The organism is Mycobacterium sp. Dal123C01 (assembly GCF_052566995.1).
On the sequence record NZ_CP199580.1, the window covers coordinates 1,598,097 to 1,655,767 of the forward strand.

Consider the following 57,671-nt stretch of genomic DNA (forward strand, 5'->3'; position numbering starts at 1 on the left):
ACACTTCACCGGTCGCCTGATCGCCGTCGCGCAAGAAGCCGGCGCCGCCGATCCCCATCTGCTGGGCCAGCAGCTGGCCGTGTTATTCGAAGGCTCGACCGCGATGGCGACGTCGCTCAACGACACCGCGCCGGTCGTGCATGCCCGTGCGGCCGCAGCCACGCTGATCGACGCCTCGCTGAACTCTTGACTACCTCGTCCCGGGGCTGCTAGACATGGCCTGCGCCACAATTTGAGCGATCGCCCAAACAGGACTCGGTGGAGGTTGCCATGGGCCGGATGGACGGCAAAGTCGCATTCGTGACCGGCGCGGCGCGCGGGCAGGGCAGAAGCCACGCGGTGCGGCTCGCGCAGGAGGGCGCCGACATCATTGCGGTCGACATCTGCCGGGACTTCCAGAATTCCCCCGCGGATGGTGCGACACCGGAAGACCTCGACATCACCGCGGGGATGGTCAAGGACGCCGGGGGCCGTGTCGTGACCGCCGAAGTCGACGTGCGTGATTTCGCCGCACTGAAGGCCGCCGTGGACAGCGGCGTCGAACAGCTCGGGCGCCTTGACGTCATCGTCGCGAACGCAGGAATCGGCACGACCGCGGGCAAGCTACACAAGGCCAAAGAGGCACTGTGGCAAGAGATGATCGACGTCAACCTCAGCGGGGTGTGGAAAACCGTGAAAGCCGGAGTACCGCATGTGCTGGCCGGAGACCACGGCGGCGCGATCATACTGACGTCCTCGGTGGCCGGCAATAAGGCCTACCCGCACGTAGGCCACTACGTCGCTGCCAAGCACGGCGTCATCGGCCTGATGCGGGCGTTCGCCGTCGAACTGGGCCAGCGCATGATCAGGGTCAACGCCGTCCTGCCGACGCACGTGAGCTCGCCGCTGCTGATGAACGACGCGACCTACCATGCCTTTCGACCCGAACTGGAAAACCCCGGGCCCGACGACCTCGCGCCGGTGTGTCAGAGCTTTCACGTACTGCCGATCCCGTGGGTGACCCCCGAAGACATCAGCAACGCAGTGCTGTTCCTGGCTTCCGACGAAGCGCGCTACATCACCGGGGTGGCGCTGCCGGTGGATGCCGGCAGCTGCCTGAAGTAAGGGAAAGCATCGATGACTGTCACCAACGACACCGAGGTCTACTACGACCCCTACGACGTCGGGATCAACACCGACCCGTATCCGACGTACGCGCGGCTGCGTGAGGAGGCCCCGCTCTACTACAACGAGCGGTACGACTTCTGGGCGGTATCAAGGCATTCCGACGTCGAACGCGGACTGGCCAACTGGGAGACATTCTCGAACCGTCGCAGCGACATTCTCGAGCTGGTCCAGTCGAAATTCGATATGCCCCGTGGCGTCATGATGTTTCAGGACCCGCCCGAACACACGATGCTGCGCGGGCTGATGTCGCGAGTGTTCACGCCGCGCCGGATGGCTGAGATCGAGGACCAGATCCGGCGCTACTGCATCCGCTGCCTGGACCCACACGTCGGGTCTTCGGAGTTCGACATCATCGCCGAGCTCGCGTCGATGATGCCTATGCGGGTAATCGGCATGCTGTTGGGAATCCCCGAGTCCGAACAGATCTCGGTTCGCGACGCCAATGATGCCAACCTGCGTACCAAACCGGGAGCGCCGCTCAAGGTCGCCAACGCCGACTCCATCGCCGACGGCCGGATCTATGCCGACTACGTCGAATGGCGATCGCAGAACCCATCCGACGATCTGATGACAACACTGCTCAACGTCGAATTCGACGACGAGCAAGGCGTGCACCGAAAGCTGACCCGCAAAGAGGTGCTGCACTACACGCAGGTGGTCGCCGGTGCTGGCAACGAGACCACCGGCCGGCTGATCGGGTGGCTGGCTAAGGTGCTCGCCGAAAACCCCGACCAGCGCCGCGAGATCCATCAGGATCGTTCGCTGCTGAACCGCACCATCGATGAGACACTGCGGTTCGAGCCGACGGGGCCCCACGTGGCACGTTGGATGACAAAGGATTTCGAGTGCTACGGCACCACGGTTCCGGCCGGCAGCGCCATGCTGCTGCTCTTTGGCGCCGCTAACCGCGACCCCCGCCGATACACCGATCCGGACACCTACAACGTCCGTCGCGACAACATCTCGCACATCACCTTCGGAAAGGGTGTGCATTACTGCCTCGGCGCCAACCTGGCCCGGCTGGAGGGGCGCGTCGCGCTGGACGAGATCCTCAACCGGTGGCCCGAATGGGATATCGACTACGACACAGCGCAACTCGCATCGACCTCAACGGTGCGCGGCTGGGAGCGACTGCGGGTTGTGCTGCCCTGACCAGATTCGGTCAGCCCCGCGCGCCGCGGTCTCGGCGTGCTCTCGGTTCCGGCATCTCAAACCGATCCAGGAATCGGTTGACCAGCGCGACGGCCGCCTCGTGGCCTCCAGAGGAGCCTAGCCCCTCCTCTAAAATCAGGGTGCGTCCGATCGCGGCGATGACAACGGCGAGTCCCGCGGGTGGGTATTCGTTTGCGTCGAGGTCATGTTCGCGGACGATGAAATTCAGTGCGGTGATCTGCATTTCGCGCCACCGCTCCGACCAGGCTGCAATTTCGGCCTGGATCTCCTTGCGGTGGTTGGCAAGTCCCATGAACTCCAGCAGCAACCGGGTGTCCTTGGGCGCGATCAGGGTATCCCAGAAGGCGTGCAGTGGGCGGTCGGAGGCCAAAGCCTTCTGCTGACTCTCTAAATACCCCGCGGCGCCGAGGCGGAACACGGCCAGGTATAGGTCGTCCATCGTCGGGAAGTAGTAATGCACCAACGCCGGCTTGACACCAGCCTTGGCAGCCACCCGTCGCGAGGTGGCCGCGGCGTAACCCTCCTCGACCATGATCTGACTCGTCGCGGCCACCAGCATGTCGCGCGTCGTCGAGTCGCGTGCCTTCGGTCGCTCGGATGCGGTCACAGTGTGGTCATATCACACCGCGGGTTCAGCGACCATGTCGAAGAACGCGGCACCGGAATCTGGAATGCGGTTCTGCTTGAACACATTGACCGAGTAGGAGACCAGAATCATCGAATACAGCAGGTGCAGCAGCCGTTCGGCATCCGCGGGCAACTCGTTGATGTCGAGGCCATTCAGCTGGGCGATCGCTTCCTCGGCCCGCGGGGCGATGGCGTCGTAGAACCTGACGAGTTCGTCGTAGGGCTTCGACAGCCGCGCCTCGTAGCGTTGCGCCCGGGTCGGCAACGCCCAATCGGCGACGAACGGTTCGAGGTCGGCGAACCCTTTCGGCAGTGCCAGGTTGGTCACGACGACTCCCCGGATTGGTAGGCATCGACCGTGTCACGGACGACCGTGTGGAATTGGCGGATGAGCAGCTCCTGATCGCTGAGGTGGAAGGTGTTCTGCGCCCGCGTCTTTAGCGCCGAGTGCGTCGCTTCGATGGTGTTCACGTCCTGCATCGCGAACTCGATCGTGCTGTCGACCACCAACTCCTGCGCCAGGCGTTCGGTCGCATTCGACGGCGGTACGAAGTACATGTCGATCTCGTAGATGTGCGAGTCGACGGTCTCCGGCCAGTAGGTGTAGGTGATGTAGTAGTTACGCGCCCAGATCTGGATCGAAATGTTCGGAAAGACCCAGAATTGGTCGTTGCCCCACGATGCGATGTCGCCACGGTTGAGAAACCCGGACTCGCCCAGGCCCCCATCTTCGAGTCCGATATCGGGAACGTCGTCGGGCCCGAAAAGTCCGGCGCGGAAAAGTTTGTAGACCCAGCGCTGGTCTTGGCGCGCAGGTCCCGCGGTGCCCGGCTCGCGCGGCGGCAGCGGCGGCGGCCCGGGAACAGAGGTGAGCATGTGCGGTCGGAACAGCTCGTAGTGGTAGGCGTCGACGGGCGGTACCATCTTCTCGGCTTTGGAGACATCGGGGTCGATGAAGCGACCGTGCACGTACGGCGGGTGATACCACTCGCATACCGAGTCGACGGCCAGCTTCCAATTGCCTTTGATTCGAGTGGAAAATCCGTAGTGCTGCGTCATCTTGTCGAACGGATAAGCCTCGATCCCCAACAGTCCGTCGCCGAGAAAGCTGCGCAGCGGCACCGGGACTTGTCCCGGTTTGCAGGCGAGGTTGACGAAGATGAAGCCCGCCCACACCTCGCAGTGCACCGGGGGCATCCGCAGGGAGTTCTTGTCGAGGTTGAAGAACTCCTCCTCGTTGGTGATGTGGTTGACCTTGCCGTCCAGCCCGTAGCGCCAACCGTGGTACTTGCAGGAGAATGCGCGACAGGTGCCCGATGACTCCTCGCCGGGGTGCTCCTGCCAAACCACCTTGTTGCCGCGGTGGGCGCACACGTTGTGGAAGGCGTGCACGGTGTCGTCCCGGTCGCGGGCGATCACGATCGAAGCCAGGCGGCCGGGCAGCTCCCGGGTAAAGTACGAGCCCTTGCGGGGTAGGCGTTCAATCCGCCCGACGCACAACCAATTCCGCTCGAAGACGGCCTTGCGTTCGGCGGCGAAGAACTCCTCGGAGATCGAATCCTCATAGTTGACCGGGCCGGTACCCAGCTCGGGATAGTCGGTGGTGAACTTGCCCCTGCCGGTCGACAATCGTTGCTGAATACTGGTCACGAGGGGACTCCTTCCTGCGCCGGTGCACCATTGGACCAGGGTTCTTGATCCCAGGCCCGATCCAGCGGCGCCATCTCGCCGCCGAACGGGAAGAAGGCCCGTTGGGCATAGGTTTCCCGCGCCAGACCGTGGCCGAGTTCGTCCAGGAATGCCCGCTTGAGCGGGTTGGTGAACAGCTGGCGCGAGTAACGCAGCGTCAGCGGCGGGCGCTTGACCAATTCGCGGGCGAGCTCCCAAGCCCGATCGAGCAACTTGTCTTTCGGCAGCACCTCGTTCACCACGCCCCACTCCTTGGCCTCCTGCGCGCCGAGCTTCATGCCGGTCAACAGGAAATAGCGGGCGCGGGTGTGGCCGGCCAGAAAGCTCCAGATGACGTGTTGGCCGTCGCCGGGTACCTGGCCGCGGGGGAAGTGCGAGGCATCCTGGAAGTAGGCGTCTTCGGATGCCAGGACGATGTCGCCGAGCAACGGCACCTCGGAGTGCATGTTGCACGGACCGTTGACGGCGCTGATCATCGGAACATCGACGTCGAGCACGTTGGTGATCAGGTGCCTTGCATACCAAGCTTTTTCGTCCAGCTTGAGCAGGCCGCGAGTGCCGGGCATGAGTAGATAGTCGGGCTTCTCGACGGGGTCACCGTTGGGCATCCGTCCCCAGTTGGCATTGTAGTTCTCGCCGGTGCCGGTGTGGATGAGCACCTTGATCTCACGGTCTCCGGCGATGTCGGCGAACGCGTCGGACAACTGGTCGTGTGCCCGCCAGTCCCACACCAGGCTGCCGCCATTGGTGTGGCATTGCATGAACAAGATTCCGTCGTCGGTGAGCTCGAACCGGTAGTTCGCATACCGATCGTGGTATTCGCTAAATCTCGTCCGCTTTGCCATAGAGCAATCCGTTCACTTGAGCGATCGCCCAAATATTGCATCTCAGCCAGCAGCGGTCAAGGCTCAGCGACCGTGTAAGAGGGCCACCACGGGAGCGAACGATTCGATCTGCGACTGCTGCACCGTGACGTAGTTGACGCCGAGGCTTTCCCGGCGCGAACGCAGCAATTCCCCAACGCTTTCCGGCGAGCCGATCAGAACATTGGGATGGTTGCGCAGCACGTCGGCCGAGATGCCGCTCGTTTTCCCAATGCCGGCCAACGCGGTCTCGGCATCGTCGGTGATTTCGGTGAAGTACGGAGAACTCTCGACGTCGAGATCGCGATAGCGCTCTCCGGCGGCGGCGCGTACGAAGCCGATTCGGCGCTGGGCGACCGACTGTGGGTCAAGTCCGTCGGCGTCGCGCGCCGCGAATGGCACGCTGGAGATGCTGACGATGTCGGCCTCGCGGCCGGCGAGCGAGAGCACACGCTGGCCACTGCCGCCGATCATGATCGGTGGATGCGGCCGTTGCACCGGCCGCGGCCGTCCCGCGTACCCGCTCACCCGAACGAACTCGCCCGTGTAATCCAATTCGTCGCCCTGCCAATGGGCCTTAATCAGCGAGACCACCTCGGCCAGCTTGGCAATGCGGCGCCCCGGACGGTCGAATTCGAGGCCCATCGCGGTGTATTCGACTTCGCTCCAGCCGGCCCCGATACCGAACTCCAGCCGGCCGTCGGAGAGCAGATCAAGTGTCGCGGCTTCCTTGGCCAGTACCGCCGGCACGTGATAGTCCACGCAAAACACCCGGCAGCCAATGCGCAACGTTTCGCTGTGGGCCGCGGCTGCCGCCATCGCCGCGATTGGAGCCAGGTCTTGGCGAGGGGTGCGCGCGGCGCGCTGCGCGGGGCCCGGGCCCAGGTAATGATCGGCAAGGAAAAGCGTTGAATAGCCGAGATCTTCGATTTTTCGGACGGTATCGCGCCACTGGCGCCCGCCGGTGGCGTTGGTCGCTTGCACTCCGAAGCGAAACGGCGGCCGGTCCATAAGCTTGACCGTAATCGATACCGGGTGATAGATGTGAAGCCAACCGTTTGAGCGATCGCTCAGGAAAGGTGGACGCTTGAGCGCGAAGACAGCGGTCGTGACGGGCGGTGCCTCGGGAATTGGCCGCGCCGTCGCCGAGAGGCTGCGCAGTGACGGATTTAGCGTGGCCGTTCTCGATCTCACGCCCACCGACGACGGGTTCGGGCACGTCGCCGATGTCACCGACCGTGCTCAGGTGGACGCCGCGATGTCGGCCATCCGTGACGCGCTCGGCCCGATCCTGGTGCTGGTCAACGCCGCCGGGGTGGAAGGCTTCAAGAAGTTCTTGAGCATGTCGTTTCAGGACTGGTCGAAGGTGATCGACGTCAACCTGAACGGTGTCTTCAACACGATTCAGGCCGCACTGCCCGACATGGTCGAGGCGGGCTGGGGGCGCATCGTCAACATCTCGTCGTCCAGCACGCATTCCGGCCAGCCGTTCATGGCTCACTACGTGGCGGCGAAGTCCGCGGTGAACGGCCTGACTAAGTCGCTTGCGCTCGAGTACGGCCCGAGCGGGATCACCGTCAACGCCGTGCCACCGGGATTCATTGACACGCCGATGCTGCGCAGCGCCGAGAGTCGGCACCTACTCGGCGGAACCGTGGAGGATCACATCAACCGCACGCCGGTTCGCCGGGTGGGCAAGCCCGAGGATATCGCCGCCGCGTGTGCGTTCTTTGCCTCCGAGGAGGCCGGGTACATCACCGGACAGATTCTTGGCGTGAACGGCGGTCGCAACACCTGACGGGCCAGATCCCAAGAGAAACAAGGAGTTTGATGTACGACAGGGACCAACTCTTCATCGACGGGAAGTGGGCAGGCCCGGCTTCGGGCCAGGATTCGCCCGGCGCCATCTCGGTGCTATCCCCGCACAGTGCGACCGTCATCGGCCACGCGGTGTGCGCGGGACCTGCCGACGTCGACCGCGCGGTCGAAGCCGCCCGGGCGGCTTTCGACACCGGACCGTGGCCAAACATGCAACCGGCGGAACGGATCGAGGCAATCGCCCGGCTGGCCGGTATCTACAAGGAGCGGCGGGCCGATATGGCCGCTCTGATCTCGGCCGAGATCGGTGCTCCCATCACCTTCGCCAAAATGGCGCAGGTTCGGCTGCCGCTGACCATGATGTCGGCGTTCTGTAACTTCGCGGCCGACTACGAATGGTGCGAGGAGCGTCCCGGGCTGTACGGCAAGAACATCCGGATCCGCAAGCAACCGGTGGGCGTCGTCGCCGCGGTGGTGCCGTGGAACATGCCGCAGTTCCTCACCGTCACCAAGGTGGTGCCGGCGCTGCTGGCCGGCTGCTCGGTGGTGCTCAAGCCCGCGCCCGAATCGGTGCTCGACGCGCAGCTGCTCGCCGATCTGGTTGCGGCAGCCGACCTTCCGCCAGGCGTGTTCAATGTGCTGCCCGGGGGTCGTGACGTCGGCGAGCGCCTGGTGCGCCATCCCGGCGTCGACAAGGTCTCGTTCACCGGCTCCACGGCGGCCGGGCGCCAAGTCGCCCTTGCCTGCGCCGAGGGGCTGAAGCAGGTGAGCCTTGAACTGGGCGGAAAGTCGGCGGCCATCGTGCTCGACGCCGCCGATCCCGCGTCCGTCGCGACCGGAATTCAGATGGCCAGCCTCGCCAACAGTGGGCAGGTCTGCAATGCGCTGAGCCGGATCCTGGTACCGGAGAAACGCAAGGACGAGTTCGTCGACGCGTTGGCAGCGGGGATGGCGGCGATGACCGTCGGCGACCCGGCCGATCCCAATACCCAGATCGGTCCGCTGGTGGCCCAGCGCCAACAGGAGCGGGTCCGCGGTTACATCGAATCGGGCAAAAGCGAAGGGGCGCGGCTGGTTACCGGCGGCGCTGACATGCCCGACGGTCTCGACACCGGCTGGTATGTGCGGCCGACACTGTTCAGCGAGGCGAACAACGAGATGCGGATCGCGCGTGAGGAGATCTTCGGCCCGGTGCTGACGGTCATTTCCTACCGTGACGAGGATGAGGCGATCCGGGTCGCCAACGACTCCGAGTACGGGCTGGCCGGTTCGGTGTTCACCGCCGACGTCGACCGCGGGTACGACGTCGCGTCCCGGGTGCGGTCCGGCACCTTTGGCGTCAACGAGGGCTACATCATGGACCCCGCGGCACCGTTCGGCGGTGTCAAAAACAGCGGATATGGCCGTGAACTCGGCAGCGAGGGAATCGACAGTTATACCGTCAGCCAATCGATTTCGGCCGCGGCGCCTGGTTAACGAAGGGCGGGGTGGCTGGGCCACGCCGCGCGCACCGTAACCGGCGGCCCTATCTAGATGCGACGTGTGCTCCTGCATCCAGAAAGAAGCGGCCATGACCTTGCGAGAAGCTGTACAACCGCCACCGACCCGCCTGCTCACTGCGCCCGATCAATCGGTGGGCAGACTTTGGCGGTGGTTTATCCAGCCGCCCGTCGGTGGGCCCGCGGCGATCGTCCTGATCCGCCTGATGGCGGGAGGCGTGTTCTTGTGGGAGGGCATCCTGAAGTTCGTCTACCACAATCAGGGCGGGGGACGGTTCGCCCTGATCGGCATTCCCTTCCCGGAGACGATGGCGACGTTTGTCGCGCTGCTCGAGATCGTGGGTGGGATCCTGGTGATCTCCGGCCTTTTCACCCGGCTGATCACGGTGCCCTTCATCGTGGAGATGTTGGTGGCGATGTTGTCGACGAAGATAGCGATGTACCTCGGAACCTCGCCCTTGCCTTTACCGCCGGCTCCGCCTAAGACTGGCCTGTGGGCGGTATTGCATGAGATCCGCTCGGAGTATGCGCAGCTGATGAGCGTCACCTTCTTGCTGATCGTCGGGCCGGGACCATGGTCGATGGATGCACTGGTGGCGCGAATGCGACACCGGGAGCCTGAGTGAGCGATCAGACAGGTATCGACACCACCGTCTCGCCCAGCGGGGCCGGGTGTGTGGAGTGCGAGCAACACCAGGGCTGGTGGTTTCACCTACGCCGGTGCGCCCAATGCGGCCACATCGGCTGCTGCGACCAATCGCCGGGCCAGCACGCCACGGGCCACGCCGACGCCGCCAAGCACCCGCTGATCGCCAGTTTCGAACCCGGCGAAGAGTGGTTCTACGACTACCGGGACCAGCAGTTCTACGACGGCCCGCCGCTTGCGCCGCCGGACCATCATCCGCTTGACCAGTCGGTGCCCGGACCCGCCGAGCGTCTCCCCGCCGACTGGCAACGGCAGCTGCATTGATTGGGAGTCGCGCCATCGGGGAATTGCTGTGGGAACCATCCACAGACAAGGAACACGCGTGGCTCCCAGTTTCCAGGACGTCATCTCATCCAAATACCTGCTGTTGACGACGTTCACGAAGGACGGCCGTCCCAAGCCGACACCGATCTGGGGTGTGCCCGAGGGGGACAAGCTTCTGGTCATCACCGATGACGGGTCGTGGAAGACCAAGCGGATCAACAACACGCCCAGGGTGACGATCGGCAAGAGCGGAGTATTGGGCAAGCCCCTGAGCGAAGAGGTCGAAGGCGTTGCCCGGGTGCTGCCAAAGTCGGAGACCCGACGCGTCTACAACGCGGTGCTCAAGCGGTATTGGTATCACGCGCCGTGGTTCTACGTGCACTCGATCGTCCGTGGCGGTATCGACAAGGTCCACGTCGGCCTCGAGATCAAACCGGCCGCTTAGCAACGCTTCCCGGCGCACCACGCCGCGGTTAGGGTTGACCCGTGGCACACGAACCGACCCGGGCGTCGTCGTCGATCTTGGCATTGGTCGCGGCGGCCCGCGTCGGAGTCGGAGCCGCAATGCTCTTCGCGCCGGATCGGTTTTTCAAGCCCGAGTCGGGCACCGAGACGCTGTTGATGCAAACGATCGGGATTCGGGACGTGGTCATCGGGTCGGGTGCCTGTGCCGCGTGGTTGCGCGGTGGCGACGGCGAGTTTCGGCGCTGGGCCGCTGTGGGTTTGGTCAGCGATAGCGCCGACTTGCTGCTTGGGCTGCGCAGCAGGCCCCTGGTCGGTACCAAGAGCGCGCTGATCGCCACGCTCGCGCCCGTGCCGTTCGTCGGCGCGGGCGTGCGCGGTTTCGTTCGCAGCCTCGGAAAGAGCAGCCGGCCCTAGCTGCCGGCGCTCCGCAGGGCGTCAATCGTGTCGGCCACGGTTTCGCGCGGGTCTCGATAGGTGATGCCCAGCTCTTTCTCGCTGGGCGAATCATCGGATGCCGGCATCTGCGTGTAGTACTGCATTCCCGCCGAGGTGAACGGCGTATCGAAGGGCAGAAACCGCCCCGCCCGATCCAGCACCGCCCCCGCGACGCGCAGCGCGGTGTCGGGAATCGGAACGGCGACCATCGGGGTGTCGGCGGCTTGGCCGAGTATGTCGGCGAGTTCGGCCGCGGGAACCCGGTGGCCGCCCGCGGTGTAGCGGCGCGGTCCGCGGCCGGGCTCCAACAACGCGGCGTGCAGCGCGGCCAGATCGCGGACGTCAACGATCAGCCATCCCCCGCTGCGCCCCGGGATCACGTGCATCTGCAACGCCGCCCGCACGCCCTCGCCGACCTCGCCGTATCGGTTGCCGACGGGCGGCCCCATGACCATGCCGGGGTAGGTGATGTTCACCGGTGCGCCGGCGTCCTGCAGGCCGCGGGCGTAGATGTCGACCTGTGCCTTGGATGTTCCGTAGCCGTCGGCCCCGCCGACCACCGGAAGATCCGCCGTCATCGTCTCCAAGTTGGGATGAAACAGCGCGGTGAAGCTCGAGACGTGCACGATCGGGTCCAGGCCGAGTTCGACCGCTTGACCGAGCACGTTTTGAGCGCCCTGCATATTCGTGGTCAGCATCTCGTTGGTCTGACGCGGATCGGTAGCCACCAGCGCGGCGCTGTGCACGACCGCGTCGCATCCCTGCAACGCTTCCCGCACCGAGACGCGATCGATGATGTCCCCTACGGAGAAATCCGATACGTCGACGCCCAGCTTGGCGACGGAGGTCTGTAGCCGATCGGGATTGCGCACCAGGAACCGAACCGAATGCCCCGCGTCGGCGATGACCTTGGCAGTCCACCCACCCACAAATCCAGTACCGCCTGTTATCAGAATTCGCACGGAGCCGATTCTGCAAGGCGTGTCGACCCGGCGGCAAACCGGGCCCTGCGTTGCTACAGGTGACTCGCTGCGTAGCTGGCAGCTTGGCTCGTCATGCCGTTCATCGGATAAGCACCGTGGGCGCCGGGATCGTTGCCGGCCCCGCAGATCGGATCACCGGGCGCGCACAGCTGGAGGGTCTTGGGTTGATACATGGGTCCGATAACGATCGCGGGCGCGCCGTACTTCTCCAGGAACTGGCCCGACGGTGTGCCGAAGAGAGTGACGGCGGCGATGTGGCTGGCGACGTCCGGCGGCATCGGCTTCGGTACTGATGCCGCGGAAACGCCCGTCGGTACGGTCGCCGAGGTCACGTAACCGGCGACAGCGGCGCCCTGTGAGAAACCGCCCAGCACTTCCCGGGTCTTGGGGCAGTTCGCCGCCATCGACTCGATGTGAGAGGTGGCGTCGCGAATGCCGTCGATGAACGTACCCACGAAATCGGGATTGCCGAAATCGCTGCTGGCCTGGTAGTTGATCGGGTACACCGCAACGGAGCGACCGCCAACCTGGCCGCGCAGTGCGTCGACGAATGACCCACCAACCCCGCCGACACCGGGCGGTTCGGCGGTGCCGCGAGCAAACACCACCTCCACGTCGGGACATGGCTCGGCGGTTGCTGACGGGGCGGGGCTGCTGAACAGCACAGCCGTCGCCGACAGTGCGGCTGCTCCGCCGGCCGACGCAAGCTTGCGCACCCGACTGTTGATCACCTTCAAAACATTCACCTTTATCCCGCGCGTCGAAGTTTCCGTTACCTGTATTCGATGCAGGTGGCGGTAAGGATTGCCCAAAGCTTGATTTCTCAATCGCTACCGGGGAGCCAGGCGCAATATCGGAATGTGGCGGCCGATCGCCTCCGTCGCGGCGCGATAGTCGCTATAGCCGGGATACGACCGTTCGGCGAGGCCATAGAGCCGCGCGTGTTCGACCGGATCGGCGACCTCGGCGGCAAGAAAGTTGTCTCCACCCAATTCGCATTCGGGATGCGCTAGGAGGTTGTAGTACCAACTCGGGTGCGAGTTGCCGCCGAAGTTGGAGGCGACCGCGATCGCGTCGCGACCGTCGTGGAAGTAGGAGATTTGGGCCTGACGTGGCTGACCCGATTTAGCGCCCGTCGTTGTCAAGGTCGCCGACGGTATAGCAAACATTCCCCAGGACACCTTGCCACCGGAAACCCGGGTCAGCCACGGATCCGTCTTCGCGGCGACGCGCTGCGCGAGGAACTTTCCCGGCTCACTGCGAGCAAACCTTGTCAGGGCACGCCTGAACGCCGTGCTGTGGCGCGTCGGGTCGACAATAGGTAGCGGCATAAAACGACGATAATCCGATCTTCTGGTACCCGGGCGTCTTCGGCGGACCCCACGGCTGCTCGCACGGCGCGGTGCTGGTCCTTGTTGCTGCCCGCACAAAGTCGACCAGCAGGTTTACCGGTGTCTTCAGTAAACCTGCTGGTCAAGTAGGAGAGCTATTTCTTGAAGGCGTCCTTCACCTTTTCGCCGGCATCCTTCAGGCTGGACTTGGCCTGATCGCCACGGCCCTCGTTCTTGGTGTCGTCGTCCCCGGTGGCCTTGCCGATGGCTTCCTTCGCCCGGCCGCCGATGTCCTCGATTTTGTTCTTGATCTTGTCTTCGGCGCTCATGTGCTCCCGCTTCCTCTTGGATGATGTTGTTATCGGTCCGGCTACCCGCACGGGTGATTCCGAAACCCTGGATCGGGATCGGGCCGCCACCCCGACGGGCATCTCGCGGCGGCTATCGCCTGGCAAACAGCCAGACGGTTCGGTCGGCATGGGATGGATCACAATGGACTTCATGAGCACCGCAACGGTGGTGGCGATAGTCGTAGTGCTGATGCTGCTGGGTCTCGGCATCGTGATCAATCAGCTGCTGCGGCTGCGGAAGTACTTGAACGACCCGCCTCCAGGGCCTTTGCCCGGTGCGGATCGCGTGGAGCCCCCGGATGGCGATCTGCCCGATTGATCTTCAGGGCTCCGCTGGACTGATAGCTTCGGTTTCGTAATGGCACCTCAGCGGGGAGGAGCCGCTCCGGCGGTCGCTGCCCGCGTACACGGCCCGGGGGCACAATGACACCGTCGACTTTGCTCACCACCGACGACGGCTTGCCTCATGGCGTGTCAGGGGCCGCCGATCCGCATTTCGCGAATGTCGTCCAGAAATTTGCCCAGCAATTCCCGGGACGGCGTCTCGGCGGAGGAGCGCTGAGCGTCTACGTCGACGGCGTTCCCGTCGTCGATGTCTGGACGGGTTGGGCGGACCGGGACGGCACCGAGCCCTGGACCGCCGACACCGGCGCGATGGTGTTCTCGGCAACCAAGGGCGTCGCCTCGACGGTGATCCATCGGCTGGCCGATCGGGGCTTGTTGTCCTACGACGACCCGGTCGCCGAGTACTGGCCCGACTTCGCGGCCAACGGCAAGGAAGAGATCACGGTTCGCGACGTGCTTCGGCATCGAGCCGGGTTGTCACATCTGCGTGGGGTGACCAAGACGGATTTGATGGACCACATAGCCATGGAGACCCGGCTGGCCGCGGCGCCCGTCGACCACCTGCGGGGCGTGCAGGCCTATCACGCGCTGACGTACGGCTGGCTGCTGTCCGGGCTGGCCCGGGCGGTCACCGGCAAAGGCATGCGAGAGCTGATCCGCCAGGAGGTCGCGCGGCCGCTCAACACCGACGGCGTGCATCTGGGCCGCCCACCCGAAGGGTCGCCCACCACGCCCGCGCAGATCCTGATGCCGCAGAAGAGAATTGTGCCGACCCCGGTGCTCAACTTCATCGCTCCGAGGGTGGCCAATATGCGGTACTCGGGGGCGCTGGGCGCGATGTACTTCCCCGGGATCATGTCCCTGATGCAGGGGGACACCCCGTTCCTGGACGGGGAGATCCCCGCGGCCAACGGTGTGGTGACCGGCCGCGCGCTGGCCAAGATGTATGCCGTGTTGGCCAACGGCGGCCGCATCGACGGCAAGAAGTATCTGTCCGCGGAATTGGCGCACGGGCTGGCGGGGCAAGCGCGAATCAAGTGGCCGGACGCAAACATGGTGGTGCCCATGCCTTTTCACCTCGGCTACCACGAATCGCCGGTGCCCGGCCTGTTGCACGGATTCGGGCACGTGGGTCTGGGCGGAACCCTCGGTTGGGCCGACCCCGAGGTCGGTGGCTCGTTCGGATACGTGCACAACCGGTTGCTGACGTCCCGGGTCTTCGACATGGGGTCGTTCGCCGGGTTGGCCGGCCCGTTGCGCTCCGCGATGGCGGCCGCCCGTCATCAGGGACCGATCGAGGTGCCCCAGCTCGGCGCGACCTATCCCAAGCCCGGCCGGCGACGGACGGCCGCGCCGGCCAGGGCGGCGTCAGGTCAGGGCTAGATCTTCGGCGCCTGAGCGGGAGGCCGGACGCGCTACGACCGCATCGGAAGGCTTTGTGAGATCTATGGTGCGAGTTGGAGCACGCTATCGTCGCCACGGTCGGCGACGTAGACATTTCCGGCCTTGTCCACTGCCACCGACAACGGGGTGTTGAGGTCGGTGAACGGCAGCACTGTGGGTGCTGACGACCCGGGCGACCACTTCACAACCATGTTGGTGTCGCGTTCGGTGAGGAATACGGTCCCGACGCTATCCACCGCGACACCCCACGGACTGCTGCGGAGGGGGAGCGGGAGCACCGTCTGATCGTTCGACCCGGCATCCAACCTCACAATCCGGCTGTTGTCGGTGTCAGTGACATAAACGTTGCCGCGGTTGTCCACCGCCACCCCGTCCGGGTTATTCAGGCCGGCGAAGGGCAAAACGACCTGGGCGGACAAGCCGGCTGGTAGCTTTACCACCCGATTGTTGCCGCGGTCGGCAACGTACACGCTGCCCTGGCTGTCTACCGCAACACCCTCCGGGTAATTGAGACCGCTGAACGGCAGCTCGATCTGGCTGCTCGACCCCGCCGCTAACATCACCACCCGGTTATTGAAGTCGGTGACGTACACCGATGCGGCACCATCCACCGCCACGCCTTGGGGCTCGTAAAGGCCCCTGAATTGCTGCACGGTCGGTGTCCTCGACCCGGGGGTGAGAGCCAAAACCCGCCCGTACATGCCTTGATTGGTGACGTAAACGGTGCCGGAGTTATCCACGGCGACACCGCCCGGAGAGAGGCGAAAGTTGAGATCGTCGAACGGCAGCACTGTCTGCTTGGACGGCTGCCGTGACGGCAATGCCGATTGCGAAGGTCGCGGGGAGCTGGAAATGAGAAATCCGGCTACGACAATGGCGACGACCGCCAGGATCGCGACAACGCCGATAATCGTCCACCGCTTCTGTTTGTCCCGAGGTTGATTCGTGAGAAACCGTCGGTCAAGCATCGACGCGGTAGACAGGCCAGTACGCCCGCTGCCGACATCCGAACGTGGCGGTACCCACGACCACGGCGGGGTGTGGTGGGGTGATGACCGCAATCCCCGCTGACTGGCCTCCAAGCCACCAGCGCCACGGTTCCAGGATCCCGACGGGGACGGCTGTACTGTCGCGTCACTCGAACGGTCGGCAGCGGCTTCTTGATGCTGGTTGGCCTGGGTGAGCGCGTTGTGGGCAGCTACCGCGAGATTTCCGGCGCTGCTATAGCGCTCAGCCGGGTCTGCGGCCATGCCTTTCGTGACCACAGAGTCCAGGGCCGTCGAGATCCGTTCGGGCCACAGTTGGCTGGGCGGTGGGGGTCGCTCCGCCAACTGCTGGGCGACCAACTGTTCGACACTGTCAGCAAGGTAGGGGGGGAATCCGGTTAAACACTCGCTCAGCACGCAAGCCAGTGCGTATACATCGGCGGGGTCGCTTACCTCATCGTCGGTGAACCACTCGGGGGCCATGTAGTTGTATGTCCCTATGGCAGTTCGGGTTTCGGTCGTTGTCAGGTCGCTGATAGCGTCGCCGATACCGAAATCGAGCAGGTAGGCGAAGTAATCCTCGGTGATGAGGATGTTTTCCGGTTTGACGTCGTGGTAGGTAATGCCACGGGCGTGTGCGGCGTCCAGGGCGGCGGCAATCTGCTCCACGATGGCCACCGCTCGCGGCGGGTTCAGTCGACCATGGTCGGCTAACAGCGTGCGCAAGGAGGTGCCGTCAATCATGCGGAGTGCGACGTAGCACCAACCGTCGACATCACCACACTCTTGAATTGGCACCAGGTGCGGGTTGATCTGTTGCTCCGGCGTATCGGCGTTGTAGTGAGTCCGCGCGCGAAGGATCGCGTCGTCCGAGAATTCCCGCGAGATCAACTTCAGGAAGACCAACCGATGGTCGCGGGTGTCTTCGGCCTCGTAGACGTCCCGCATCCCGCCGTGGTCCGCCAGCTCTATCAACTGAAAAGGACCAAAACGCGCGCCCGGCTGCAAGACGGTGTCGTTCGCAGTCATCGCCCTCTTCGCCTGGCCCCAAGCTGATGTGCATTTACGCTATCCGAATTGTGCGTGCGACGCTGTCGTGCTGCCGGACAATAGGTGTTGTCGTGACGAGCATGACGTCTGATCAAGCGATAGAGGTCACTGCTGCAACCAGTTTCGCTTGAAACGAACTCGGTAACGGAATGTAGCCGTACTCGTCCAAACCTCTTTGGCCGTCCCCCGTTGCGGCCTGCAGGAAAGCCTTGACCGCGGTCCCGGTCGCCGAATCCGGATACCGTGAGCAGACGACTTCGTAGGTGACCAGCACGATCGGGTAGGCACCGGTCTGCATTGGTGTGTAAAACGACGACGTGTCCACGACCAGGTCATTGCCGTTGCCCCGGAATGTGGCACCGGCAACCGTCTTGCCCACCGTTTCGGCGGTGATTGCCACTGGAGTCGGACCCGCCGATGTGACGAGGTTGGCCATGCTCAACTGATGGCCCACCGCGTACGACCACTCGTTGTAGGTGATGGACCCATCGGTTCGTTGCAGGGCAAAAGATGTTCCGTCATTGCCGTCCGCGCCTTCGCCGACGCCTCCCTTGAACGCCTGGCCGGTGCCTTTACCCCACGCACCGGCAGACGCGGCATCCAGGTATCTCTGAAAGTTGTCCGTGGTGCCTGACTCGTCGCCGCGGAACACGACGCGAACCGCCGTCGGAGGCAGATTGGCGCTCGGATTGAGTGCCTTAATCGCCGGATCGTCCCATCGAGTGACGATGCCGTTGAAGATTTTCGCGGTGGTGGGCCCGTCGAGATTTAGCGAGTTCACTCCGCTGATGTTGTAGGTGACCGCAATCGGGCCGAAAACAGTCGGCAGATCCCATGCCGGCGATCCGCAGCGCTCGGCTGCCTCGGCTGGCTCGCCCTTCAAGGAGTCCAGTGGCGAGTCGGAGCCTGCAAGATCGGTCTGATTATCTATGAACTCCTTCACCCCAGCACCGGAACCATTCGCGTTGTAGTTCAACGTATAGCCATGGCATGCATGGATATAGGAGTACGCGAACTGTTCGATCGCATTTTTCTGCGCCGTCGAGCCGGCGGCCTGGAGCTCCTTCTTTCCGCCGCACGTGATCGGCACCGACTTGGCGGTCGGCGTGCTCGGTGGGGACGATCGATGGGAGTCGCCCCCGCATCCCGACAATCCAACCGTCGCTGCGATCAGCAACGCCAGCACGACACAACAACGAGTGAACCGCACGACACCCACTCCTCCGAAGACGCAGGGCATTACGAACACATTCTGCCCTCACTCTCGACCGCCCGACGGTCGAGCACGTTGGACGTTGCTGGCCACCGTTCGCTCGCGGCCAACCGTGGCCGATCACAAAGACGCGGAGCGCGGTCATGCAGATTGAGGACGATCGATTGTCGACCTACGAGCCAATCCCCGCGCGGTGCAGGGAAGATCGGCGAACGACGGGCAGGAGCGGTCTCGCGGGAATGGCCACAACTGTCGTGCTCCCATTGCCGCCGTCGCGGTTAGCCCTTCCGTACTAGATCTTCGCGAAACCGCGGGGGAGGGTCAGCGGAAGGTCGGCGTACGTGGCGATTCCGGGCGCCGCGCCGACGACGGCCGGGATCGCGTTGATGGCAGGCACCGCCGTCATGATGTGGCCCAGGTCCATGAATTCCTCGAGCGTCGTGGCCTCGAAGTACGGCGGCGGCAGGAAACCGACCTTGGTCGTCACCGTCGGTTGCCCATCGATCTGGATGACCCAGCCGTCCTGCTCGATCTTCCAGTCGGGCTCGAGCGTCTGCCCCTTTTTCCACCGGACGTTGAGGTCGATGAGCGTCTTGCCGTTGACGATTCCCTGCCAGCTGATGTAGGTGCCCGCGACGTGTCCCGCGGGGATGGTCCAGGACGCCATTTCGAGGTCCGCCGTGGTTTGGGCGAACTCGGCGACGCAGCGCACCTCGTCGAGTTCGACGCCGAGCGCGTCGGCGACCAGCCGGACGGCTTCGCCGAAGATCGCGGTGCCCTTGGCTGCCATTGCCGGTAGGTCGGGGTGGTCGATCGGCTGACCGAAGCCGACCGGCTTCTCGGTCTCGGGGGAGTCGTAGAACGTGGTGTCGGCGGCTTCGTTGACGGTGACCTTGTCGACCCGGTTGCACACCATCGCCGACACAATCGCCAGCAGCTCGGCGAAGCCCGGGCTCACACCGGACCCGAAGATCGTCGAGCCGCCCTTTTCGCAGGCTTCCAGTATCCGGTCGCGGCCATCGCCGAGGTTGTGCCCGGTGATGAAGGACGCCGTGGTCACCACGTTGACGCCCGCCGACAGGATGGCGACCAGCTCGTCGACGTTGATCCACATCGGGTTGTAGACCACGCAGTCAGGCTTGAGGGCGAGCAGCGCCTCCACGTCATTGGTGGCGGCGACCCCGAGCGGAGCGATGCCCACTAAGTCGCCGGCGTCGCGGCCGACCTTGTCTTTCGACCAGGCGTAACAGCCCACCAGTTCGAGCATGGGGTTGTCGGCGATCGATTTCAGCGAGCTCTTGCCCACGTTTCCGGTGTTCCACTGAACGACTCGATAGTTGTTTGGCACTCGCTCAGCATAGGGGTTCTTAGTGGGGCTTAGTAGGCGGATTCGGAAGCCAAAATCTCGGCCAGAAACGCGTCCGGCGGCGGCCGGTCCAGCCGGGCGTGCGCCCACCGGCGGATCCGTTCCCGGGTCTCGCGGGACTCGGTCGTCTCGGCGCCGACGATCACCACCGTCGCGGCCCAATCGTGATCCCAAGCCGCCGATTCGGTCATCGGTCGCTGCTGCGCGTCGACGAGGGGGAGCAGCGCGCGGCCATCGCCATCCAGCTCACCGGCACCGCTGATGGTCCCCGACCGCAGTCGCACCTCGACGCCGGTGGCCGGGTCCGGTCCGACGATCGAGGCCCGCACCACCGCGCCGGCCGCCTCGACGGTCCAGTCGACGGTGTTCTCGCCCGCATCGAAGATGGCCGGGGGCACCGCGCTCCAGTTGATGGATGCGACCCCCCTGGCGATCGGCGACGCGCCCCGGGGGCCGGTGCCAGCACCCGCGGCCAGCGCGTAATCGTCACGGCTTGCCGGGGTCAACACGATGCTCGAATCATCAAGAGCCGCAAGTAGTTCCGCCCACGCGGTGTCGTCGACGCCGATCTCGTCGGCCAGCCCGGCGGCCGCGCGTACCAGGTTCGCGATCCGCGCATCGTCACTGCGGATATGGGTGAACAAGCCCGCGGCGTGCGGAGCCAGCAGCCCGGTCACCTCCGAATCCAGCGTGTCATCGCTGAAGAAGCTCTGCGCACCGACGGTCAGCAGCGCAACCTCGACGTCGAGCAGGGCGCGGTCCAGGCCGGCGATGCCGTCTCGCTGACTGGCCGGCCACCATCGCCGCAGCCAATGGCCGAGGGCCAGCCGGCGCAGCGGGTCAACCGATCCCGCAACGATGTCGACACCGGCGAGCTCGATGCTGGTAGCGCCGTCCACCGCGTCCGCGGCAGCAGCCAGCGCGACGTGTCCGGCTTCACCGAAGACACGCCAAAGCCAGTCGGCGCGCGACAAATCGGTGAAGGTGATCTGGGCTCGCCCATCGCCGGGTGGATCGTCGACGGTCCAGGACAGCACGGCGCCACTGACTTCCAGCACCGCGGCCAGCGGCGACTCGGCGCTGGCGGGCCCCACACTCCAGAGGCCGGAATCGGCAACCAGTCTCATCCGGCCACCTGCAATTCGAGCATCGCCTTGATCCGTTGCCGGTGATCGAGGCACACCGACCGCGCGACCCCCTCCAGCAGCGACCGCATCTCGTCGACGTCGTCGCACGGCTCCTGCCAGACGTCGCGACCGTGCAGGCGAGCCCAGAGCCGGCTCAGGTAGGGCGGGGCATACGCCGCCAGGTCATCGACCACTTGCCGTTGCCGCGGATGAATCGGACCGCCCTCAACGAGATAGCGCCGGGCGTGCAGCACATACGCCTCCTTGCGCAGCCGCGCCTGGATCTGCGCTGCCAGCGCGTAACGGCTCTCGACCGATCGGTCCAGTGGCGCCAGCTCGACCGCGACCTCGATACCGGCCACCAGCGTGGCTTGCTTGTCCTCGGAGAGCAGGCCCCACGGCGCACAGGCCCGGTCGACTTCCTCTTCGCAGAGCAATGGGATATCGGGCAAGGCGTCGCGGTCCAGGGCGCGGCGCAGCGTCGCGCGGACCCGGTCCACCACGCTGCGGTCCAGTGGTCGATCGCTATCGGCGCCGCCCGCGATCCGCGGGGCACGTTGCGGCACAACCGAACTCAATCCCAGCTCGACGATCGACCAGGGTAGCTCCGCCGATTCTGGCCCGTCCGAGCGGGCCAGGGCACCCAGGTTGTACGGGGTGGTGTCGCTGATCATGGCTAACCAGACCCGCTGCCGGGCCGCCGCGGCGCGATGGCCCTGAGCGGGCCCGAGCACGGTGCCGAGCTCGGCCAGGAACGGACCTGTCGCCGTCGCCGAGGCCCGCACGTCACGCCAACTGCGGTCAAGCTGATCGCTCAGGGTGGCGACGACATCCTGACTGGCCACATATCGGTGCAAGACTTCGATCGCGGTGCGGTCACGGCCCTGGTGAATCTCGCGGAGCACGGTGGCTGCCGTCTGGTGATCGTCCGGCGCCGGTGGGCCTTTACTCACCGCGAGCTCGAAGCACACGGGGAAGTAGAGCTCCTGGGCGTTTCCGGTGCGGATCCGCTGTCTGCGGCGCTCGAGTTTGAGAACCGCGAACCATGCTGCAGCGGAGCGCAATTCGGATGCGCTGCCGACGATCAGATCGTGCATCGCCGCGGCGGTAGCCGAAGCGACCACCGGGGCCGAATACTGCGGGTTGGACCGCAAGCGCAGCACCAACGGATCGATGATGCGTTTGACGGTTCGGGTCAACGGCCCGCCGTCGTCGCTGCTGAGCACCTCGACTTCGGGCCCGAGCGCCCGCCACGCCGCGTCGATCACCGACCGGCGTGGATGGCCTGCCGCCACGGGGGTGGCCAGCTGCGGGTCCGCGCTCATCAGCACAGGATAGGGGCATTCCAGGGATACCGGCAGCCAAAAAGTTGGGTTCGGTAGCCGACCGGTACCGAGAGCCTGGACGTATGAAGAAGCTGATCACATTGCTGGGCCGCCTGGTGTTCTGGCGGCGTCCGGGCGCCGAAGGACGCACCGTCGGCGTCGGCACCGTGCGCAGGGTCGCCGGCCAACGGCAGGTTTTCATCGAAGTCGTGGCCGTGTCGGGCGAGACATTCATCGGCAAACTGGCACGCTGTGCGGACGGTCCGGACGTGTCGATACTGCGGCCGGGGCTGGTCGTTCTGGTGGCGTTCGATCCCGCTGCCCGCGAGCAGCTTTCGCTGCCCGACGACGTGTTGGCTGTCCACGCGTCGTGGCTGGCCGCGGTCTGAGTGCTAGCGTGCGCCGTCGACCGCGAAGGTGATCAGCGCACCCCAATACAGCGGGCTGGCCGTGACATCTCCATCGCGCCAGCGCCGCATCTGCTCGCGCTGCCATTGATTCACCGCGCACCCCGCCTCGGCGGCTTCGTGGGCGTGATCGACGGCGACGACCGCGTCGGCCATCGGGTCGGCCCGGTCGCCGTCCGTAGCGGCGAATTGACGGTAGGCGGCCGTCGTGGGCAGCGACCACAGCGTGGCGGTCACCAACTGTGCGCCGCCCAGAATCATCGCGGCCACCAGGCCGGTCGCCTCGTCGAATCGATAGTCGCCGCCCGATCCGCAGGCCAGCAGGGCTACCCGGGGCGGCATCGGCAGCCGCAGCGACATCAGGTCCGACGCGGTCAGTGGACGGTGGTCGCCGATGGTGTCGGCGTCGCCGTGGGTCGCCGCCGTACAAGACAGATGCAGGGCCGCGCTATCCGCCTGGGCGACGTGATCGGCTTGGGCGTCAGCAGAACTCGCGTGGCCGACGTAGAACAACCTGCTCGGGGTGTGCGCCAGCATCGTCGCCAGCCAGCTGCGGTCGGCATCCTGACGGCGGAACAGTTCGACCGCGCCGTCGACACTCGGCAGCACCGGTCGACGCGTCATCAGCTCCGCAAAGTGCTGTGCCAACTGCGTTTCCGCTGACGGTCTGCCGAGCACCGACCCGAGCGCGGAGTCGGGGCGCTGCCCGGGCACGCGAGGGTCGAGGACCAGGACTGGCGGACCGCCGTGGCGGGTGTCCCATTCGGCCGGTGTGCGCGGTGCGTGCACGATGTTCGCCGGTACCGCCATCAGCACGTCGACCAGCTCCATCAGCCGATGGCCGTCGGTGTGGTCGCTGATATTCGTGAGTTGCCAGGGGATCCGGGCGGCCACCCGACCGCTGGCCGTAATGGCGTCCTGGCGGGCGCGTATCAATTCCTCTTTGCTCGGCCCCGATTTCGGCACCGCCAGCAGCCCCCAGGGGACCCGGGCCAGACGGGCGCTGGGGGCCACGAACAGCGTTGCGCGCGGCGAGGTCACGCACTCCAATAACAGCTGCCAGCCGGGGGTGCCGATCAGCAGCACACCCAGGATGTAGGCGACCGTGAGTTCGGTGTCGGGCGCCGCGAAAGGGCCGGTGGCCAAGGCCCGCTCGATGGCGTCGCGCCTGCTCTCGTCGCCGTGTGGCTCGGGTATGGCGTCGGTCAGCTCTTCGGTGGCCGCCAGCAGGATTGGTTCCTCCACCAACCAGGTGACGGTCCGCGACGGCTGCCCGACGATCCGCAGACTGGCGTAGGTGACGATCCCGACATCGGCATACCGCAGGACAAGAGTGAGCCGGTCCGCTTCGCTCATGGCCAGGTCGACCAAGCGGGTTCGGCAGCGGTGACGTCGCGGCCGTAGCGCTGCAGCGCCAGTGCGCGATAGTGACTCATGATCGCCGGGCTGTCGGGCTGCATCTGTAACGGCGGCAACGGGCCGAGCCGCGTGAGCGAACGCCGGGCGCCAGCGGGCGGCCCGGCAGCGGCCAGCGCCGTGGCCGGTTCCGGGTCGGTGTCGACGAGCACCGTCGCGGTGCCCGTCGATGCCCATTCGCCGATTGCCGGCCGCTGCGGATCCGTGTCGAAAGTGCCACGCGCGCTGTGATATTCGACGAGCTCACTGATCAGCGCGGTGTTCTCCCACTCCCATGCCACGGCAAACGCGCCGGCCAGAATCGGCGCCGAGATGCTGGTTGCCCAGCGCGATCTCGCGTCGGCGTCGGCGATCGAAAACCGCACCGAATCGACTGCCAGCGCGGCCGGCACCTTGAGTTCGGCGGCCTGTTCGAGTTTGGTCATCGCGCGCCAGTATTCGGGGGTGCCTACCTCGCCGTGCAGGATGCCGAGTCCCTCGGCCTGCCGCGCCTCGGTTTCCTCCAAGGTTTCGTCGGGATCGCCCGAGCTGTCGAAACCGAGGTCCGCCAAAGCATCCGCACGCCATACGGTGCCAAGGTGATTGTCGAGCTGGGCGTACTGCAGCCAACTGCTGCGCGGCGACGAGTCGAGTAGTTCGCGGGCCTGGGCGATCAGCTCGACAGCGTCGGCAAACCGGCTCCAGAAGATTGCTATCCAGCTGCGCTGCAACAAGATGCGATGCAAGTGCAGGGGCTTTCCCAACTCCCGCCAGTGCCGTTCGGCATGCGCCCAACACTCGTCGGCAGCTTCCAGTGCGCCAGATGCCAGCCGGGTAAGTCCCATGTACAGCCAGCACCGGGCGGCGTCGTGGGCCCGCTCATATCGAGCGATGACGGGTTGGGCCTCGGAGACCAGCTGCTCGGTCGTGGTGTGGTCGCCCACCGACCAGCAGGCCGCCGCACGTTCCAATTGTGTTCTGGCGTTTGCCAACTCCCAGTGCCGGGCCTGCGCCCTGGCTCCGGCGCGACGCAGCCAGGGTTCGGCTTCGGTCAGCCGCCCGGTCTCGACGCAGAATCTGCCGTAGGCCGTGGCCGCGGCCACCCGTAGTTGGTCGTCGAATTCGGTGTCGTCGAGGCTGTCGAGGGCATCGAGCACCCGCTCCCACAACGAAACCGACCGCAGGTGCAGGTCGTCGTCGCACAGCGCGGACGCGCACAGTACCTGCGCGTGGATGATCAGGCGAGCGTGCTCGTCGGCCAGTTCGGGAAACGCGTCGTCGGCCGCGCTCAACTCGGCCAGCCCCGTCTCGGCGCCTTCGTGATCGCCCTGCGCCGCGGCCAGGCCGGTGTGCAGGAACTGGGCTCGCCGCAAATAGCGACGGCTCATGTGCGCGACGTCGGTGTCCGACATCGTCACCTGGCCGGCCGCTTCCGGCATGGAGCCGGCCGCAATCCCGGAGTAGATCGCCAGACAGTCGCGGATGCGCCGGATGCACTCGTGCACTCCGTCATTCGCGCCTCGAGCGAGGTAGATGTCGCCCAGCTGGGCGAAGACTTCCAGGATCAGGTCGTCGCGATCCTCCCGCTCGATCGCGGGCACCAGGGACAGCAAGAGGTCCCGGGCGCCGGTCTCGTCGGCGACCAGTGCCAGGCGGCGGGCCCGCTCTAATTCGCCGGAGATCGACACGGCTGCATCATAAGTCCCTTTGCCGGGGGTCGGCTCCGGACAGCCCGGTGCGGCGGACGTGTGAGTGAAGCACGTCCGCCGCCCGGAGTGAGACCGATTAACCGCACGTCACCTTGATACTGAAGTCCTTGGTGATCATTCCGGCCATCGGGTTCTTCAGGTCGGCGCCCTGCGCCTGACCGGTGATGGTGTAGGTCTTGCCGTCCACCACTACGTTGGCCGACCCGACATTCGCACCCATGTTGCTGGCAACCGACAAGGCGTTGCCGTCGACCACAAGTGCCAACGACTGGACCTTCGGAGTCGCTTCGTCGGTCATCACCACGGCCAGCGCCTGCTGCTGACCACCGGTGGACCCGCTACCGATGTCGATCTTGCCGCCCTGCTTGACGCAAGTCACCGAAGCCGGGTTGACGCCCGCCAAGTCGGTGCCGCCGACCTTGATCTGAGCACCGCTCCCGGTGGCGACGCTAGGGGCGGTACTCGATGCCGGGCTGGCCGTGTGGCCGCCGCTCGAGCAGCCCACCACCGCCGAGGCGATGCCGAGAGTTCCGATCGCTCCCACGAGAAGACGCTTCACTGGTGTTCCTTCCTTAATGCGCCGCCCCGTTGGCGTCGTCATGGGAGCAAGTACAGAACGCCGGAGTTGCTACCGATCCCAATTTTTGGGTGCAACCGGTAGGCTGCGTCGACGTGGCCCGGTGAAGGGAGACATCTGATGGCCGGCGTGAATTGGCTGGAAAAGCCTGAGGTACACGACTTTCCGGCAGCGGCCGAATACCTTGCTTTGCTCGCGGACCCGTCCACCGTCAAAAAGCTGACCAAGCGATTGCGCTCGGGCAGTGTCGAACACAAGAAGGCCAAAGACATTCTCCGGGCGGCGCGGCTGAGTCTGCTGCCCGCCGACAACCCGCACGTCGCGACCGATCTCGCGAAGATCGAAAAGGGACAACCGCTCTCGCCCATCCTGCTGGTGCGCGGCGACATCGTGACCGGTGTTCCGCTCCAGATCGCCGACGGCTACCACCGCGTCTGCGCGAGCTATCACACCGACGAGAACACCCCCATACCGGTTGTGCTGGCGACACTGAACCGCGGCAAGTAGGACGGCCGGCACCCGGCAGATCGGCCCACCGGGCGCAGTGCTTGAGTGTGTCATTGTGATTGAGATCCAGGCCTTGAAAACAGGGACAGCGTCGGTGCGGGTGTTGACCCTCTCGTCGGGGCGCGTCAATGCCCTCGATGTGGAAGTGCTGGAAGAACTGGCCGGCTCGGTTCGTGAGCTGCAGGATTCGGGCAACGGTCCGCTGGTTATCACCGGCGCCGGCCGGGTGTTCAGTGCCGGGGTCGACCTCAACCGCGTGGTGGACGGCGGTCGCGACTACACCGACCGGCTGGTTCCGGCGCTGTCTGACGCCTTCGACGCGTTGTTCTGCTTTCCCTGGCCGACGGTGGCCGCCATCAACGGTGCCGCCATCGCGGGCGGATGTGTGCTGGCGTGTGCCTGTGATCGCCGCCTGATCAGTCCCGATGCGGGGATCGGAGCGGCCGAGGTTCGCGTCGGTGTCTCGTTCCCGGTCGCCGCGCTGGAAGTGATGCGTTACGCCTGCGGAGACCACGCCGAGGAAGTGCTGCTGGGCGGACGCACCTTCAAAGGGGCCGACGCCATCACCCGCGGGCTTGCCCACCGCGTCGTCGCCGACGATCTGGTTGAGGCGGCGGTCGCGGAGGCCTCAGATCTCGGCGGCATCCCGGTCGAGGCGTATCGCGATACGAAGGCCCAACTGCGGGCCCCGGCCGTGGCGCGGATCCGCCAGGGTGGCCCTACTGATGCCGAAGTCCGCCAGCTGTGGGGCGCAGACGAAACGCAGCAGCGCATCGCTGCCTACGTCGAGAGTCTTCGACGCCGGGACTGATCACTCCTCGAGCGCGACGCCGCCGCGGGTGCGCCGGCGCATGCGGTGCGAGCCCTTGCCCGTCGGACGGCGGTTACGCAATCCGCTCTGGGGTTCCTCGGTGTCCTCGGTGTCCTCGGTGTCATCGGTCTCGTCGGTGGACTCGGCGTCCGTCGGCTCTTCGGTTGAGGGCGCTGACTCTTCCTCTTCCTCGGCGCTTTCGGCGGTGGCCTCGACGGGCTCTTCCGCCTGTTCTTCGGCTTCGGTTTCTTCGGCCGTGACGGTCTCGGCATCCTCGGTTTCCGCGTCGTTCGCGGTGTCCGTGGCTTCCTCAGCCTCGTCCTCGTCGTCCTTCTTGCGGCCCTGACGACGCTGTTTGGCCTTCTTGGCCTTGATCGGCTTCGGCGGGGGCGGCGGCAATTCGGCGACAAACGACAGGTAGAACGCGAAAAATCCGAGGAGGCCAATCGCCGCGGCGGCGCCGTAGATCCCGAACAAATACTGTCCGGCAGTGTCCAGGCTGAGCCAGATCTCGCTGATCGCGGTGCCGATGATCAGCACCCCGGCCAGCACATGGGCCACGATCGACCAAAACCTGATCGACAGGGCCATCTGTGGGGTGCCCAGCTCCGGCTTGCGAGTCCGTTGCAGGGTAAACACCACCGGCAGCGCGGCCAGGGCGATCAACGCCCCCGCAGCTATCCGACCCGCCATCCCCAGTCCGCGCGGCGTGTCGCCCAGCAGCTCGGACCAGCGCGGCAGCACACAGAGGAAATAGAGGACGCCGGCACTGATCGAAAACAACAAGTGCCAAGGTATGGCGACCTTGCGCCCCATACGCCTCCTCATGGTGGTGAGCCCACGCCAGCCTAAACGCCGAGTGCACCCGATTTGCGGAGGATGCGGGATTTGAACCCGCGAGGGCGTTAACCCAACCCGCGTTCCAGGCGAGCGCCATAGGCCACTAGGCGAATCCTCCGTGGCCATGGTAGCCGCTGGGTCAACGGGGAATGTCCCGCGGCCGTCACCGTCTGATGCGAGCCAGGTATTACACTCGCGATGGACCCCGCGCGGCGTCTATCCTGTGAACTCCCCCAGGGCCGGAAGGCAGCAAGGGTCAATGGGCTCTGTCGGGTGCGCGGGGTCCCCTATGTCGAGGCCGTGCAACCAGTGCGTACGCCGCAAGCCGGCCCATTCTCAGGCGTTCGACAGCGAAAGGCCCTTGAGCAAGCATGGTGGCGTTCGATTCCCTCAGCCCCGAAGAGCTCACCGCACTGCACGCGCGCAACCAGCAGAATTATGCGGAGCTGCAGGCCAAGAAGCTGCACTTGGATCTGACCCGGGGCAAACCGGCCCCGGAGCAGCTCGACTTGTCCAACCAGCTGCTGAGCATGCCCGGTGATGACTTCCGCGATGCCGAGGGCACGGACACCCGCAACTACGGCGGCCTGCACGGCCTGCCCGGGCTGCGGACCGTCTTCGGCGAGCTGCTCGGCATCCCGGTGCCCAACCTGATCGCCGGGAACAACTCCAGCCTGGAGCTGATGCACGACCTCGTTGTCTTCTCGATGCTGTACGGCGGCGTCGATTCGCAACGGCCCTGGAAGGACGAGCCCAGCGTCAAGTTCCTGTGCCCCGCTCCCGGCTATGACCGGCACTTCGCCATCACCGAGACCATGGGCATCGAGATGATCCTGATCCCGATGCGCGACGACGGCCCGGACGTCGACCTGATCGAGGAGCTCGTCGCCGTCGACCCCGCGATCAAGGGGATGTGGACGGTGCCGGTGTTCGGCAACCCCACCGGGGTGACGTATTCCTGGGAAACCGTTCGCCGGCTGGTCCAGATGCGGACGGCGGCACCCGACTTCCGGCTGTTCTGGGACAACGCCTACGCGGTGCACACCCTGACCCACGACTTCCTGCGCCAGATCGACATACTCGGGCTGGCCGCCACGGCCGGCAACCCGAACCGGCCTTACGTCTTCGCGTCCACCTCGAAGATCACCTTCGCCGGCTCCGGTGTCAGTTTCCTGGGCGGATCGCTGGGCAACGTCGCCTGGTACCTGCAATACGCGGGCAAGAAGTCGATCGGCCCGGACAAGATCAACCAGCTGCGGCACCTGCGCTTCTTCGGCGACGCCGACGGCGTCCGGCTGCAGATGCAGCGCCATCAGCAGATCCTGGCGCCGAAATTCGCACTGACGCTGGAAATCCTCGAGCAGCGGCTGGGCGACTCCAAGATCGCGTCGTGGACCGAGCCCAAGGGCGGCTACTTCATCAGCCTCGACGTGTCGCCCGGCACGGCGCGCCGGACCGTGGCACTGGCCAAGGATGCCGGTATCGCGGTCACCGAAGCGGGTGCGACGTTCCCGTACCGCAAGGATCCGGAGGACAAGAACATCCGGATCGCGCCCACCTTCCCGTCGCTGCCGGACCTGCGCGACGCGGTCGACGGCCTGGCGACCTGCGCGCTGCTGGCGGCGTCGGAGTCGCGGCTGGGCGCCCCGGCTCCGAGTGTGAACTGAGGGCGTTGACCGTGCTGTGGGGGCGCCACGTGTGCGCTGAGGGCGCGACATCCGACAAAACCCCGCCCTACCCGCACACTCGAAGCCGCTGATGCACTTCCGACGCTTGCCGTGCCCGCAGCGTCGTCGCACGGCGCCGGTAGCCTGCTGACCGTGGCTCTCTACCGCAAGTACCGACCGGCAACCTTCGCCGAGGTGGTGGGGCAGGAGCACGTCACCGAGCCGCTGTCCATTGCCCTGGAAGCCGGCCGGATCAACCACGCGTACCTGTTCTCCGGGCCGCGCGGCTGTGGCAAGACCTCGTCCGCGCGCATCCTGGCCCGGTCGCTGAACTGTGAGCAGGGACCGACGGCCACCCCATGCGGGGTGTGCGACTCGTGCCAGGGGCTGGCGCCGAACGCGCCCGGCACCATCGACGTAGTCGAGCTCGACGCCGCCAGCCACGGTGGCGTGGACGACACCCGCGAGCTGCGCGACCGGGCGTTCTACGCGCCGGCGCAGTCGCGCTACCGAGTGTTCATCATCGACGAGGCGCACATGGTGACCACGGCGGGGTTCAACGCACTGCTCAAGATCGTCGAGGAACCGCCCGAGCACCTCATCTTCATCTTCGCCACCACCGAACCGGAGAAGGTGCTGCCGACGATCCGATCGCGCACCCATCACTACCCGTTCCGGTTGTTGCCGCCCAAGACCATGCGTTCGCTGATCGGACGGATCTGCGAACAAGAAGGCGTCGTCGTCGACGAGGCGGTGTACCCGCTGGTGATCCGGGCCGGCGGCGGTTCGCCCCGCGACACGTTGTCGGTGCTGGACCAGTTGGTGGCCGGCTCCGAGGACGGTCCGGACGGTCCGCGCGTGACCTACCCGCGGGCGCTGGGCCTGCTGGGCGCCACCGACGTAGCGCTGATCGACGACGCCGTCGACGCGTTGGCGGCCGGGGATGCGGCGGCGATGTTCGGCGCGGTTGAATCGGTGATCGACGCCGGCCACGACCCACGGCGCTTCGCCACCGACCTGTTGGAGAGATTCCGCGATCTCCTTGTTCTGCAAGCAGTTCCGGATGCGGTGAGCCGCGGCGTGGTGGATGCGCCAGAGGATGTGCTGGATCGCATGCGCGATCAAGCGGCCCGAATCGGCGCGGCGACGCTGACCCGGTACGCCGAGGTGGTGCAGGCCGGGTTGGGGGAGATGCGCGGAGCGACGGCGCCACGGCTGCTGCTCGAGGTGGTCTGTGCGCGCCTGCTGCTGCCCTCGGCCAGCGACACCGAATCGGCTCTGCTGCAGCGCATCGAGCGCATCGAGACCCGGCTGACGATGTCCATCCCCGCCGCCGAGGCCGCGCCGGTAGCCGCAACGCCAGTGGCCCCAACGCCGGTGGCCGCCACGCCGCGCCCGGTAACCCGGCGGCCGGCACCGGCCGAACGACCGGCCGAGCCACCGGCAGAATCCGTCAGGCCCCGTCGGCAGGCCGCGGTGCCCGAGCCGGTGAGCGAACCGCCGCCCGAACCTGTGTCTACGGCTCCGCCGCCGCCCGCACCCGAGCCGGCGCCCGCACCCGAGCCGGCCGCCGAACCCGGGCCGGCCCCCGAACCACCCTCTGCCCCAGGCGAACTCAACGCGGCTGCGGTGCGCACCATGTGGCCGACGGTGCGCGACAAGGTGCGCCAGCGCAGCCGCACCACCGAAGTGATGCTGGCCGGCGCCACCGTTCGCGCGGTCGACGGCAACACGTTGGTTCTCACCCACGCGTCGGCGCCCCTGGCCAAACGGCTGTCCGAACAGCGCAACGCCGACGTCATCGCCGAGGCGCTCAAGGACGCGCTGGGCGTCAACTGGCGCGTGCGGTGTGAGGTAGGCGGACCAGCGCCCGCGGCGGCGGAACCGCCCGCTCGTGGGGCAGCGGCTCCGCCGCCTGCCGAGGAGGACCCCTCCGTAAACGCCTCTGCCGCTGCGGAATCCGCTCAGCGCGACGAGGAGGAACACATGCTTGCCGAGGCGGGCCGCAGCGATCCGTCGGCGCCGCGGCGCGACCCCGAAGAGGCCGCCCTCGAACTGTTGCAGAACGAGCTAGGCGCGCGCCGGATCGACGGCGGCTAGGCCGTCCACCACGGCCGCAGCGGCAGGCTGTCGGCGCCCCGCGGCTCAACATTGGCAGCCAGAATGTGATGGAGCTGAAGGTTGTTCTGCTCGAACGCAACTCGTGAAGCCGCCATGTACAAACCCCACACCTTGGCGACCGGCAGCGAGACCTCGGCGACGGCGGCGTCCCAGTGTTCGACGAGGTTGTGGCACCAGTCGCGCAGCGTCATCGCGTAGTGATGGCGGAAGTTCTCCGCATGCAGCACTTCGAAACCGCACTCCTGGACCTCGGTCAGGATCCGTCCCGAGCCGGTCAGCTCGGCGTCCGGGAAGACGTAACGGTCGGTGAAACCGCCCGCAAACGAGGTCTGCTTGTTGTCGTGGCGGGTGATGCAGTGGTTGAGCAGCAGACCGCCGGTGCGCAACTTCGACTTGAGCAACTCGAAGTAGGCCGGGTAGTTCTTGATTCCGATGTGCTCGGTCAGCCCGATCGAGGAGATGGCGTCGAAGTCCGCCTCGGGCATATCGCGGTAGTCGCAATGGCGCACCTCGGCGAGCGTGGCGAGCCCTTCGTCCTCGATCGCTGCGTGCGCCCACTTCGCCTGTTCGGCCGACAGGGTGGCGCCGATCGCCCGGATGCCGTGGCGGGCGGCGTAACGCACCATGCCACCCCAGCCGCAGCCCACGTCCAGCAGCCGGTCACCCGGTTGTAGCCGCAGCTTCTCGAAAATCAGCCGGTACTTGTTCTCCTGCGCCTCTTCCAGCGTCGCGTCGGCCTGCGGATAGACCGCGCAGGTGTAGGTCATCGACGGCCCGAGCACCCACTGGTAGAACCTGTTGGAAACGTCGTAGTGGTGGTGGATCGCCTCGGCGTCGCGAGCCTTGCTGTGCAGCATGCCATCTGTGATCCGGCGCCAGCGGGGCGGCGTTTCCTGCGGCGGCGGCGCGATAGGCACAAAATGTTCGACACCGATCGAGCGGACGACCTGGGCCAGCGTCCACGCCGATGGGCGCTTGAAATCCACCCGGTCGGCCAGCATCCTGAGCAGCTCGTAGGGATCGCCCGGATGCACGCCGTAGGTCTGCAGGTCGCCCGAGATGTACGCGCGGGCGATGCCGAGCTCGCCGGGCGCCGTCGCCAGATAGGTTGCGCCACGGGGTGAGCAGAGATCCAGGCCCAGCTCGGCGTCTTCGCTGCCGGCGCTGCTGCCGTCGTACGCGGTGAACTTGAGCGGGCAGCCCGCGGTGGCGGTGAAGATGGCCAACACCTCGGCCATGTTGAGCTTCCCCAATGTGGTGTGTTCGGGCTCTCGAGTCGTCGTCATCGCCGTTGCACCGCCTTTGCATAGAGATCGAGCAGACGACAGTCGGGATCGTAGGATTTCTTGACCGCTTTGTAGGCCTCGCCGCCGTAGAGCTGATCAAACTTTTCGCGGGTGTAGAAGGAGTCGGAATACAGGGACTTGTGTCCGCCGAGCTCACTGACCTTCGCCTCGATCGCCCGGTTGGTGATGCCGACGCTGTCACCGGCGGGCACCGACGACCAGAACCCGATGTTGACGAAGGTGCGGTCCGCCGGTATCGGATATAGCGGCCAGCCCCCGTGATCGCGAAGTCGCAACGGGCACAACCAGATCGGTGTGATCGGCACGTTGTCCAGAAACCACTCCAAGAATTCGGCGGACCGCCTGATCGGCACCTCGATGTCCTGGACCACCCGTTCGCGTGCCGGCCGCCCTTTGCGTGTTTCGATCCTGTCGGACGCCCCGAAGCGGCGATCCACGGCGACGAGCTTGGAGTAGATGCTGCTGCGTCGGTAGCGGCGCGGCCACCAGCGCCGCAGCCGCGGGTTTTGCATGCCGAATGCGCGTGAGCACCAGAACCAATCGGTGTCCCAGCGCCAGAGGTAGTCGTGCATGGTCAGCCGGTCGTCTTTGCTGTTTTCCGCGCCGGCGGAGTCGTGCTGAATCGACCGGTAGTAGATGTTCTTGCCGGTGTAGTCGCTGACCGGTCCCGGGGTCTTGGTTCGTCTACCGACGCAGAGGTAGCTTTCGTCGCGGCTGAAGACCACGCCGTCGAGATAGTCGACCGGGGTGCCACCCTGGCCGCCGGTGTCGATGATGCGGTCGGCTGCCGCGACCATTTCGGACAACGAATGAAATCGTATGTGCCGCAACGCCACAAACGGAGTAGTGGGCTCCAGCTCGATCCGCAGTCTCGTTGAATAACCCAGCGTCCCATAGGAATTGGGGAAAGTCCGGAACAGGTCGGAGTGCTGGGTACGAGACGTGGTGAGCAGTTCGCCGGCGCCGGTGAGAATGTCCATTTCCTGCACCGATTCGTGTGGCAAACCGTTGCGGAACGACGCCGACTCGATACCCAAGCCACTGACCGCACCGCCGAGGGTAATGGATTTGAGCTGCGGGACTACCAACGGCGAAAGACCATAAGGAAGGGTCGCCGCCACCAAATCCTCGTAGGTGCACATGCCGGCCACATCGGCGGTGCGGGTTTCCGGATCGACACCGAGGACACCGGTCAGTCCCGAGGTATCCAGGCCACGCGCGTCGCGTTTAGTGCGGGCGCGGAACAGGTTTGAGGTGGGCTTGGCCAGGCGCACCGCCGACGTTGCGGGGATGGATCGATAACTTGCCATCAACCGATCAACGCCCGACGTGTGAGCGGAGAGTGCAGAACCTGAGCCTGGCACCACATATACCCTAGTCTTCGACAACACCCCGTGCATCCGCGTGCGGGCGGTATCACAACAGAGGAGTCGCGCCCGATGGCACAGGTCAGCGCAGCCAGCACGATCTTGCTCAACGTCGAGCCCGCGGCCACATTCGCCGCGGTGGCGGACTATCAGAACGTCCGCCCGAAGATCCTGTCTCCGCAGTACAGCGAGTACCAGGTGCTGCAGGGCGGGCAAGGCCAGGGCACCGTGGTCAAGTGGAAGCTGCAGGCCACCAAATCGCGTAGCCGCGATGTGCAGGCCAACGTCGACGTCGCTGGTCACACCGTCATCGAGAAGGACGCGAATTCGTCGATGGTCACCAACTGGACGGTGGCTCCGGCGGGTCCCGGATCCAGCGTGACCGTGAAGACCAGCTGGACGGGCGCCGGCGGTGTCAAGGGTTTTTTCGAAAGGACCTTTGCGCCGTTGGGGCTGAAGAAAATTCAGGGCGAGGTGCTCTCCAACCTGAAGAAGGAACTCGAAGGCTAGGCCTCAGCGCTGCGTCACCCGGGTTTGCAAGAACAGCTCGAGTTGTTCGCCATACGCTTGCAGCGAATCGGCGGTCAGCATCTCAAGATGCGTGCTGTCGACCGAGTACGTGGCGACTTCCCCGGCGACATAAGGCCGCCAGATTCGTTGCTGGGACCGGGCCGCCCGTCCGGTTCGCAGTCCCCGCCACCGTGACTTCGGTCGGGGGCCGCCACCGTTCTCGTTTCGACCGCGGGCCGCGGCGAAGATGACCATGTCGCCGTCGAACACACCAGGCACGTGTTCGGCCAGACGCAGCTGGTTTGCCTTGACGCTCTGCGCCATGAACTCCAGCAGCTGCTGGGGGGGAAGCGGGAAGGCAAACTCCAGCGCCCCCTGCTGATGAACGAGTTCTTCGGCCTGCCGGTAGGTGAGGGGCCCCGACTGTACGGGGATGTCGATGCGGTTGGTCCGCAAGATGTGTTCCAGGATGTGGCTTTCGTCCAACGTCTGGGTCTTTGCGACGGCCCGGCTGGCGCTCAGTTTTGCGATGAACTTGTGGGCACTGAATACCGGGTCAAGCAGTACCAGGCTTTGCACCACGCATCCGCGCCGCTGGAGCTCAATGGCGAGTTCGTGGGCCACGACGCCCCCGAACGACCAGCCGAGAATCTTGTAGGGCCCGTCGGGATATAGGGCTTGGATCCGGTCTGCGTAGTTCGCCGCCATCTGACGAATCGAGGCCGGCTCCTGTTCGTCGTCGTGCGGGATTTGGTTGATCCCGATGATCGGGCAATTCAGATAGTTGCCCAGGGCCCGATACGACCAGCTAAGTCCGAGGCCGTCGTGGATGCAGCACAACGGAACGCCGGTGCCCTCCTGGAAGACCTCGACCGGGATGACCTCCGCGGTGCTGTCCTGCTTGCCCAACTGCTCGCTCAGGCTTCGGACGGACGGGGCATAGAACATGGTGCGTACCGGAAGGTGAATATCGAGGGCCGCGTTGAGCGCGGCGATCACCCGCATTGCGGATAGCGAATCGCCGCCGAGGTCGAAGAACGAATCGTCCACCCCGACGCGCTCTATGCCCAGCACTTGTGCGTAGATGCCGGCGATGACCTGCTCGGTCTCGGTGTGCGGGGCCTGGAACGGTGTGGCGGCGAATACCGGTGCCGGTAGCGCCTTGGTGTCGATCTTGCCCGAGGAGGTCAACGGGAACTCGTCGAGCACCACAATCTGCGCCGGCACCATGTATTCGGGTAATTGCGCGCTTAACCGCTGGCGGACGGCGCTGATCTCCATGTTGGTGTTCGGGTTGTTGGCGTGGGTCGTGCGTTGGTGGGCTGCGGCGCTGGGCCGATAGAGGTCGGTCAGCGGGGGGCCGGGCTCGGTGGTGGTGAGGAAGACGGCGTCCAGGGTGCCGGGCTCGGCACCCCAGGTGACGGCGACGTGGTATCCGGCGTTTTCGCCGAGGCGGTGCAGCTGTTCGGGGGTGACGGCGTCGGGGGTTGCCGTGGGTTGGGCGAGCGCGTCGGTCAGTGGCAGCCCGTCGGCCAGCGCGTGCTCGATGCGGACGTCGGTGGATAGTCCGGCGCGGGGGATCTCGGTGATGCGGACCGCGGTGGGGCGTTGCGAGGCCAAGCGTGCGTGCAGCCCGAGCAGGCCTGCGAATTCGGGCCACGTCCAGGTGGGCGCGGCGGCCACGGAGCGTACCGGCGCGGGGGTTTTGCGGATGACGATGTCGTAGCGGTACCGGTTGAGTTCGTTGTCGGCGAACCCGCGTTTGACTTGGATGTCGAGTCCCGCCGCGGACGCGTGGCCGGCGGCCCAGGTAGCGAAGAAGTCGGGCGCCAGCAGTAGTTCGGGTTCGCTGACCACGGCGCGGTGGGCCCGTTGGCGGATCTCGGCGGCGTCGGCGGTGGTGGTGCGGGCGAGTGCGACTCCGGTTTGGAACGCGTGCTGCAGGGCGTGGTTACGGATGTCGCCGATGAACAGTGCGCCGCCGGGAGCGAGCAGCTCCATGGCGCTGTCGATGAGGTCGGTCAGGTATCCGCTGTTGGGGAAGTACTGGGCGACCGAGTTGACAATGATGGTGTCGAAGTAGCCCTGCGGCAGTGCCTCGGTGACGTGAGCGGGCCGGGCCAGCAGCTGGACCCGCTCCCGCCAGGGCACCTGCAGCCGCTCCAGCGAACCGGCGAGGTTGTCGATGGCCACCGCCGACATGTCCGTGGCGACATAACGCTCACAATGCGGGGCGATCTGCGACAGCAGTAGCCCCGAACCGGCGCCGATCTCCAGCACTCGCCTGGGTCGCAGCGCCATGATCCGGTCCACCGTGGCCGCGCGCCACTCGAACATCTCCTCGAGCGGAATCGGATCACCGGTGTAGCTGCTGTTCCAGCCGCGGAAATCCATGCCGAATTCCGGCACGCCGCCCTGACCGTCGTACAGCTCGTCGTACACGTGTTGCCACTGCCCGACGATTTCGGCGTTGTGGTCTGCGGTGGTGGCGCGCCCCAGGGTGAGGTAGGCGATGAGGTGATCGCCGGCGTTGCTGTGGTGCACCGTGGTGACGGCCTGGGTGACCTGCGGGGCGGCCAGCAGGGCGCTGTCGATTTCGCCGAGTTCGATGCGATAGCCGCGGATCTTGACCTGCTCGTCGGCGCGCCCGACATACCGCAGCTGCCCATCGGAGCCCCAGGACACCAGATCCCCGGTGCGATACATCCGTGTCCCTGCCTCGCCGAACGGACACGCCAGGAACCGCGATGCCGTCAGATCCGGCCGGCGCACATATCCACCGGCCAACCCCGCGCCGGCCACATACAACTCGCCAACCACCCCGGCCGGCACAGGACGCAGCCACTTGTCCAGCACGAAAAACGCGAGATGCCCCAGCGGCCCGCCGATCGGGCTGACATTGCTCTCGGCGTCGCCGTCGACGAGCTCCCGGAACGAGGCGTGCACGGTCGTCTCGGTGATGCCATACATATTGATCAGCCGCGGCGATCCCGGATGATTCTGCAGCCAAGGCCGAAGACGTTGCGGCTCAAGGGCTTCACCGCCAAATACCACCGTCTGAAGCGTCAGCTGTTGGGCCAGCTCGGGCTGAAGGGTGTCCGCGGTTTGCAGTGCGTAGAACGCCGTGGGTGTACGGCTCAGCACGCCGACGCGCTCGGCGACCAGCAGCGCGTGGAAGTCCTCGGGGGAACGGGCCACCGATTCGGGCACCACCACCAGCCGCCCGCCGGACAGCAGCGCACCCCAGATCTCCCACACCGAGAAGTCGAAGGCCAGCGAATGACACTGTGTCCATACCTGTTTCGCCTCAATTTCGTCCTCCAGCGAGTGCAGCAGCTGGGTGACGTTGCGGTGCGGGACGGCCACACCTTTGGGTGTGCCGGTGGTGCCCGACGTGTAGATGATGTAAGCGATGTCATCGGCGGCCGGCATTGGTGGTGCGGTGCACGGGCAGCCGGGGATGCGGGGGTCATCGACCGTGATGACCGCCAGGTCGTACCCGTCGAGCCGGTCGGACAGCGCGGCGGTGGTGATCGCGACGACCGGCCTGGCATCGGCAACCATGAATCCGATCCTTGTGTCGGGGTGGGCCGGGTCGATTGCCAGGTAGGCCGCCCCGGTCTTCAGCACCGCCAGGATCGCGATGATCGCCTCGGCGGACTGCGTAAACAGCAGCGCCACACACTGTCCCGGGCCCGCCCCGTGCGCGGCCAGCAGGTGCGCCAGCCGGTTGGCGTCCTCCTCGAGTTCCCGATAGGTCATCGACAAGCCGGCGAAGGTCACGGCCAGCGCCTGCGGTGTACGCGCCACTTGCTCTGCCCACCGCACCGGGATCGCCGCCGCCGGGTATGCGGGCTGACTCAATGCCTTCCGGTTGCCCCATTGATCCAGCCGCGTGTACTCGTCGGGTTCGAGGAGATCCGCCGACGACAGTCGGCGGTTGGGGTCGGTGGTCACGGCCACCAGCACGCGTTGCAGCCGCTCGATCAGGCTGCGAATGCTGGCCGCGTCGAACACGTCGGTGCGATACTCGACCGTCCCACCGATCCCGGCGGGCGCACCGGTGTCGCTCCAGTGCTCGGCGAGGTGGAACACCAAATCCATTCGGGCGGTGTGGGTGTCCATCGGCAGCGGAGTGACCTGTAGATCATCCAGGGCTAATCCGGCAGCGGGATTGACTTTCTGTCCCTGGACGCTCTGCCAGGCCAGCATCACCTGGACCAGCGGGTGATGGGTCAGGGAGCGAGTGGGGTTGACCCGCTCGACGAGGACCTCGAAGGGCACGTCTTGGTGTTCGAACGCAGCCAGGCTGCGCCGTCGTACCTGGGCCAGCAGCTCGGCGAAGGTGGGATCCCCGGCCACCTCGACGCGGAGCACCAGGGTGTTGACGAAAAAGCCCACCAACTCATCGAGTGCGGGGTCGCGCCGACCGGCAATCGGGAAGCCCACTGCCACATCGGAACTGGAGCTGACCGCCGATAGCAGCACCGCGAGGGCGGCCTGGATCACCATGAAGCTGGTTGCGTCATGTGCGCGGGCTACATCACGCACCTGCTGCTGCAGCTCGGCCGGCCACTCCATCGCCACGTTGGAGCCGCGGTAGTCGGCAACCAGTGGGTAAGGCCGGTCGGTGGGCAGCTGCAACCGCTCGGGCATTCCGGCCAGCGCCTGTTCCCAGTAGGCCAGCTGGGCGGCAATGGGGCTGTGGGCGTCGGCCAGATCGCCGAATTGCGTGCGCTGCCACAGCGTGTAGTCGACGTATTGCACCGCCAACGGCGCCTGCCGTGGGTCCCGGCGCTGCCGTCGTGCCCGATACGCCTCGCTGATATCCCTGGCCATCGGAGCCAGCGACCACCCATCGAAAGCGATGTGGTGCACCACAATTCCGACGAAATACTCCTCGGGGGCTACCGAATAGATCTGCGCACGAATCGGGATCTCGGCCGACAAATCAAACTGGTATTGGGCCAGCGCCACCAATTCCGACACCATGCGGTGTGCGGCCAGCGACCGCACCGCGTCGCCACCGCGCCGCCACATTCCCGGGGCCGCCGGTAGCACCTCCTGGTACGGCACACCGTCGATGTCGACGAAGATGGTGCGCAGCGATTCATGGCGGGCGATGACGTCATCGAGGGCCGCGTCCAGCGCCTCGACGTCGAGTGCGCCGTTGATCCGGAACGCGGTCGGCATGTTGTAGGTCGCCACCCCGCCTTCGAATCGATAGAGGAACCACAACCGGGATTGGGCGAACGACAGCGGAATCAATGCGGGTCGCTGGCCTACTATCAGCGGCTTACGCCGGCCGGCTTCGTCTGTGCCGATGCGGGGCGCTAGCTGGGCGATGGTGGGTGCGTCGAACAGGGTGTGTACTTCGAGGTCGGCATCGAGGCCGGAGTTGACGGCGGTGATCAGGCGCATCGCCGACAGGGAGTCTCCGCCGAGGTCGAAGAAGGAGTCGTCGATGCCGACGTGTTCGAGGCCCAGGACTTGGGCGTAGATGTCGGCCAGGATTTCTTCGACGGCGTTGGTGGGGGCGCGGTAGTGATCGGCGTCGTGGTAGTCGGGTGCAGGCAGGGCGCGGGTGTCGAGTTTGCCGTTGGTCGTCAGCGGCAGGGCCTCGAGCACCACGATGACGGCGGGGATCAGGTAGGCGGGGAGGCTGTCGGCCAGTGTGTTGCGCAGCGCGGCCGGGTCGGCGGTTCCGGTGACATACCCGATCACGCGGGTGGTGCCGGAGCCGTCCTCGCGGGTGATGACGGCGGCTTGTTCGACGCCGTCCAAACCGGCTAGGGCCGTCTGGATTTCGCCGAGTTCGATGCGGTAGCCGCGAATCTTGACTTGCTGATCGGCGCGTCCGACGTAGTCCAGTTGGCCATCGGGATGCCAGCGCACCAGGTCGCCGGTGCGATACATCCGGGCACCGGGTTCGCCGTAGGGACAGGCCACAAACCGCGACGCCGTCAACTCCGACCGGCTCACGTACCCGCATGCAACCCCGGCACCGGCGACGTACAACTCACCGACCACTCCGATGGGCACCGGGCGTAGCCAGCCGTCGAGCACGAACAGCGCCGCGGTCGCTACCGGCGCACCGATGGGCGCGGCACCTGACCCCATGGTCAGGGGCGCACTGATCGAGGCGTAGACGGTGACCTCGGTGGGGCCGTAGGCGTTGATCACCACTCTGCCATCCGCCCACTGGTCCACGACCTCGGCGGAACAGGCTTCCCCGCCCAGCAGCACCGCAACCGACTCCAACTGCCGCGGTGCCAATGCGGCTGCAGCTGAAGGTGTTTGGGTCAGAATGGTGACGCCTTCGTCGACCAACAGGGTGTGGAAGTCATCCGGTGAGGCGGTCACCGACTCCGGCACCACGACGAGTCGCCCGCCGCCGAGCAGGGCGGCCCAGATCTCCCACACCGAGAAGTCGAAGCTATAGGAGTGGCATTGCGTCCACACCTGCGCGAGCGGGAGGTGCGCGGGTGTGGAGCTCGCCAGGTGGGCCAGGTTGCGATGAGTGACCGCAACGCCTTTGGGAACACCGGTGGTGCCGGAGGTGTAAATCAGATATGCGAGATCGTCTGGTTGTGGGACCCGTGGCGGGGTGGCGGATTGGGTGGCCACGGCGGGGTCATTGACATCGATGATCCGAAGGTCGTATCCGTCCAACCGCGAGCGCAGCTCCCCGGTGGTGAGTGCGGCGATCGGGGCGGCGTCGGCGAGCATGAACCCGATCCGCGCGTCGGGGTTGGACGGGTCGATCGCCAGATAGGCCGCACCCGCCTTCAGTACCGCCAGCATTGCAATGATGGCATCCGTCGAGCGCGAAAACAGCAGCGCCACAAACTGTCCCGGGCCGGCTCCCTGGCTGACCAGCAAGTGTGCCAACCGGTTAGCGGCCTCGTCGAGCTCCCGATAGCTGTGCGAGCATCCTTCGAAGCTCACCGCCACCGCCTCCGGGTCGCGCTGCACATGCTCAGCGAACAACTCCGGGATCGACACCGGCGCAGGCGCGCGCCGCGTCAACACCTCCCTATTACCCACGTCATCCATCAGGGCCTGCTCGTCCGCGTCCAACAGCTGAATCGACGACAACCTGCGGGTGGGGTCGGTGACCATGGACGCAAGCACGTGGTGCAGCTGCTGCAGGAGCGTCTGGATGCCGTCGGCGGTGAGGACGTCAGCGTTGTACTCGACCCGCAGGCCGAGCTCAGTGCCGGGCATGGCTTGCAGGGTCAGGGGGTAATGGTTGAATTCGCGGGCCGTCATCCCGGTGATGGCCAGCCCGTCGACGCCCACCAGATTGGCGGTGTCGACCGGATAGTTCTCGAACACGAATAGCGTGTCGAAGAGTTGCTCGTGGCCCGTGACGTGATGGATCTCGGATAGCGCCAGATGCTGGTGCTCGAGGGTGTCGTTGTTGGTGCCGTGCAACTGATCAAGCAGCCCGGCGGTGGTGGTCGCAGGCGTGCATTTGGCCCGCACCGGCACGGTGTTGATCAGCAGGCCCACCATCGATTCCGCGCCCGGGACATCGGTGGGCCGACCGGAGACCGCGGTGCCGAAGGCGACGTCCAGCTGGCCGGTCAACCACATCAGCAGCTGGGCCCAGCCGACCTGCAACACGGTATTGACGGTGGTGTGATGCGAGCGAGCCAGCTCGCTGAGCGCCCGCGTCATCTGCTGACTGACCCGAGACGTCTCGACCCCTCGCCGCCCCGGCCCAATCCGCCCCGGTGGTCCCACCAAGGTGGGAATGTCAAAGCCTTCGAACGCCTCTCGCCAGGCCGCCCGGGCGGCACCGAAGTCTCGTTCGGCCAGCCAGCTGACAAACCGGCGATAGGGTGTGGGCGCGGGTAGTCGGTGCCCGAAATAGCTGGCGAAGATCTCCTGCGCCAGGATCGGCAGCGACCAGCCATCGAGCACGATGTGGTGATTGGTCAGCACCAACCGGTGAACGTCTTTAGCGGTGTGGATCAACACGACCCGGAACGCCGGCGGCTCAGTCAGATCGCAGACCGCGGCGCGCTCGGCAGCGGACACCTGGTCGAGCTGCGCAGCGGTATCACCGAGATCGAGGTATTGCCAGGCCGGTTCGGGGTCGGCCGGAATGATCTGTACCGGCTGGTCGAATTGCCGGCAGAATCGAGCGGCCAGGTTGGGATGGCGGGTGAGAACGATGCGCACCGCTTCGCAGAGCCGGTCGGCGTCCAGCGAGCCGGTGATGGTGATGTCCAGCTGCATCGCATAGACATCGCCGGTGTTGCCGTGGATCGTGTTGGCGTGGAACAGCAGTCCCTGCTGCAGCGGGGTGAGCGGCAAGATATCGGCGATGCGGTCGTGCCGGCACAGCTCGTCGATCTGCTGCTGGCTGAGCCGGGCCGGGACGATGTCTGACGGGGTCAACCCGCCGCCGCCGCGTCGGACGTGAGCGCAGATCCCGCCCAGGGCGTCAAACCACAATTGACTGAGCCGGTCGATTTGCTCGTTATCAATGGTCGAGGGCGCCCAGGTCCAGGTGGCGTGCAGGTGTGGCCCGGTGTCGGTGTCAAGGGTGCCGGCATTGAGCTCTACGGTGTGTCCCAACGGCATTGGGATCGCGGCGGCCGCAGCGGCCATCGAGACACCGTCGCGGCTGAGCTGCCACAGGTCGCTGGAGAGCTCGGTCGCTGCGGCGCCCAGTCGCCCGAGGTAGTTGAACCCGATCGCCGGGTCGGCTCCGGTCAGGTCTACCTCGGGGTTGAGGTAGCGCAGCAGGCCGTAGGTGAGGCCGTCGGGCAGGGCGCGCAGTTGTTCCTTGGCGTCTTTGATCACCGCGCCCAGCGCGGCCTCGCCGGCGAGTACCTGCGCCCAGTTCAGGCCTCCAACACCAAGGGCCACCGGATATTTGGTGGTGAACCAGCCCACCGTGCGCGACAGGTCCACCTCGCCGGCCAGGTCGTCGTGGCGGCCGTGGCCTTCGACGTCGATGCTGATCGGTGTGGCGGTGCCCAAGAATTCTGCCCAGGCCAACCCGAACGCGATCAACAGAATGTCTTGCACGCCAGCGTGGAACGCCGCGGGCACCGCACCCAACAGCAACCGGGTGGTCTCGGTGTCCAGCTCCACTGACATCTGCCCCGCACTGGCGTAGGTGTCGAGCTCAGGTTGGGGGGTGGGCAGTGCGCCCGGGACCGCCAACACGTGTGACCAGGAGTCGGCGTGGTCGACGACCTCCGCGGCGCGGGCGTGTTCGGCCAGCAGCGACGACCACCGGGCGAACGACGTGCCGCCCGGGGGCAACGCGAGCGGCTGGCCGCTGTGGTGCTGGCCCCAGGCGATATTCAGGTCCTCCAACAGGATTCGCCACGACACCGCATCGACAGCCAGGTGGTGAATCGCCAGTATCAGCTGGCCGGTGGAGGTAGCCCACACTGCGCTCAGCATCGACCCGGTGGCCGGGTTCAACCGGGTCCGCGCCTCGACCAGGGCCTCCTCGGACAGCTCCTCGACGGTGATCAGGCACGCGCGGGCCTCCACCGAGCCGGGCTCGGGCACCCACAAGGACCACGCCCCGGCGCGGTCGTTGTCGACGCGTAGTCGCAGCATGGCGTGCCGATCCAGCAACGCCTGCAGCACCACCAGCACGTCGGCCTCGGTCACCCCGGCCGGCGCTTGCACCACCATCGTCTGGTTGAACTGCTCGACCGGACCGTCCACATTCTGCAGCCAGCGCATGATCGGGGTGGTCACCACGGGCCCGATGCCCTCATCGGCCACGCCGCTGTCACCGGCGGCGACGGTGGCTACCAGGGCCAGCCGGGCCACGGTCTGCTCGACGAAAATGTCACGCGGACGGCACAACACACCGGCCGCCCGTGCCCGGGCCACGACTTGCATCGACAAGATGCTGTCCCCGCCCAAATCGAAGAACGAGTCGTCGACTCCGACTCGATCTACGCCGAGGACGTCGGCGTAGATCCCGGCCAGGGTCTCCTCGATGGCGGTAACCGGGGCGCGGTAACGGTCGACATCGCGGTGCTCCGGTGCGGGCAAGGCGCGGATGTCGAGTTTCCCGTTGACCGTCAGTGGCAGCGCGTCGATCATCACCACCGCAGACGGGACCATATATGGCGGGAGCCGATCAGCCAGCGCGGCCCGTGCCTGGGCGGGGTCGGCGGTGCCGGTGATGTAGCCGACCAGGCGGGTAATTCCGGCACGGTCTTCGCGGGTGATCACCACGGCCTGATCCACGCCATCCAAACCGGCTAGGGCTGAGCGGATTTCGCCGAGTTCGATGCGGTACCCGCGGATCTTGACTTGCTCATCGGCACGCCCGAGGTACTCCAGTTGCCCGTCGGAGCGCCAGCGCACCAGGTCGCCGGTGCGATACATCCGCGATCCGGGGCCGCCGAAGGGGCAACAGACAAATCGCGACGCGGTCAACTCGGCCCGCCCGAGGTATCCGCAAGCCACACCGGCACCGGCGATATACAACTCGCCGACCACGCCGGTGGGTACCGGGCGCAACCAGGGATCCAGGACGAACAGGGCCGCGGTCGCCACCGGCGCACCTATGGGTGCGGCACCCGATCCCGCTGCTAGGGGGTTGCTCATGGACGCGTACACGGTGGCTTCGGTGGGGCCGTAGGCGTTGATCACCACCCGGCCATCCGCCCACTGATCCACCACCTCGGCCGAGCAGGGCTCCCCGCCCAGCAGCAACGCTGTGGACTCCAACTGGTGCGGAGTCAATGCCGCGATAGCAGAGGGGGTTTGGGTGAGCACATTGACGCGTTCGGCCACCAACAGGGCGTGGAAATCTTCGGGCGAGGTCGTCACCGATTCGGGAACCACCACCAGCCGCCCGCCGCCAAGCAGGGCGGCCCAGATCTCCCACACCGAGAAGTCGAACGCATACGAGTGGCACTGCGTCCACACCTGGGCCACCGGCAGCTCTTCGGGCGTTGACTCCGCCAAATGCGCCAGGTTGCGGTGAGTGACGGCCACACCCTTGGGAGTGCCGGTGGTACCCGAGGTGTAGACGAGGTACGCGATGTCGTCGGGCGACGGCGCGGGCAGCGCGGTGTCGGGTTGGGTGTCCACCGCGGGGTCGTCGATGTCGATGACCGCCAGGTCGTGCCCGGCGAGCCGGGGGAGTAGCCCCGCGGTGGTGATCGCGGCGGTCGGCGCGGCATCGCTGAGCATGAATCCGATTCGCGCATCGGGCAGTGCGGGGTCGATCGCCAGGTATGCCGCCCCCGTCTTGAGCACCGCCAGCATCGCGACGATCGCCTCGGCCGAGCGCGGCATCAGTAGCGCCACACACCGTCCCGGCTGTGCGCCGTGACCAGTCAGCAAGTGTGCCAGCCGGTTCGACGCATCGTCGAGGACGCGATACGTCAGTGAGCGACCCTCGAAGGTGATCGCCGCCGCCTCCGGTGTACGGGCAACGCGCTCGGCGAATAGCACCGGGACCGACACCGCGGCCGGTGTGGGCCGGGCCAACACCGCGCGGTTTCCGACCTCGTCGAGACGGATGTGTTCATCGGCATCCAACAATTCGATCGAGGAAAAGCGCCGAGTGGTGTCGCCGGTGATGGCCTCCAGCACCCGCCCGAACCGCCGGACCAGAGTGTGGATGCTGTCGGCGTCGAACACGTCGGTGCGATATTCCACCGTCCCGGAAATTCCGGCGGGTTCACCGGCCCGGGTCCAGCGTTCGGTCAGCGAGAACGCTAAATCCGTTCGCGCGGTGTGGGTATCAATCGGCAGCGGGGTGACCTGGACATCACCCAACGCCAATCCGGAGGCGGGACCGTCGTCGTGCAGGCTCTGCCAGCCCAACATCACCTGGACCAGTGGGTGATAGGTCAGGCTACGGGTGGGATTGAGGCGTTCGACGAGGACTTCGAACGGCACGTCCTGGTGCTCGTAGGCGGCCAGGCTGCGCTGGCGCACCTGGGCGAGCAACTCGGTGACGGTAGGGTCGCCGTCGACTTCCACGCGCAGCACCAGGGTGTTGACGAAGAAACCGACCAGCTCATCGAGCGCGGCGTCTCGGCGTCCGGCGATCGGGAATCCCACGGCCACATCGGGACTTGCGCTGACCGCCGACAGCAGTGCCGCCAGGGCGGCCTGTACCACCATGAAGCTGGTCGCATTGTGCTCTCGCGCCACCTCGCGCACCCGCTGCTGCAACTCGGCCGGCCACTGGACCGCCACACTCGCCCCACGCTGATCGGCCACCGGCGGGTAAGGCCGGTCGGCGGGAAGTGTCAAGCGCTCCGGCATTCCGGCCAGGGCATCTTCCCAGTAGCCGAGTTGGGCCGCGATCGGGCTGCCGGTGTCGTCGAGACGACCGAACTGCGCGTGCTGCCACAGCGTGAAATCGGGGTACTGCAGCGGCAATCGCGTCCAGCCCGGCGCTTCTCCTGCGCACCGGGCGGCATACGCCGTCCCCAGATCACGCACCAGCGGCGTGATCGAGGAGCCGTCGGCGGCGATGTGGTGCACCACGCCCACCAGCACATGCTCGTCATCGCCGAGGCGGAAAAGTGTCGCCCGCAACGGGATATCGGTGGTCAGATCGAATGTGTAGCGCGCCGCGGAGTCGATCGACGCTTCTAGCCGGGCCGCGCGCCAGCCGCTGGAATCGACTACCCGCCAACCAAACTCGGCTGGCTCAGCGGGCAGCACTACTTGCTGGGCGATGCCGTCCGGTGCCACAAAAACGGTCCGCAAGCTTTCATGGCGCGCGATCACATCGGCGAGTGCAGCATTGAGCGCGTCGACGTCGAGGCGGCCGGAAAGTCGCAACGCCACCGCCATGTTGTAGACCGGGGACGGCCCCTGCAGCTGATCGAGAAACCACAGCCGGGATTGGGCGAACGACAACGGCACCACCGAGGGTCGCTTCCCGGCCACCAACGGTTCCAGCCGCCCTCGGCCGGTGCCGATGCTGGGGGACAGCCGGGCGACCGTGGGTGCGTCGAACAAGGTGTGCATTTCGAGGTCGGCGTCGAGGCCGGAGTTGATGGTGGCGATCAGGCGCATCGCCGAGAGGGAGTCTCCGCCGAGGTCGAAGAAGGAGTCGTCGACTCCGACCTGCTCGACGCCGAGGACCTGGGCGTAAATGCCCGCGAGGATCTCCTCGATGGCGGTGGCCGGCGCGCGGTAATCACCGCCAATGCCTTGGTATTTGGGTGCTGGCAGGGCGCGGGTGTCGAGTTTGCCGTTGACCGTCATCGGCAGTGCCTCGAGTGCGACCAGCGCAGCCGGCACCATGTAGGACGGCAGCCGGTCGGCCAGCGCAGTCCGCAGCACGGTCGGGTCTGCGGTTCCGGTGATGTAGCCGACCAAGCGTTTGGCACCCGGGCGATCCTCGCGGGTGATCACGGCGGCCTGCTCGACACCATCCAAATTGAGGAGAGCCGTTTGGATTTCGCCCAACTCGATGCGGTGGCCGCGGATCTTGACTTGTTCGTCGGCACGACCGAGGTAGTCCAGCTGCCCGTCGGCGCCCCACCGCACCAGGTCGCCCGTGCGGTACATCCGGGCACCGGCATTACCGTAAGGGCAGGCGATAAACCGCGACGCGGTCAGCTCGGAGCGGTGCCAATACCCGTATCCCACGCCGCGCCCGGCCAGATACAGCTCGCCGACCACCCCGACGGGCACCGGGCGCAACCAACCGTCGAGCACAAAGAACGCCGCCCCCGACACCGGCGAACCAATGGGCGGCACACCCGAACCCGGCGCGAGCGGCGCACTCTTGGACGCCCACATCGTCGTCTCGGTCGGGCCGTAGACATTGATCATCGTCCGCCCGGGCGCCCATCGATCCACCACCTCGGGCGGGCAGGCCTCGGCGCCGATCACCAACGCCACCGACCCCAAACCATCGACGGAAAGCGCGCCCACCGCAGACGGGGTCTGGGTGAGAACGGTTACCTGTTCAGCGACTAGTAGGGCGTGGAAGGCCTCCGGTGAACGCGTCATCGGCTCGGGCACCACCACCAGCCGTCCACCGTGGAGCAGCGCGCCCCAGATCTCCCACACCGAAAAGTCGAACGCATAGGAGTGGAACTGGGTCCACACTTGTTCCGGCGTCAGCTCCAGCCCAGCATCCAGCGAGTCGAACAACTGGGTCACGTTAGAGTGGTTGACCGCAACACCTTTGGGGACACCGGTGGTGCCCGAGGTGTAGATGATGTGGGCGACCTCGTCGGGTGCCGGCAACGGTAGCGCCGTAACCGGCTGCGCCTCCGCCGCGGTGGCGTGGATATCGACGGTCGCCAGGTCGTAGCTGTCGAGCCGCGAAAGCAGTTCGGTCGTGGTCAGCGCCGCGATCGGCGCCGCGTCGGTCACCATGAACTCGATCCGCGCATCGGGGTGGGCCGGGTCGATCGGCACGTAGGCCGCCCCGGTCTTCAACACCGCCAATATCGCGACGATCGCCTCGGCTGAGCGCGAAAACAGCAGTGCCACAGACTGTCCCGGGCCCGCACCGAGACCGGCCAGCAGATGCGCCACCCGGTTGGCGGCCTCGTCGAGTTCGAGGTACGTCATCGAGCGACCCTCGAAGGTCACCGCCACCGCATCCGGGGTGCCCGCGACTTGCACCGCGAACAAAGCCGGAACCGACACCCCCGTCGCCGGCCGGGTCAACACCGCGCGATTACCGAACTCATCGATCAGGGCCAGCTCGTCGGGGTCCAACAGCTGGATCGCGGAAAGCGGTTTTGCCGCAGCGGTGCTCATGGCCACCAGTGCGCGTCGAAGTCGTTCGATCAGCGCCTCAATGGTTTTCGCCTCGAACAGGTCGGTGTCGTATTCGACGCGCAACTGGAGTTCGTCGCCGGGCATGGCCTGCAGGGTCAGCGGATAATGGTTGAACTCCCGGGCAATCATCGACGTGATGGCCAACCCGTTGGTGAGCACTGCGGACGTGTCGATGGGGTAGTTCTCGAACACGAACAGCGTGTCGAAAAGTTGGTCGTGGCCGGCGGCGCGGTGAATCTCGGTGAGCGCCAGGTGCTGGTGCTCGAAGGTGTGATTGGTGGACTGGTGCAGCTGGGCGAGCAAGTCGGTGGTCGTGGTGATGGCGGTGCTGGTGGCCCGCACCGGCACGGTATTGATCAGCAGTCCGACCATTGAATCGGAGCCGGCTAATTCGGCCGGGCGGCCCGAGACCGCGGTCCCGAAGGCGACGTCGTGCTGACCGGTCAGCCACATCAGCACCTGCGCCCAGCCGGCCTGCAGCACCGTGTTGACGGTGGTGTGATGTGCGCGAGCCAGTTCACCCAGGGCGCGGGTGGCCTGCTCTGACATCGACGAGTTGGCGACGCCGCGACGCCCGGGTCGCACTCGGGCCGGTGGGCCCACCAGGGTGGGGGCGTCGAAGCCGGCCAGCACCTCACGCCACGCGGTCTCGGCGGCATCGAGGTCCCGTTCGGCCAGCCAGGCGACGAACCTCCGATACGACCCGGCCGCGGGCAGTCGTTGCCCGTAATAGCTGGCGAAGATCTCTTGCGCCAGGATCGGCAGCGACCAGCCGTCCAGCACGATGTGGTGATTCGTCAGCACACACCGGTGGAGGTCTTTGGCGGTCTGGATCAACGCGACCCGAAACGCCGGCGGCTCGCTCAGATCGCAGACCGCGGCGCGTTCGGCGGCGCAGACCTGCTGAATCTGGTCCTCGGCGTTCAGCTGGTAATACCGCCAGGGCACGTCCGGATCGGCGAGCATGATCTGCACCGGTTCGTCGAACTGCTGGCAGAACCGGGCGGTCAGGTTGGGGTGACGGATGACCATGGTGTGCACGGCCGCGCGCAGCCGGTCCGGGTCCAGCGGGCCGGTAATCGTGATATCCAGCTGCATCGCATACAGGTCGTCGGCGTTGCCTTGCGCGGTGCTGGCGTGGAAGAGCAGCCCCTGCTGCAGCGGGGTGAGCGGCAAGATATCGGCGATGCGGTCGTGCCGGCACAGCTCGTCGATCTGCTGCTGGCTCAGGCGAGCCGGGACGATGTCCGACGGCGTCAGACCACCGCCGCCGCGTTGGACGTGTGCGCAGATCCCGGTCAAAGCCTCAAACCACAATTGGCTGAGCTGGCCGATCTGTTCGCGGTCGAGCACCGAGGACGCCCAGGTCCAGGTGGCCTGCAGGTGCGGGCCGGTGTCCGTGTCAAGGGTGCCGGCGTTGAGTTCCACTGTGTGCCCCAACGGCATTGGGATCGCGCTGGCAGCGGCCGCCACCGGCACGCCGTCCGGGCTGGCCCGCCATAAATCGCCCGAGACTTCGGCGGCGCTACCGAGTCGCCCCAGGTAGTTGAACCCGATTGCCGGATCGGCCCCGGCCAGGTCGACATCAGGGTTGAGGTAGCGCAGCAGCCCGTAGGTCAGGCCGTCGGGCAGGGCGCGCAGCTGCTCTTTGGCGTCCTTGACCACCGCACCCAACGCGGACTCACCGGCGAGCACCTGTGCCCAACTCAGGCGGCCCATGCTCAGCGCCACAGGATATTTGGTGGTGAACCAGCCGACCGTGCGCGACAAGTCCACCTCGCCGATCAGGTCGTCGTGGCGGCCGTGACCCTCCACATCGATCCCGATCGGTGTGGCGGTGCCCAAGAATTCTGCCCAGGCCAACGCGAACGCGATCAACAGAATGTCTTGCACCCCAGCGTGAAACGCCGCGGGCACCGCACCGAGCAGCAGGCGGGTCGTCTCCATATCGAGCTCCGCCGATAACTGGCCCGCACTCGCATAGGTATCCACTTCGGGCGCGGGTGCGGGCAGAGCGCCCGGAACCGCCGCCACCTGCCGCCAGAGGTCCGCCTGGGCTGCGACGTCGGGGCTGCGGCCGTGCTCGTCGAGCAGCGACGCCCACCGAGCAAAGGATGTCCCTGGCGCAGGCAGTTGTATCGGCTGGCCACTATGATGCTGGGCCCAAGCTAAATTGAGGTCCTCCAACAGGATTCGCCACGACACACCGTCGACGGCCAGATGGTGAATGATCAACACCACCTGGGATGTCGAGGTAACCCATAGCGCGCTCACCATCGCCCCGGCCGTCGGGTTCAACCGGGCCCGGGCTGCGACCAGCGCCTCATCGGAGAACGTTTCCACCGCCTGAAGACACCTTTGCGCCTCGACCGACCCGGCCCCGGGCACCTCTAGCGACCACCCCCCGGCGTCGGTGTTGTCGACGCGCAGCCGCAGCATGGCGTGGCGATCCAGCAGAGCCTGCAGCACCACCAGCACGTCGGCCTCGGTCACCCCGGCCGGCGCTTGCACCACGATCGTCTGGTTGAACTGCTCGATCGGGCCTTCCACGTTCTGCAGCCAGCGCATGATCGGGATGGCCGGCACCGGCCCGATGCCCTCATCGACTACGCCGCTATCGCCGGTGACCACGCCGGCCACCCGGGCCAGCCGGGCCACCGTCTGCTCGACGAAAATGTCACGCGGACGGCACAACACACCGGCCGCCCGCGCCCGGGCGACCACTTGCATCGACAAGATGCTGTCCCCGCCTAAATCGAAGAAGGAGTCGTCGATACCGACGTGTTCGAGGCCGAGGACTTGGGCGTAGATGCCGGCCAGGATTTCTTCGATGGCGTCGCCGGGCTCGCGGTAGTGGTCGGCGTCGTGGTATTCCGGGGCGGGCAGGGCGCGGGTGTCGCGTTTCCCGTTGACTGTCAGCGGTAGCGCGTCGAGGACCACGACAGCCGACGGAACCATGTACGACGGAAGTTGTTCGGCCAGCGCGGCGCGCAGCCCGGCCGGGTCAGCGGAGCCGGTGACGTAGGCGATGAGGCGGGTGGTGGCGTGCTCGTCGCGGGTAATGACAACGGCCTGCTCGACGCCATCGAGGTTGGCGAGTGCTGTTTGGATTTCGCCGAGTTCGATGCGGTAGCCGCGAATCTTGACTTGTTCATCGGCACGGCCGAGGTAATCCAGTTGGCCATCGGGGCGCCAGCGCACCAGGTCCCCGGTGCGATACATCCGAGCACCAGGTTCGCCGTAGGGGCAGGCGATGAATCGTGACGCCGTCAATTCGGCGCGGCCGAGGTATCCGCAGGCCACACCGGCACCGGCGACGTACAACTCGCCGACGACCCCGGCCGGTACCGGGCGCAGCCGGGGATCCAGGACGAACAGGGCCGCGGTGGCCACCGGCGCACCCATGGGTGCCGCACCCGATCCCGCTGCTAGGGGTTTGCTCATCGACGCGTACACGGTGGCTTCGGTGGGGCCGTAGGCGTTGATCACCACCCGGCCATCCGCCCACTGATCCACGACTTCGGCGGGGCAAGCTTCCCCGCCGAGGAGCAGCGCCACGGATTCCAACCCATCCGGAGTCAATGCTGCTGCAGCCGACGGTGTTTGGGTCAGCACGGTGACCTGTTCGGCGACGAGCAAGGCGTGGAAGTCTTCCGGCGAGTTGGTCACCGATTCGGGGATGACGACCAGGCGTCCACCGCCGAGCAGGGCGGCCCAGATTTCCCACACCGAGAAGTCGAAGCCATACGAGTGGCATTGGGTCCACACCTGCATCACGGGCAGCTGGTCGGGTGTGGATTCCGCCAAGTGGGCCACGTTGCGATGAGTGACCGCAACACCCTTGGGGATTCCGGTGGTACCCGAGGTGTAAATCAGGTACGCGATGTCATCTGGCCCCGGCGCCGGTGGGGCAGTCATGGGGTGGGTGTCCACGGCGGGGTCATCGATATCGATGACCGGCAATTCGTAGCCGTCCAGGCGCGACCGCAGCGCCGCGGTGGTCAGTGCGGCGACCGGGGCCGCGTCGGTGAGCATGAACTCGATCCGCGCAGCGGGGTGGGCGGGGTCGATCGGCAGATACGCCGCCCCGGATTTGAGTACCGCCAGCATCGCGATGATCGCGTCTGCTGACCGCGAAAACAGCAGCGCCACAGACTGTCCCGGGCCCGCTCCCCGGACGGCCAACAGATGGGCCAACCGGTTGGCGGCCGTGTCCACCTCGCGGCAGGTCATCGACCGGCCCTCGAAGGTCACCGCCACTGCCTCCGGAGCGCGAGCCACCTGCGCGGCCCACAGCGCCGGCACCGACACCGCCGCCCGCCCGGGCCGGGTCAACACCGCCCGGTTGCCGATCCTATCGAGTTGGGTGTGCTCGTCGGCGTCCAACAGCTGGATCGAGGACAGCCGTTGTGCCGCATCGGTAGTCATCGCGACCAATACCCGCCGCAGCCGACCGATCAACGCCTCAATAGTGACCGCGTCGAACACATCGGTGCGGAACTCGACCGTGCCGCCGATCCCGGCGGGCTCACCGGCCTGGGTCCAGCGCTCGGTCAAGGAGAATGACAAATCCATTCGGGCGGTGTGGGTATCAATCGGCAGCGCGGTGGCCTGCACATCACCCAACGTCAGCTCGCCGGGCGCGGTGTTTTGCCAGCCCAACATCACCTGCACCAGGGGGTGATGGGTCAGGCTTCGGGCGGGGTTGAGCCGCTCGACGAGGACTTCGAAGGGCACGTCTTGATGTTCGTAGGCGGCCAGGCTGCGCTGGCGCACCTGAGCCAGCAGCTCCGCGACAGTGGGATCGCCGGTCGTGTCGACGCGCAGCACCAGGGTGTTGACGAAGAAACCGACCAGCTCCTCGAGTGCGGGGTCGCGACGTCCGGCGATCGGGAATCCCACGGCCACATCGGGACTTGCGCTGACCGCCGACAGCAACACCGCCAGGGCGGCCTGGACCACCATGAAGCTGGTCGCATTGTGTTCGCGCGCCACCTCGCGCACCCGCTGCTGCAACTCGGCCGGCCACTCGACGGCCACGCTGGCCCCACGCTGGTCGGCCACCGGCGGGTAGGGCCGATCGGTGGGCAGTGCCGTGCGCTCGGGCATCTCGGCCAGGGCGTCCTGCCAGTAGGTCAGTTGGGACCCGATGAGGCTGCCGGCGTCGTCCAAGTCACCGAATTCCGCGTGCTGCCATAGGGCGTAGTCGGCGTACTGCACGGGCAATTGCGCCCAGCCGGGTGCTTGTCCCCGGCACCGGGCGCCATACGCCTCGCCCAGATCGCGCACCAGTGGGGCGATCGACCAGCCGTCGGCGGCGATGTGGTGCACCACGCCCACCAGCACATGCTCGTCATCGGCGCGGCGGAAAAGTGTTGCCCGCAAGGGGATTGTTGAGGAGAGATCGAACGGGTGACCCACGGCGGCGTCGATCGCCTCGTCCAGTCGGGACGTGGGCCATCCGCTGGAATCAATGACCTGCCAACCAAACTCGGCCCGATCGGCGGCCACCACCATTTGCTGGGCTACGCCGTCTGGTGCCACGAACAGTGTTCGCAAGCTCTCGTGGCGTCCCACCACGTCACGCAGTGCAGTGGCTAGCGCGTCGACATCAAGGCGGCCGGACAGCCGCAACGCCACCGCCATGTTGTAGACCGGGGAGGGGCCCTGCAACTGATCGAGGAACCACAACCGCGATTGGCCAAAGGACAACGGCACCAACGCAGGTCGCTCGAAAGCTGTAAGCGGCTCGCGGTGATTCGCCTCCGCACCGAGATGGAGGGCTAACTGTGACACAGTGGGTGCATCGAAGAGCTTGCCCACCTTCAGATCAGCGTCGAGGAGGGTGTTGATCGCGGCGATCACCCGCATCGCCGCGAGCGAATCTCCGCCCAAGTCGAAGAAGGAGTCGTCGGCGCCGACCCGCTCCGCACTCAGCACTTGGCCATAGATCCCGGCCAGGATCTCCTCGACGGCGGTGGCCGGGGCGCGGTAGTGATCGACATCGCGGTAATCCGGTGCCGGGAGGGCGCGGGTGTCGAGTTTGCCGTTGACCGTCATCGGCAGTGCCTCGAGTGCGACCAGCGCGGCCGGCACCATGTATGGCGGCAGCTGGTCGGTGAGCTGGGCACGTATCCAGGCCGGATCGGCGGTCCCCGTGACATACCCAACGAGGCGTTTGGCGCCGAGGCGGTCCTCGCGGGCGATCACCGCGGCCTGCTCCACGCCTTCCAAACCAGCTAGGGCAGTGCGTATTTCGCCGAGTTCGATGCGATAGCCGCGGATCTTGACTTGTTCGTCGGCACGCCCGACATACTGCAGTTGCCCGTCGGCGCCCCAGCGCACCAGGTCGCCGGTGCGATACATCCGCGCCCCCGGCCCCCCGAACGGACACGCCATGAACCGCGACGCGGTCAACCCCGCCCGGCGCCAATACCCGTATCCCACGCCGCGTCCGGCCAGATACAGCTCGCCGACAACCCCGAGGGGCACCGGGCGCAACCAACCGTCGAGGACAAAGAACGCCGCCCCCGACACCGGCGAACCAATCGGCACCACAGCGGCTTTCGCGGTCAAGGGTGCACTCTTGGATGCCCACATCGTCGTCTCGGTCGGGCCGTAGACGTTGATCATCGTCCGCCCGGGCGCCCATCGATCCACCACCTCGGGCGGGCAGGCCTCGGCGCCGATCACCAACGCCACCGACCCCAAACCATCGACGGAAAGCGCGGCCACCGCAGACGGGGTCTGGGTGAGAACGGTTACCTGTTCAGCGACTAGTAGGGCGTGGAAGTCCTCCGGTGAACGCGTCATCGGCTCGGGCACCACCACCAGCCGTCCGCCGTGGAGCAGCGCGCCCCAGATCTCCCACACCGAGAAGTCGAACGCATAGGAGTGGAACTGGGTCCACACTTGTTCCGGCGTCAGCTCCAGCCCAGCATCCAGCGAGTCGAACAACTGGGTCACGTTGGAGTGGTTAACCGCAACACCTTTGGGGACACCGGTGGTACCCGAGGTGTAGATGATGTGGGCGACCTCGTCGGCCGCCGGCAGCGGTAGCGCCGTAACCGGCTGCGCCTCAACAGCGGGATCGTCGATATCGACGGTCGCCAGGTCATAGCCGTCAAGCCGCGAAAGCAGTTCGGTCGTGGTCAGCGCCGCGATCGGCGCCGCGTCGGTCACCATGAACTCGATCCGCGCATCGGGGTGGGCCGGGTCGATCGGCACGTAGGCCGCCCCGGTCTTCAACACCGCCAATATCGCGACGACCGCCTCGGCTGAGCGCGAAAACAGCAGTGCCACAGACTGACCCGGGCCCGCGCCGAGACCGGCCAGCAGATGCGCCACCCGGTTGGCGGCCTCGTCGAGTTCGCGGTACGTCATCGAGCGACCCTCGAAGGTCACCGCCACCGCATCCGGAGTGCCCACGACTTGCACCGCGAACAAAGCCGGAACCGACACCCCCGTCACCGGCCGGGTCAACACCGCGCGGTTACCGAAC

General features: G+C 66.2%; 38 protein-coding genes, 1 tRNA gene and 1 other RNA gene (2 of these 40 cut by a window edge). 18 read left to right on the forward strand and 22 right to left on the reverse strand.

All coding sequences use genetic code 11. The features are described 5' to 3' along the window. From ACTXG5_RS07625 to ACTXG5_RS07635, 3 genes are all read left to right on the forward strand, one after another. A protein-coding gene (locus ACTXG5_RS07625) for a TetR/AcrR family transcriptional regulator (RefSeq protein ID WP_445163101.1) crosses the window boundary here: on the forward strand, positions 1 to 190 show its 3' end. The gene continues 392 nt to the left of window position 1, outside the view; 190 of the gene's 582 nt are visible here — the last part of the coding sequence; the start codon falls outside the window, past its left edge; it ends in the stop codon at positions 188 to 190. Between the two features lie 80 nt (positions 191 to 270). Next, positions 271 to 1,104, forward strand: coding sequence for a mycofactocin-coupled SDR family oxidoreductase (locus ACTXG5_RS07630; protein WP_445163102.1), 834 nt, complete (start codon positions 271 to 273; stop codon positions 1,102 to 1,104). Positions 1,105 to 1,116: 12 nt separating this feature from the next. Then, the gene (locus ACTXG5_RS07635; RefSeq protein WP_445163103.1) at positions 1,117 to 2,319 is read left to right on the forward strand and encodes a cytochrome P450; all 1,203 of its coding nucleotides are present in this window, start codon (positions 1,117 to 1,119) and stop codon (positions 2,317 to 2,319) included. Between the two features lie 10 nt (positions 2,320 to 2,329). Here the strand turns inward: ACTXG5_RS07635 and ACTXG5_RS07640 are convergent, their stop codons facing one another. The 5 genes from ACTXG5_RS07640 to ACTXG5_RS07660 all read right to left on the reverse strand — a co-directional run bounded on the left by ACTXG5_RS07640 (position 2,330) and on the right by ACTXG5_RS07660 (position 6,530). Continuing rightward, positions 2,330 to 2,899, reverse strand: coding sequence for a TetR/AcrR family transcriptional regulator (locus ACTXG5_RS07640; RefSeq protein ID WP_445164305.1), 570 nt, complete (start codon positions 2,897 to 2,899; stop codon positions 2,330 to 2,332). A 60-nt stretch (positions 2,900 to 2,959) separates the two neighbouring features. Continuing rightward, positions 2,960 to 3,286, reverse strand: coding sequence for a hypothetical protein (locus ACTXG5_RS07645; protein ID WP_445164306.1), 327 nt, complete (start codon positions 3,284 to 3,286; stop codon positions 2,960 to 2,962). A 5-nt stretch (positions 3,287 to 3,291) separates the two neighbouring features. Continuing rightward, the gene (locus ACTXG5_RS07650) at positions 3,292 to 4,617 is read right to left on the reverse strand and encodes an aromatic ring-hydroxylating oxygenase subunit alpha (protein WP_445163104.1); all 1,326 of its coding nucleotides are present in this window, start codon (positions 4,615 to 4,617) and stop codon (positions 3,292 to 3,294) included. After that, positions 4,614 to 5,501 carry an enoyl-CoA hydratase/isomerase family protein gene (locus tag ACTXG5_RS07655; RefSeq protein WP_445163105.1) on the reverse strand — a complete coding sequence of 296 codons (888 nt, stop codon included), beginning with the start codon at positions 5,499 to 5,501 and terminating at the stop codon, positions 4,614 to 4,616. The genes ACTXG5_RS07650 and ACTXG5_RS07655 overlap by 4 nt, the downstream gene beginning before the upstream one ends. Before the next feature lie 63 nt (positions 5,502 to 5,564). Next, on the reverse strand, positions 5,565 to 6,530 hold the full coding sequence (locus tag ACTXG5_RS07660) for a TIGR03621 family F420-dependent LLM class oxidoreductase (RefSeq protein WP_445163106.1): 966 nt from the start codon (positions 6,528 to 6,530) through the stop codon (positions 5,565 to 5,567). A 76-nt stretch (positions 6,531 to 6,606) separates the two neighbouring features. Between ACTXG5_RS07660 and ACTXG5_RS07665 the strand changes: the two genes are divergently transcribed. The 6 genes from ACTXG5_RS07665 (at position 6,607) to ACTXG5_RS07690 (ending at position 10,685) form a co-directional block, all read left to right on the forward strand. Next, positions 6,607 to 7,317: an SDR family NAD(P)-dependent oxidoreductase gene (locus ACTXG5_RS07665; RefSeq protein ID WP_445163107.1), complete on the forward strand. Its 711-nt coding sequence runs from the start codon at positions 6,607 to 6,609 to the stop codon at positions 7,315 to 7,317. 32 nt (positions 7,318 to 7,349) lie between these two features. After that, the gene (locus ACTXG5_RS07670; RefSeq protein WP_445163108.1) at positions 7,350 to 8,813 is read left to right on the forward strand and encodes an aldehyde dehydrogenase; all 1,464 of its coding nucleotides are present in this window, start codon (positions 7,350 to 7,352) and stop codon (positions 8,811 to 8,813) included. Between the two features lie 94 nt (positions 8,814 to 8,907). Continuing rightward, on the forward strand, positions 8,908 to 9,462 hold the full coding sequence (locus ACTXG5_RS07675) for a DoxX family protein (RefSeq protein ID WP_445163109.1): 555 nt from the start codon (positions 8,908 to 8,910) through the stop codon (positions 9,460 to 9,462). Further along, a complete protein-coding gene (locus ACTXG5_RS07680; RefSeq protein ID WP_445163110.1) occupies positions 9,459 to 9,806 on the forward strand; it encodes a UBP-type zinc finger domain-containing protein in 348 nt (115 codons plus the stop codon). Before ACTXG5_RS07675 ends, ACTXG5_RS07680 begins: the two co-directional genes overlap by 4 nt. Positions 9,807 to 9,864: 58 nt before the next feature. Next, on the forward strand, positions 9,865 to 10,251 hold the full coding sequence (locus ACTXG5_RS07685; protein WP_445163111.1) for a PPOX class F420-dependent oxidoreductase: 387 nt from the start codon (positions 9,865 to 9,867) through the stop codon (positions 10,249 to 10,251). Between the two features lie 41 nt (positions 10,252 to 10,292). Continuing rightward, the gene (locus tag ACTXG5_RS07690; protein ID WP_445163112.1) at positions 10,293 to 10,685 is read left to right on the forward strand and encodes a hypothetical protein; all 393 of its coding nucleotides are present in this window, start codon (positions 10,293 to 10,295) and stop codon (positions 10,683 to 10,685) included. Here ACTXG5_RS07690 and ACTXG5_RS07695 read toward each other — a convergent pair. From ACTXG5_RS07695 to ACTXG5_RS07710, 4 genes are all read right to left on the reverse strand, one after another. Beyond that, a complete protein-coding gene (locus ACTXG5_RS07695; protein ID WP_445163113.1) occupies positions 10,682 to 11,668 on the reverse strand; it encodes an NAD-dependent epimerase/dehydratase family protein in 987 nt (328 codons plus the stop codon). The genes ACTXG5_RS07690 and ACTXG5_RS07695 overlap by 4 nt on opposite strands. Before the next feature lie 53 nt (positions 11,669 to 11,721). After that, positions 11,722 to 12,420 (reverse strand): cutinase family protein, encoded by a 699-nt coding sequence (locus tag ACTXG5_RS07700; RefSeq protein ID WP_445164307.1) that lies wholly within the window; start codon positions 12,418 to 12,420, stop codon positions 11,722 to 11,724. A gap of 99 nt (positions 12,421 to 12,519) precedes the next feature. Continuing rightward, positions 12,520 to 13,020, reverse strand: a complete 501-nt coding sequence (locus ACTXG5_RS07705; RefSeq protein ID WP_445163114.1) for a nitroreductase/quinone reductase family protein — start codon at positions 13,018 to 13,020, stop codon at positions 12,520 to 12,522. A gap of 155 nt (positions 13,021 to 13,175) precedes the next feature. Next, positions 13,176 to 13,349, reverse strand: coding sequence for a CsbD family protein (locus tag ACTXG5_RS07710; RefSeq protein ID WP_445163115.1), 174 nt, complete (start codon positions 13,347 to 13,349; stop codon positions 13,176 to 13,178). Positions 13,350 to 13,521: 172 nt separating this feature from the next. Between ACTXG5_RS07710 and ACTXG5_RS07715 the strand changes: the two genes are divergently transcribed. Further along, positions 13,522 to 13,689, forward strand: a complete 168-nt coding sequence (locus ACTXG5_RS07715) for a hypothetical protein (RefSeq protein WP_445164637.1) — start codon at positions 13,522 to 13,524, stop codon at positions 13,687 to 13,689. Positions 13,690 to 13,793: 104 nt separating this feature from the next. Further along, positions 13,794 to 15,098 carry a serine hydrolase domain-containing protein gene (locus ACTXG5_RS07720; protein WP_445163116.1) on the forward strand — a complete coding sequence of 435 codons (1,305 nt, stop codon included), beginning with the start codon at positions 13,794 to 13,796 and terminating at the stop codon, positions 15,096 to 15,098. Positions 15,099 to 15,160: 62 nt separating this feature from the next. Here the strand turns inward: ACTXG5_RS07720 and ACTXG5_RS07725 are convergent, their stop codons facing one another. The 5 genes from ACTXG5_RS07725 to ACTXG5_RS07745 form a co-directional block, all read right to left on the reverse strand. Continuing rightward, on the reverse strand, positions 15,161 to 17,134 hold the full coding sequence (locus ACTXG5_RS07725) for a serine/threonine-protein kinase PknD (RefSeq protein WP_445163117.1): 1,974 nt from the start codon (positions 17,132 to 17,134) through the stop codon (positions 15,161 to 15,163). Between the two features lie 112 nt (positions 17,135 to 17,246). After that, positions 17,247 to 18,365 (reverse strand): phosphate ABC transporter substrate-binding protein PstS, encoded by a 1,119-nt coding sequence (pstS, locus tag ACTXG5_RS07730; RefSeq protein WP_445163118.1) that lies wholly within the window; start codon positions 18,363 to 18,365, stop codon positions 17,247 to 17,249. A 295-nt stretch (positions 18,366 to 18,660) separates the two neighbouring features. Continuing rightward, positions 18,661 to 19,716, reverse strand: coding sequence for an NAD(P)H-dependent amine dehydrogenase family protein (locus ACTXG5_RS07735; RefSeq protein WP_445163119.1), 1,056 nt, complete (start codon positions 19,714 to 19,716; stop codon positions 18,661 to 18,663). 29 nt (positions 19,717 to 19,745) lie between these two features. Beyond that, positions 19,746 to 20,861: a hypothetical protein gene (locus ACTXG5_RS07740; RefSeq protein WP_445163120.1), complete on the reverse strand. Its 1,116-nt coding sequence runs from the start codon at positions 20,859 to 20,861 to the stop codon at positions 19,746 to 19,748. After that, positions 20,858 to 22,186: a hypothetical protein gene (locus tag ACTXG5_RS07745; protein WP_445163121.1), complete on the reverse strand. Its 1,329-nt coding sequence runs from the start codon at positions 22,184 to 22,186 to the stop codon at positions 20,858 to 20,860. The genes ACTXG5_RS07740 and ACTXG5_RS07745 overlap by 4 nt, the downstream gene beginning before the upstream one ends. A gap of 44 nt (positions 22,187 to 22,230) precedes the next feature. Here ACTXG5_RS07745 and ACTXG5_RS07750 point away from each other — a divergent pair, with 44 nt between their 5' ends. Beyond that, positions 22,231 to 22,575, forward strand: a complete 345-nt coding sequence (locus tag ACTXG5_RS07750) for a hypothetical protein (RefSeq protein ID WP_445163122.1) — start codon at positions 22,231 to 22,233, stop codon at positions 22,573 to 22,575. Positions 22,576 to 22,578: 3 nt separating this feature from the next. Here ACTXG5_RS07750 and ACTXG5_RS07755 read toward each other — a convergent pair whose 3' ends face one another. The 3 genes from ACTXG5_RS07755 to ACTXG5_RS07765 all read right to left on the reverse strand — a co-directional run bounded on the left by ACTXG5_RS07755 (position 22,579) and on the right by ACTXG5_RS07765 (position 26,256). Further along, complete coding sequence (locus tag ACTXG5_RS07755) at positions 22,579 to 23,949, reverse strand: CHAT domain-containing protein (protein ID WP_445163123.1); 1,371 nt, start codon at positions 23,947 to 23,949, stop codon at positions 22,579 to 22,581. Then, positions 23,946 to 25,676: a hypothetical protein gene (locus ACTXG5_RS07760; protein ID WP_445163124.1), complete on the reverse strand. Its 1,731-nt coding sequence runs from the start codon at positions 25,674 to 25,676 to the stop codon at positions 23,946 to 23,948. Before ACTXG5_RS07760 ends, ACTXG5_RS07755 begins: the two co-directional genes overlap by 4 nt. Before the next feature lie 97 nt (positions 25,677 to 25,773). Next, a complete protein-coding gene (locus ACTXG5_RS07765) occupies positions 25,774 to 26,256 on the reverse strand; it encodes a lipoprotein LpqH (protein ID WP_445163125.1) in 483 nt (160 codons plus the stop codon). Positions 26,257 to 26,394: 138 nt separating this feature from the next. Between ACTXG5_RS07765 and ACTXG5_RS07770 the strand changes: the two genes are divergently transcribed. Beyond that, positions 26,395 to 26,781: a hypothetical protein gene (locus ACTXG5_RS07770; protein WP_445163126.1), complete on the forward strand. Its 387-nt coding sequence runs from the start codon at positions 26,395 to 26,397 to the stop codon at positions 26,779 to 26,781. A gap of 73 nt (positions 26,782 to 26,854) precedes the next feature. Next, entirely contained in the window at positions 26,855 to 27,592 is a 738-nt protein-coding gene (locus ACTXG5_RS07775; protein ID WP_445163127.1) for an enoyl-CoA hydratase/isomerase family protein, read from the forward strand. Here the strand turns inward: ACTXG5_RS07775 and ACTXG5_RS07780 are convergent, their stop codons facing one another. Together ACTXG5_RS07780 and ACTXG5_RS07785 are read right to left on the reverse strand one after the other, a co-directional pair. Continuing rightward, a complete protein-coding gene (locus tag ACTXG5_RS07780; protein ID WP_445163128.1) occupies positions 27,593 to 28,408 on the reverse strand; it encodes a hypothetical protein in 816 nt (271 codons plus the stop codon). Between the two features lie 57 nt (positions 28,409 to 28,465). After that, a tRNA-Ser gene (locus ACTXG5_RS07785) sits at positions 28,466 to 28,550 on the reverse strand. A gap of 78 nt (positions 28,551 to 28,628) precedes the next feature. Here ACTXG5_RS07785 and ffs point away from each other — a divergent pair. From ffs to ACTXG5_RS07800, 3 genes are all read left to right on the forward strand, one after another. Continuing rightward, an RNA gene (gene ffs, locus ACTXG5_RS07790) (signal recognition particle sRNA small type) lies at positions 28,629 to 28,725 on the forward strand. 81 nt (positions 28,726 to 28,806) lie between these two features. Continuing rightward, positions 28,807 to 30,099: an aminotransferase class I/II-fold pyridoxal phosphate-dependent enzyme gene (locus ACTXG5_RS07795; RefSeq protein ID WP_445163129.1), complete on the forward strand. Its 1,293-nt coding sequence runs from the start codon at positions 28,807 to 28,809 to the stop codon at positions 30,097 to 30,099. A gap of 153 nt (positions 30,100 to 30,252) precedes the next feature. Beyond that, positions 30,253 to 32,199, forward strand: coding sequence for a DNA polymerase III subunits gamma/tau (locus ACTXG5_RS07800; protein ID WP_445163130.1), 1,947 nt, complete (start codon positions 30,253 to 30,255; stop codon positions 32,197 to 32,199). Here ACTXG5_RS07800 and ACTXG5_RS07805 read toward each other — a convergent pair. Both ACTXG5_RS07805 and ACTXG5_RS07810 read right to left on the reverse strand, forming a co-directional pair. Next, a complete protein-coding gene (locus ACTXG5_RS07805; protein WP_445163131.1) occupies positions 32,196 to 33,506 on the reverse strand; it encodes a class I SAM-dependent methyltransferase in 1,311 nt (436 codons plus the stop codon). The genes ACTXG5_RS07800 and ACTXG5_RS07805 overlap by 4 nt on opposite strands. After that, the gene (locus ACTXG5_RS07810) at positions 33,503 to 34,837 is read right to left on the reverse strand and encodes an FAD-binding protein (protein ID WP_445163132.1); all 1,335 of its coding nucleotides are present in this window, start codon (positions 34,835 to 34,837) and stop codon (positions 33,503 to 33,505) included. The genes ACTXG5_RS07805 and ACTXG5_RS07810 overlap by 4 nt, the downstream gene beginning before the upstream one ends. A gap of 129 nt (positions 34,838 to 34,966) precedes the next feature. Here ACTXG5_RS07810 and ACTXG5_RS07815 point away from each other — a divergent pair, with 129 nt between their 5' ends. Further along, entirely contained in the window at positions 34,967 to 35,404 is a 438-nt protein-coding gene (locus tag ACTXG5_RS07815) for an SRPBCC family protein (RefSeq protein ID WP_445163133.1), read from the forward strand. 3 nt (positions 35,405 to 35,407) lie between these two features. Here ACTXG5_RS07815 and ACTXG5_RS07820 read toward each other — a convergent pair whose 3' ends face one another. After that, positions 35,408 to 57,671: the 3' portion of a non-ribosomal peptide synthase/polyketide synthase gene (locus ACTXG5_RS07820; RefSeq protein ID WP_445163134.1), read on the reverse strand. The gene runs 8,942 nt beyond the window's last position; only the last 22,264 of its 31,206 coding nucleotides appear in the window; its start codon lies beyond the right edge, outside the window; it ends in the stop codon at positions 35,408 to 35,410.

Coding starts and splice junctions, on each gene's coding strand:
- ACTXG5_RS07630 (WP_445163102.1), top strand. CDS start 271: ATGGGCCGGATGGACGGCAAAGTCGCATTCGTGACCGGCGCGGCGCGC.
- ACTXG5_RS07635 (WP_445163103.1), top strand. CDS start 1,117: ATGACTGTCACCAACGACACCGAGGTCTACTACGACCCCTACGACGTC.
- ACTXG5_RS07640 (WP_445164305.1), bottom strand. CDS start 2,899: ATGCTGGTGGCCGCGACGAGTCAGATCATGGTCGAGGAGGGTTACGCC.
- ACTXG5_RS07655 (WP_445163105.1), bottom strand. CDS start 5,501: ATGGCAAAGCGGACGAGATTTAGCGAATACCACGATCGGTATGCGAAC.
- ACTXG5_RS07660 (WP_445163106.1), bottom strand. CDS start 6,530: ATGGACCGGCCGCCGTTTCGCTTCGGAGTGCAAGCGACCAACGCCACC.
- ACTXG5_RS07670 (WP_445163108.1), top strand. CDS start 7,350: ATGTACGACAGGGACCAACTCTTCATCGACGGGAAGTGGGCAGGCCCG.
- ACTXG5_RS07675 (WP_445163109.1), top strand. CDS start 8,908: ATGACCTTGCGAGAAGCTGTACAACCGCCACCGACCCGCCTGCTCACT.
- ACTXG5_RS07705 (WP_445163114.1), bottom strand. CDS start 13,020: ATGCCGCTACCTATTGTCGACCCGACGCGCCACAGCACGGCGTTCAGG.
- ACTXG5_RS07710 (WP_445163115.1), bottom strand. CDS start 13,349: ATGAGCGCCGAAGACAAGATCAAGAACAAAATCGAGGACATCGGCGGC.
- ACTXG5_RS07715 (WP_445164637.1), top strand. CDS start 13,522: ATGAGCACCGCAACGGTGGTGGCGATAGTCGTAGTGCTGATGCTGCTG.
- ACTXG5_RS07720 (WP_445163116.1), top strand. CDS start 13,794: ATGACACCGTCGACTTTGCTCACCACCGACGACGGCTTGCCTCATGGC.
- ACTXG5_RS07725 (WP_445163117.1), bottom strand. CDS start 17,134: ATGACTGCGAACGACACCGTCTTGCAGCCGGGCGCGCGTTTTGGTCCT.
- ACTXG5_RS07740 (WP_445163120.1), bottom strand. CDS start 20,861: ATGAGACTGGTTGCCGATTCCGGCCTCTGGAGTGTGGGGCCCGCCAGC.
- ACTXG5_RS07745 (WP_445163121.1), bottom strand. CDS start 22,186: ATGAGCGCGGACCCGCAGCTGGCCACCCCCGTGGCGGCAGGCCATCCA.
- ACTXG5_RS07755 (WP_445163123.1), bottom strand. CDS start 23,949: ATGAGCGAAGCGGACCGGCTCACTCTTGTCCTGCGGTATGCCGATGTC.
- ACTXG5_RS07770 (WP_445163126.1), top strand. CDS start 26,395: ATGGCCGGCGTGAATTGGCTGGAAAAGCCTGAGGTACACGACTTTCCG.
- ACTXG5_RS07780 (WP_445163128.1), bottom strand. CDS start 28,408: ATGGGGCGCAAGGTCGCCATACCTTGGCACTTGTTGTTTTCGATCAGT.
- ACTXG5_RS07805 (WP_445163131.1), bottom strand. CDS start 33,506: ATGACGACGACTCGAGAGCCCGAACACACCACATTGGGGAAGCTCAAC.
- ACTXG5_RS07810 (WP_445163132.1), bottom strand. CDS start 34,837: ATGGCAAGTTATCGATCCATCCCCGCAACGTCGGCGGTGCGCCTGGCC.
- ACTXG5_RS07815 (WP_445163133.1), top strand. CDS start 34,967: ATGGCACAGGTCAGCGCAGCCAGCACGATCTTGCTCAACGTCGAGCCC.